Source organism: Curtobacterium herbarum (assembly GCF_016907335.1).
Taxonomy (GTDB): domain Bacteria; phylum Actinomycetota; class Actinomycetes; order Actinomycetales; family Microbacteriaceae; genus Curtobacterium; species Curtobacterium herbarum.
The window spans coordinates 1,184,089-1,241,759 of sequence record NZ_JAFBBT010000001.1 but is presented as its reverse complement, the minus strand read 5'-3'; the positions used below and the strand labels follow the sequence as shown (position 1 = coordinate 1,241,759).

At 71.2% G+C, this 57,671-nt stretch carries 52 protein-coding genes, 1 tRNA gene and 1 pseudogene (2 of these 54 only partly in view); 17 read left to right on the top strand and 37 right to left on the bottom strand.

The window, feature by feature from the left end; all coding sequences use genetic code 11:
• The 16 genes from JOD51_RS06085 to JOD51_RS06010 form a co-directional block, all read right to left on the bottom strand.
• Positions 1–1,516 carry the 5' portion of a phospho-sugar mutase gene (locus JOD51_RS06085; protein ID WP_204607468.1) on the bottom strand. The gene continues 116 nt to the left of window position 1, outside the view, so the window shows 1,516 of its 1,632 coding nt (coding positions 1–1,516); its start codon is at positions 1,514–1,516; its stop codon lies beyond the left edge, outside the window.
• Positions 1,513–2,343, bottom strand: coding sequence for a purine-nucleoside phosphorylase (locus JOD51_RS06080; protein ID WP_204607467.1), 831 nt, complete (start codon positions 2,341–2,343; stop codon positions 1,513–1,515). Before JOD51_RS06080 ends, JOD51_RS06085 begins: the two co-directional genes overlap by 4 nt.
• 24 nt (positions 2,344–2,367) lie before the next feature.
• Complete coding sequence (locus JOD51_RS06075; protein WP_204607466.1) at positions 2,368–2,640, bottom strand: PTS sugar transporter subunit IIB; 273 nt, start codon at positions 2,638–2,640, stop codon at positions 2,368–2,370.
• On the bottom strand, positions 2,637–3,086 hold the full coding sequence (locus tag JOD51_RS06070) for a PTS sugar transporter subunit IIA (protein WP_204607465.1): 450 nt from the start codon (positions 3,084–3,086) through the stop codon (positions 2,637–2,639). The genes JOD51_RS06075 and JOD51_RS06070 overlap by 4 nt, the downstream gene beginning before the upstream one ends.
• A gap of 4 nt (positions 3,087–3,090) precedes the next feature.
• On the bottom strand, positions 3,091–4,203 hold the full coding sequence (locus tag JOD51_RS06065) for an adenosine deaminase (RefSeq protein ID WP_204607464.1): 1,113 nt from the start codon (positions 4,201–4,203) through the stop codon (positions 3,091–3,093).
• Positions 4,204–4,330: 127 nt separating this feature from the next.
• Entirely contained in the window at positions 4,331–5,617 is a 1,287-nt protein-coding gene (locus tag JOD51_RS06060) for a thymidine phosphorylase (protein ID WP_204607463.1), read from the bottom strand.
• 1 nt (position 5,618) lies between these two features.
• The gene (locus tag JOD51_RS06055) at positions 5,619–6,146 is read right to left on the bottom strand and encodes a cytidine deaminase (RefSeq protein WP_204607462.1); all 528 of its coding nucleotides are present in this window, start codon (positions 6,144–6,146) and stop codon (positions 5,619–5,621) included.
• Between the two features lie 16 nt (positions 6,147–6,162).
• On the bottom strand, positions 6,163–7,452 hold the full coding sequence (locus JOD51_RS06050; RefSeq protein WP_204607461.1) for an ABC transporter permease: 1,290 nt from the start codon (positions 7,450–7,452) through the stop codon (positions 6,163–6,165).
• Positions 7,449–8,828, bottom strand: a complete 1,380-nt coding sequence (locus JOD51_RS06045) for an ABC transporter permease (RefSeq protein ID WP_372377742.1) — start codon at positions 8,826–8,828, stop codon at positions 7,449–7,451. Before JOD51_RS06045 ends, JOD51_RS06050 begins: the two co-directional genes overlap by 4 nt.
• Positions 8,825–10,345 (bottom strand): ABC transporter ATP-binding protein, encoded by a 1,521-nt coding sequence (locus tag JOD51_RS06040; protein WP_204607460.1) that lies wholly within the window; start codon positions 10,343–10,345, stop codon positions 8,825–8,827. Before JOD51_RS06040 ends, JOD51_RS06045 begins: the two co-directional genes overlap by 4 nt.
• A gap of 91 nt (positions 10,346–10,436) precedes the next feature.
• The gene (locus JOD51_RS06035) at positions 10,437–11,510 is read right to left on the bottom strand and encodes a BMP family lipoprotein (protein ID WP_204607459.1); all 1,074 of its coding nucleotides are present in this window, start codon (positions 11,508–11,510) and stop codon (positions 10,437–10,439) included.
• Between the two features lie 345 nt (positions 11,511–11,855).
• A complete protein-coding gene (locus JOD51_RS06030) occupies positions 11,856–12,293 on the bottom strand; it encodes a hypothetical protein (protein WP_204607458.1) in 438 nt (145 codons plus the stop codon).
• On the bottom strand, positions 12,283–12,795 hold the full coding sequence (locus JOD51_RS06025; protein ID WP_204607457.1) for a hypothetical protein: 513 nt from the start codon (positions 12,793–12,795) through the stop codon (positions 12,283–12,285). The genes JOD51_RS06030 and JOD51_RS06025 overlap by 11 nt, the downstream gene beginning before the upstream one ends.
• On the bottom strand, positions 12,785–13,288 hold the full coding sequence (locus tag JOD51_RS06020; protein WP_204607456.1) for a hypothetical protein: 504 nt from the start codon (positions 13,286–13,288) through the stop codon (positions 12,785–12,787). The genes JOD51_RS06025 and JOD51_RS06020 overlap by 11 nt, the downstream gene beginning before the upstream one ends.
• The gene (locus JOD51_RS06015) at positions 13,285–13,818 is read right to left on the bottom strand and encodes a hypothetical protein (RefSeq protein ID WP_204607455.1); all 534 of its coding nucleotides are present in this window, start codon (positions 13,816–13,818) and stop codon (positions 13,285–13,287) included. The genes JOD51_RS06020 and JOD51_RS06015 overlap by 4 nt, the downstream gene beginning before the upstream one ends.
• A 91-nt stretch (positions 13,819–13,909) precedes the next feature.
• The gene (locus JOD51_RS06010) at positions 13,910–15,025 is read right to left on the bottom strand and encodes a mannose-1-phosphate guanylyltransferase (protein WP_204607454.1); all 1,116 of its coding nucleotides are present in this window, start codon (positions 15,023–15,025) and stop codon (positions 13,910–13,912) included.
• Positions 15,026–15,185: 160 nt separating this feature from the next.
• Between JOD51_RS06010 and JOD51_RS06005 the strand changes: the two genes are divergently transcribed.
• From JOD51_RS06005 to JOD51_RS05980, 6 genes are all read left to right on the top strand, one after another.
• Positions 15,186–16,427 (top strand): glycosyltransferase family 4 protein, encoded by a 1,242-nt coding sequence (locus JOD51_RS06005; protein WP_239539792.1) that lies wholly within the window; start codon positions 15,186–15,188, stop codon positions 16,425–16,427.
• 75 nt (positions 16,428–16,502) lie between these two features.
• A complete protein-coding gene (sdhC, locus tag JOD51_RS06000; RefSeq protein ID WP_259558978.1) occupies positions 16,503–16,964 on the top strand; it encodes a succinate dehydrogenase, cytochrome b556 subunit in 462 nt (153 codons plus the stop codon).
• Positions 16,965–16,977: 13 nt separating this feature from the next.
• Positions 16,978–17,424, top strand: a complete 447-nt coding sequence (gene sdhD, locus JOD51_RS05995; protein WP_204607453.1) for a succinate dehydrogenase, hydrophobic membrane anchor protein — start codon at positions 16,978–16,980, stop codon at positions 17,422–17,424.
• A gap of 70 nt (positions 17,425–17,494) precedes the next feature.
• Positions 17,495–19,288 carry a succinate dehydrogenase flavoprotein subunit gene (gene sdhA, locus JOD51_RS05990; RefSeq protein WP_111237726.1) on the top strand — a complete coding sequence of 598 codons (1,794 nt, stop codon included), beginning with the start codon at positions 17,495–17,497 and terminating at the stop codon, positions 19,286–19,288.
• Position 19,289: 1 nt separating this feature from the next.
• Entirely contained in the window at positions 19,290–20,063 is a 774-nt protein-coding gene (locus JOD51_RS05985) for a succinate dehydrogenase iron-sulfur subunit (RefSeq protein WP_110902701.1), read from the top strand.
• Positions 20,064–20,114: 51 nt separating this feature from the next.
• Positions 20,115–20,756, top strand: a complete 642-nt coding sequence (locus JOD51_RS05980) for a TNT domain-containing protein (protein WP_204607452.1) — start codon at positions 20,115–20,117, stop codon at positions 20,754–20,756.
• A gap of 74 nt (positions 20,757–20,830) precedes the next feature.
• Here JOD51_RS05980 and JOD51_RS05975 read toward each other — a convergent pair whose 3' ends face one another.
• The 7 genes from JOD51_RS05975 to ptsP form a co-directional block, all read right to left on the bottom strand.
• Complete coding sequence (locus JOD51_RS05975) at positions 20,831–21,418, bottom strand: DUF805 domain-containing protein (protein ID WP_204607451.1); 588 nt, start codon at positions 21,416–21,418, stop codon at positions 20,831–20,833.
• Positions 21,419–21,577: 159 nt separating this feature from the next.
• Positions 21,578–22,447, bottom strand: a complete 870-nt coding sequence (locus JOD51_RS17520) for a DUF805 domain-containing protein (protein ID WP_307839405.1) — start codon at positions 22,445–22,447, stop codon at positions 21,578–21,580.
• A 215-nt stretch (positions 22,448–22,662) separates the two neighbouring features.
• A complete protein-coding gene (locus JOD51_RS05965; protein ID WP_204607450.1) occupies positions 22,663–23,595 on the bottom strand; it encodes an NADP-dependent oxidoreductase in 933 nt (310 codons plus the stop codon).
• Between the two features lie 166 nt (positions 23,596–23,761).
• Positions 23,762–24,913 (bottom strand): mannitol-1-phosphate 5-dehydrogenase, encoded by a 1,152-nt coding sequence (locus tag JOD51_RS05960; RefSeq protein ID WP_204607449.1) that lies wholly within the window; start codon positions 24,911–24,913, stop codon positions 23,762–23,764.
• A complete protein-coding gene (locus tag JOD51_RS05955; RefSeq protein ID WP_111074286.1) occupies positions 24,910–25,347 on the bottom strand; it encodes a PTS mannitol transporter subunit IIA in 438 nt (145 codons plus the stop codon). Before JOD51_RS05955 ends, JOD51_RS05960 begins: the two co-directional genes overlap by 4 nt.
• A gap of 75 nt (positions 25,348–25,422) precedes the next feature.
• On the bottom strand, positions 25,423–26,982 hold the full coding sequence (locus JOD51_RS05950; protein WP_204607448.1) for a PTS mannitol transporter subunit IIBC: 1,560 nt from the start codon (positions 26,980–26,982) through the stop codon (positions 25,423–25,425).
• Between the two features lie 83 nt (positions 26,983–27,065).
• The gene (gene ptsP, locus JOD51_RS05945; RefSeq protein WP_204607447.1) at positions 27,066–28,721 is read right to left on the bottom strand and encodes a phosphoenolpyruvate--protein phosphotransferase; all 1,656 of its coding nucleotides are present in this window, start codon (positions 28,719–28,721) and stop codon (positions 27,066–27,068) included.
• Positions 28,722–29,028: 307 nt separating this feature from the next.
• On the opposite strand from ptsP, the gene JOD51_RS05940 reads away from it, so the two are divergent.
• From JOD51_RS05940 to JOD51_RS05900, 9 genes and pseudogenes are all read left to right on the top strand, one after another.
• Complete coding sequence (locus tag JOD51_RS05940; protein ID WP_204607446.1) at positions 29,029–29,799, top strand: DeoR/GlpR family DNA-binding transcription regulator; 771 nt, start codon at positions 29,029–29,031, stop codon at positions 29,797–29,799.
• Between the two features lie 89 nt (positions 29,800–29,888).
• Positions 29,889–30,161 (top strand): HPr family phosphocarrier protein, encoded by a 273-nt coding sequence (locus tag JOD51_RS05935; RefSeq protein WP_111074289.1) that lies wholly within the window; start codon positions 29,889–29,891, stop codon positions 30,159–30,161.
• A gap of 114 nt (positions 30,162–30,275) precedes the next feature.
• Positions 30,276–31,118: an exodeoxyribonuclease III gene (locus tag JOD51_RS05930; protein WP_204607445.1), complete on the top strand. Its 843-nt coding sequence runs from the start codon at positions 30,276–30,278 to the stop codon at positions 31,116–31,118.
• Positions 31,119–31,152: 34 nt separating this feature from the next.
• Positions 31,153–32,160: a tryptophan--tRNA ligase gene (gene trpS / locus JOD51_RS05925; protein ID WP_204607444.1), complete on the top strand. Its 1,008-nt coding sequence runs from the start codon at positions 31,153–31,155 to the stop codon at positions 32,158–32,160.
• A 6-nt stretch (positions 32,161–32,166) separates the two neighbouring features.
• Positions 32,167–32,754 carry a GNAT family N-acetyltransferase gene (locus JOD51_RS05920; RefSeq protein WP_204607443.1) on the top strand — a complete coding sequence of 196 codons (588 nt, stop codon included), beginning with the start codon at positions 32,167–32,169 and terminating at the stop codon, positions 32,752–32,754.
• A 68-nt stretch (positions 32,755–32,822) separates the two neighbouring features.
• Positions 32,823–33,863 carry a bifunctional diaminohydroxyphosphoribosylaminopyrimidine deaminase/5-amino-6-(5-phosphoribosylamino)uracil reductase RibD gene (ribD, locus tag JOD51_RS05915; protein ID WP_204610885.1) on the top strand — a complete coding sequence of 347 codons (1,041 nt, stop codon included), beginning with the start codon at positions 32,823–32,825 and terminating at the stop codon, positions 33,861–33,863.
• 29 nt (positions 33,864–33,892) lie between these two features.
• Positions 33,893–34,513, top strand: a pseudogene (gene ribA, locus JOD51_RS05910) (GTP cyclohydrolase II); the annotation flags it as partial.
• Between the two features lie 233 nt (positions 34,514–34,746).
• Complete coding sequence (locus JOD51_RS05905) at positions 34,747–36,153, top strand: MFS transporter (protein ID WP_204607441.1); 1,407 nt, start codon at positions 34,747–34,749, stop codon at positions 36,151–36,153.
• A 91-nt stretch (positions 36,154–36,244) separates the two neighbouring features.
• Entirely contained in the window at positions 36,245–38,080 is a 1,836-nt protein-coding gene (locus tag JOD51_RS05900; protein WP_204607440.1) for an ABC transporter ATP-binding protein, read from the top strand.
• Positions 38,081–38,167: 87 nt separating this feature from the next.
• Here JOD51_RS05900 and JOD51_RS05895 read toward each other — a convergent pair whose 3' ends face one another.
• The 4 genes from JOD51_RS05895 to JOD51_RS05880 all read right to left on the bottom strand — a co-directional run bounded on the left by JOD51_RS05895 (position 38,168) and on the right by JOD51_RS05880 (position 42,937).
• Positions 38,168–39,703 carry an NAD-dependent succinate-semialdehyde dehydrogenase gene (locus JOD51_RS05895; protein WP_204607439.1) on the bottom strand — a complete coding sequence of 512 codons (1,536 nt, stop codon included), beginning with the start codon at positions 39,701–39,703 and terminating at the stop codon, positions 38,168–38,170.
• Positions 39,700–40,347 (bottom strand): isochorismatase family protein, encoded by a 648-nt coding sequence (locus tag JOD51_RS05890; protein ID WP_204607438.1) that lies wholly within the window; start codon positions 40,345–40,347, stop codon positions 39,700–39,702. Before JOD51_RS05890 ends, JOD51_RS05895 begins: the two co-directional genes overlap by 4 nt.
• Before the next feature lie 23 nt (positions 40,348–40,370).
• Positions 40,371–41,879 (bottom strand): D-alanyl-D-alanine carboxypeptidase/D-alanyl-D-alanine endopeptidase, encoded by a 1,509-nt coding sequence (gene dacB, locus JOD51_RS05885; RefSeq protein ID WP_204607437.1) that lies wholly within the window; start codon positions 41,877–41,879, stop codon positions 40,371–40,373.
• A 71-nt stretch (positions 41,880–41,950) separates the two neighbouring features.
• The gene (locus JOD51_RS05880; RefSeq protein ID WP_204607436.1) at positions 41,951–42,937 is read right to left on the bottom strand and encodes a Gfo/Idh/MocA family protein; all 987 of its coding nucleotides are present in this window, start codon (positions 42,935–42,937) and stop codon (positions 41,951–41,953) included.
• Between the two features lie 231 nt (positions 42,938–43,168).
• Here JOD51_RS05880 and JOD51_RS05875 point away from each other — a divergent pair, with 231 nt between their 5' ends.
• Positions 43,169–44,854, top strand: a complete 1,686-nt coding sequence (locus JOD51_RS05875; RefSeq protein WP_204607435.1) for a glycoside hydrolase family 13 protein — start codon at positions 43,169–43,171, stop codon at positions 44,852–44,854.
• Between the two features lie 94 nt (positions 44,855–44,948).
• On the opposite strand, the gene JOD51_RS05870 is transcribed toward JOD51_RS05875, so the two are convergent.
• The 9 genes from JOD51_RS05870 to JOD51_RS05830 form a co-directional block, all read right to left on the bottom strand.
• Positions 44,949–45,021 (bottom strand) — tRNA-Thr (locus JOD51_RS05870).
• Between the two features lie 46 nt (positions 45,022–45,067).
• Positions 45,068–45,724: a TetR/AcrR family transcriptional regulator gene (locus tag JOD51_RS05865; protein ID WP_204607434.1), complete on the bottom strand. Its 657-nt coding sequence runs from the start codon at positions 45,722–45,724 to the stop codon at positions 45,068–45,070.
• Between the two features lie 160 nt (positions 45,725–45,884).
• Positions 45,885–47,027, bottom strand: a complete 1,143-nt coding sequence (locus JOD51_RS05860; RefSeq protein WP_204607433.1) for a DNA polymerase III subunit delta' — start codon at positions 47,025–47,027, stop codon at positions 45,885–45,887.
• 91 nt (positions 47,028–47,118) lie between these two features.
• Positions 47,119–47,763, bottom strand: a complete 645-nt coding sequence (gene tmk / locus JOD51_RS05855; RefSeq protein WP_204607432.1) for a dTMP kinase — start codon at positions 47,761–47,763, stop codon at positions 47,119–47,121.
• Positions 47,760–50,585, bottom strand: a complete 2,826-nt coding sequence (gene topA, locus JOD51_RS05850) for a type I DNA topoisomerase (RefSeq protein WP_204607431.1) — start codon at positions 50,583–50,585, stop codon at positions 47,760–47,762. The genes tmk and topA overlap by 4 nt, the downstream gene beginning before the upstream one ends.
• A gap of 599 nt (positions 50,586–51,184) precedes the next feature.
• Positions 51,185–51,511 carry a hypothetical protein gene (locus JOD51_RS05845; RefSeq protein WP_204607430.1) on the bottom strand — a complete coding sequence of 109 codons (327 nt, stop codon included), beginning with the start codon at positions 51,509–51,511 and terminating at the stop codon, positions 51,185–51,187.
• A 77-nt stretch (positions 51,512–51,588) separates the two neighbouring features.
• Complete coding sequence (locus tag JOD51_RS05840; protein ID WP_204607429.1) at positions 51,589–51,783, bottom strand: DUF4244 domain-containing protein; 195 nt, start codon at positions 51,781–51,783, stop codon at positions 51,589–51,591.
• A 144-nt stretch (positions 51,784–51,927) separates the two neighbouring features.
• Complete coding sequence (locus tag JOD51_RS05835; protein WP_204607428.1) at positions 51,928–52,866, bottom strand: type II secretion system F family protein; 939 nt, start codon at positions 52,864–52,866, stop codon at positions 51,928–51,930.
• A gap of 8 nt (positions 52,867–52,874) precedes the next feature.
• Positions 52,875–54,119: a TadA family conjugal transfer-associated ATPase gene (locus JOD51_RS05830; RefSeq protein ID WP_204607427.1), complete on the bottom strand. Its 1,245-nt coding sequence runs from the start codon at positions 54,117–54,119 to the stop codon at positions 52,875–52,877.
• 676 nt (positions 54,120–54,795) lie between these two features.
• Here JOD51_RS05830 and acs point away from each other — a divergent pair.
• Positions 54,796–56,790, top strand: coding sequence for an acetate--CoA ligase (gene acs / locus JOD51_RS05825; protein ID WP_204607426.1), 1,995 nt, complete (start codon positions 54,796–54,798; stop codon positions 56,788–56,790).
• A gap of 517 nt (positions 56,791–57,307) precedes the next feature.
• Here the strand turns inward: acs and JOD51_RS05820 are convergent.
• Positions 57,308–57,671 carry the 3' portion of a hypothetical protein gene (locus JOD51_RS05820; protein WP_204607425.1) on the bottom strand. Its footprint extends 110 nt past the window's final position, so 364 of the gene's 474 nt are visible here — the last part of the coding sequence; the start codon falls outside the window, past its right edge; it ends in the stop codon at positions 57,308–57,310.

Genomic DNA, 57,671 nt, shown 5'->3' with positions numbered 1-57,671 from the left:
GGCGGACGATGACGCGCGCGCCGCCCTCCAGGTCGAAGCGCAGGATGTCCGACGGCGGGAAGCCCGGCACCCCGTCGAGGAAGTCCGTCACCGACTCGACCACGAGACCGCCGAGCTCGGACGGCGTCGAGGTCCGCAGCGACGCCATGATCTCGCCGATGCGCGACAGGTCGTCCACCCGCGTCGCGACCTGCCCGGACGCGAACGCCCCGAACCGCTCGGCGAAGGCGTCGAGCTGGTCCGCGATGGTCCTGCCCTCCGCCGCCAGCTCGGTCGCGAGCGAGAGCAGCTCGAGCGCGGCGGAGATGCCGTCCTTGTCGCGGACCACCTGCGGGTCGACCAGGTACCCGAGGGCCTCTTCGTAGCCGAACAGCAGGTCCGGCACACGGGACACCCACTTGAAGCCGGTCAGCGTGTCGCGGTGGCCGAGCCCGTACTGCTCCGCCACGCGGGCGAGGGCCGGTGAGCTGACGATCGACGCGGCGAGCACACCGGTCACGCCCGCGTCGGCCGCACGTGCAGCGGCACGCCAGCCGAGGAGCCACCCGACCTCGTTGCCGGCCAGGCGACGGTACGAGCCGGAGCCGTCCGGGATCGCCAGCGCCAGTCGGTCGGCGTCCGGGTCGTTCGCGATCACCAGGTCGGCGCCGACCGCGACACCGCGGGCGATCGCCAGGTCCATCGCGCCCGGCTCCTCCGGGTTCGGGAACGAGACGGTCGGGAACGCGCCGTCGGGCTCGATCTGCTCCGGTACGACCGCCGGCTCGCGGAACCCCGCCTGCGCGAAGACCGCGCGGGCGGTCTCCCACCCGACGCCGTGCATGGCCGTGTAGACGACGGACGGCTGCGCGTCGACCGGGAGGCCCGGGGCCGGCACTGTCGCGGCCGTCGCGTCCACGTACGCCTGGACGAGCGACGCATCGGCGACGGTGTAGTCCGTCGCGCGCTCGAGCGCGCGGACGTCGCCGGCTGCGACGAGGTCGATGGCCGCAGCGATCTCGCCGTCGACCGGTGGCACGATCTGCGAGCCCGCGTCGTCACCGCCGAGGTAGACCTTGTACCCGTTGTCCCGCGGCGGGTTGTGGCTGGCGGTGACCATGACGCCCGCGCCGACGCCGAGGTGCCGCACCGCGAACGCGACGAGCGGTGTCGGCAGTGCCGAGGGCAGCAGCGTGACGTCGAGGCCGAGGCCCCGCATCACCTCGGCGGAGTCCCGCGCGAAGACGTCCGAGTTGACGCGACCGTCGTACCCGATGACGACGCTGCGGTCACGGCCGGAGTCGATGAGGAAGCGCGCGAGCCCGGCGGCGGCCTGCGTCACGACGACGCGGTTCATCCGCAGCGGGCCGGCACCGAGTTCGGCGCGGAGCCCGGCCGTGCCGAACTGCAGCCGTCCGGCGAACCGGGCGTCGAGTTCGTCGGTGTCGCCGGCGTCGACGAGCCGCTGCAGTTCCGCGCGCGTCTCGGCGTCGGGGTCCTGCTCGATCCAGGCAGCCGCGGTGTCGAGGACGCTCACAGTGCCGCGACCACGCGGGCGAGCAGGTCGGCGATGACCGGCTCGGCCTGCTTGCCGGCCTCGAGCACCTCGGTGTGGGACAGCGGCGTCTTCTGGATGCCGGCGGCCAGGTTCGTGATGAGAGAGAAGCCGAGGATCTCCATGCCCGCCTGGCGCGCGGCGATGGCCTCGAGCGCTGTGGACATGCCGACGATGTGCCCGCCGATGGCCTTCGCCATCTGGACCTCGGCCGGGGTCTCGTAGTGCGGGCCGCGGAACTGCGTGTAGACGCCTTCGTCGAGGGACGGGTCGACGGACTTCGCGACCGCGCGGAGGCGTGCCGAGTACAGGTCCGTCAGGTCGATGAACGTCGCACCCTCGAGCGGGCTGTCGGCGGTCAGGTTGATGTGGTCGCTGATGAGGACCGGGGTGCCCGGCGTCCAGGTTTCCTTGATGCCGCCGGCACCGTTGGTGAGGACCATGACCGAGGCTCCGGTCGCGGCGGCCGTCCGGACGCTGTGCACGACGCGACGCACCCCGTGGTTCTCGTAGTAGTGCGTCCGTGCACCGATGACGAGCGCGTGCCGGCCGTCGGCGAGACGGATCGACCGGACGGTGCCGGAGTGCCCGGGGACGGCCGAGGCGCTGAAGCCGGGGACGTCCGCGGCGGGGATCTCGGAGACGGTCTCGCCGAGCAGGTCCGCGGCCTTGCCCCAGCCGGAGCCGAGCGTCAGGGCGATGTCGTGCCGCTCGATGCCGGACCGCTCCGCGATGACTGCGGCGGCGTCGCGGGCCACGTCGAAGGGGTCGACGGCGGGGTCGTTCAGGGGGTTCTCGGTGCTGGCCATGCGCCGATCGTACCGGGCGGCAGGTCAGCCCAGCGCCTTCTCCACAGCCGCCGTGATCTCGCTCTGGTCGAAGTGGTTCCGGATCACGATGACCTCGGCGTAGGTGGCCCCGATGGCCTCGACGAACTCCTGGCTGGTGAGGATCACGTTGGCGTCGGCGGAGACGTCCCGTACCGAGGCGACGTCCGCGGCGACGACCTCGGCCGTCAACCCGAGCGCCGCCAGGGCCTTCTCGGCGTTCACCTTGAGGATCGCGCTGGCACCGATGCCGGCGCCACAGATGGTCACGATCTTCACGTGGTGCTCACTCCCATGATGCTCCGGACCTGGTCGGCGTCGGTGGCCTCGGCGAGCCTGCTGGTGACCGTGGGGTCGTTGAACAGGTTGGCGATCGCACCGATCGACTCGAGGTGTGTGCCCACCTCGGCCACGGCCAGGCCCAGCACGACCGACACCGGGTCGTTGTGCGGGTGCCCGAACACGACCGGCTCGGCGAGCGTCACGACCGCCAGCCCGTCACGCAGCACGCTCGACCCCGGCCGGGCGTGGGCGAACGCCAGCCCGGGCGAGATGACGATGTACGCCCCGTGCTGCTCGACCATGGCGATCATGGCGTCGGTGTAGGCGTCGGTGGTCGACCCGGAGGCGACGAGTGCGCCGCCAGCCGTCCGCAGCGCGTCACGCCACGACGACGCGGACGCCCCGAGGACGACGGCCGGGTCCGGCAGCGGCGGCAGGCCCATCGGCTCAGGCCTCCGCGTACCCGGCGGTGATCGCGGCGATGATCTCCTCGCGGTCCTCCAGCGGCAGGAAGGTGCCGAGGGCGGCGTTGATCTGGAACGCGGCGAGGTCGTCGAGGTCGTAGCCGAACGTGCCGGCGAGGAGCGCGAGCTCCTTCGACAGCGAGGTGTTGCTCATCAGGCGGTTGTCGGTGTTCACCGTGACCCGGAACCCGAGCTGGTACAGGACGTCGATCGGGTGGTCGGCCAGGTCGTCGCCCCACGCGGCGATCGCTCCGGTCTGCAGGTTCGAGGACGGCGAGACCTCGAGCGGGATCTCGCGGTCACGGACCCAGGACGCGACCTCGCCGAGGGTGGCGAGCATCGAGCCGTCGCCGCCGTCGGACAGGGAGACGTCCTCGAACACCCGGACGCCGTGGCCGAGGCGCAGGGCGCGGCCGTCGACGAGCGCCGACCGGATCGACGCCAGGCCGTCCGCTTCGCCGGCGTGCACGGTGACGGGGAACAGTTCGGCGGCCAGGTAGTCGAACGCCGCTCGGTGGTTCGACGCGGGGAACCCGGCTTCGGCACCGGCGATGTCGAAGCCGACGACGCCGTGGTCACGGTGGCGGACCGCGAGCTCGGCGATCTCCAGGGATCGGTCGGCGTGGCGCATGGCGGTGACGAGCTGCCCGATGCGGATGGCCCCGCCCGCTGCGTCGACGGCGGCTTCGATGCCGGCCTGCACGGCGTCCACCGTCTGGTCGAGCGTCAGCCCGCGCTGCAGGTGCTGCTCCGGCGCCCAGCGGATCTCGCCGTAGACGACGCCGTCCGCGACGAGGTCCTCGACGAACTCCTGCGCGACGCGGGTCAGGCCGGCTTCGGTCTGCATCACGGCGATGGTGACGTCGAAGGTCTTGAGGTACTCCACCAGGGACCCGGAGTTCGCCTGGTCGGCGAACCACGCGGCGAGCTCGGTCGGGTCGGTGGTCGGCAGCTCGACGCCGTCCGTCGCGGCGAGTTCGATGATCGTCGCGGGGCGGAGGCCGCCGTCCAGGTGGTCGTGCAGCGAGACCTTGGGCAGGTCGTTGATGACCGCTCCGGCGTCGGGCAGGCGGTAGATGGGGGCGGCGTCGCTCATGCGCCCAAGGCTATCGGTGGTCACCGGCCCCCGCAGGGCGGGGTCGACAAACCCGTGGACGACGGACTGGAGGCTCCCCACACGTCGTGTGAGGAGCCTCCAGTCCGAGCGTGGTGGCGGACGACCGCTACTGGATCCGCTCGCGCACGATCGGCCCGCGCTCCGGCGCGGACGCGCCGATCGACCAGGCGCCCTCGAGCGACTCGAGTGCCCGCTCGAAGCGCTCCGGCTCGTCGGTGTGCAGCGTCCAGAGCGGCTGCCCGGCGGTGACGGTGTCGCCCGGCTTGACGTGCAGTTCGATGCCGGCACCCGCCTGCACCGGGTCCTGCGCCCGGGCCCGACCGGCGCCGAGGCGCCAGGCCGCGATGCCGAACGGCAGTGCCTGCTGGGTGGCGAGCACGCCCGACTCGGTGGCGGTGACGACGTGCGTCTCGGCCGCGACCGGCAGCGCGGCAGACGCGTCGCCGCCCTGCGCCTCGATCATCCGACGCCAGGTGTCCATCGCGCGGCCGTCGGCGAGGGCGGCGGCCGGGTCGGCGTCGGTGACCCCGGCCAGGCGCAGCATCTCCTCGGCGAGGGACACGGTCAGCGAGACGACGTCGGCGGGTCCACCGCCGGCGAGCACCTCGACGGACTCGCGCACCTCGAGGGCGTTGCCGATCGTCAGACCGAGCGGGACCTCCATGTCGGTGAGGAGCGCCGAGGTCGCGACCCCGGCGTCCTTGCCGAGGTCGACCATCGTCTGCGCCAGGAGCTTCGACTGCGCGAAGTCCGCCATGAACGCACCCGAGCCGAACTTCACGTCGAGGACGAGTGCCGCCGTGCCCTCGGCGATCTTCTTCGACATGATGCTCGACGCGATGAGCGGGATGCACTCGACGGTGCCGGTGATGTCGCGGAGGGCGTAGAGCTTCTTGTCGGCCGGTGCCAGTCCCGACCCGGCCGCGCAGATGACCGCGCCGACGTCGGAGAGGATCTCGGACATGCGCTCGTTCGAGATCGCGGCCTGCCAGCCCGGGATCGACTCGAGCTTGTCGAGCGTGCCGCCGGTGTGGCCGAGTCCGCGACCGGAGAGCTGCGGCACCGCGACGCCGAACGTGGCGACCAGCGGCGCGAGCGGCAGCGTGATCTTGTCGCCGACCCCGCCGGTGGAGTGCTTGTCGACCGTGGTCTTTCCGAGCGAACCGAACGACATCCGCTCCCCCGACGCGATCATCGCGAGGGTCAGGTCACGGATCTCGCGGCGCTCCATGCCGTTGAGGAAGATCGCCATCGCGAGCGCGGCCATCTGCTCGTCACCGACGTAGCCGCGCGTGTACGCGTCGACGAGCCAGTCGATCTCGGCGGTGGACAGCGTCCCGCTGGAGCGCTTCGTGCGGATGAGGTCGACGGTGTCGAACGGCTCGACGGCCATGTCAGTGCTCCTGCTGGTAGGTGATGAGGGTGCGCGGCCCGAAGGCGTCCGGCAGGACCTCGTCGATGGTGCGGATGCCCGAGACCGTCTCGAGGAGCATGCCCTCGGTCGAGTGCTCGAACAGCAGCTGCCGGCAGCGCCCGCACGGCATCAGGGTCGCCCCGTCGCCGTCGACGCAGGTGAACGCGACGAGCTTGCCGCCGCCGGTCATGAACAGCTGGGACACGAGCGAGCACTCGGCGCACAGGGTCACCCCGTACGAGGCGTTCTCGACGTTGCAGCCGGAGACGATCCGGCCGTCGTCGGTGAGCGCCGCAGCGCCGACCGGGAAGGACGAGTAGGGCACGTACGCCCGCCCCATCGCGGTGGTCGCGGCCTCCCGCAGGGCGGTCCAGTCGACGTCGACGGTCCCGTCGATCGCGGCGTCCGGATCGGACGGGAGGCTCTGGGCCGGGTCCGTCCAGGAGGGCTCGCCGGTCGTCGGGTCGGGGGTGACCCCCTGGTCACCCGCAGCGTTCGTGTCGGTCATGTGGCGGGCCTCCCGGCTAGTTCTTGACGTACGGCTTGCCGGACGCCGCCGGACCCCGCGACTGGCCCACCAGACCGGCGACCGCGAAGATCGTCACGACGTAGGGCAGCATCAGCAGGAACTCGCTCGGCACCGGCGAGTTGATCGCCCCGAGGGTGTTCTGCAGGTTCGACGCGAAGCCGAACAGCAGCGCGGCGAGCGTCGCCTTGATCGGGTCCCAGCGGCCGAAGATGACCGCGGCCAGCGCGATGTAGCCCGCGCCCGCCGTCATGTCCTTCGTGAACGGACCGACCGCGTCGAGCGTGAAGTAGGCACCGCCGAGGCCGGCGATCGCACCGGCGAGCGACACGTTCCAGAAGCGGGTGCCGGTGACGTTGATGCCGACGGTGTCCGCCGCCTCCGGGTGCTCGCCGACCGCGCGGAGCCGCAGGCCCCAGCGGGTCTTGAACAGCGCGAAGGTGACGACCGCGACCGCGATGTACGCCAGGTAGACGATGACGGTCTGCTCGAAGAACACCGGGCCGATCACGGGGATCTGGTGCAGGACCGGGATCTCGATCTTCGGGAAGCGGATGCCGACGTTCAGCGTCGTCTCGGACGGTGAGAGCACCTGCGAGTACAGGAACCCGGTGAGTCCGGAGATGAACGCGTTGATGACCACACCGACGATGACCTGGTCGACGAGGTACTTGATGCTGAACGCCGCGAGGACGAACGACACGAGCACACCGGCGATGAGCGCACCGATCAGACCGACCCAGGCGGACCCGGTCAGCGAGGCGATGAGGGCCGAGGTGAACGCGCCGGCGAGGAACTGTCCCTCGATGGCGATGTTCACGACGCCCACCCGCTCGGAGATGACCCCGCCGAGGGCGCCGAACACCAGCGGGACGCTGAGGCCGATCGCGCCGACCAGCAGGCCGGGCAGCGGGATCGTCTTGCCGGCAGCGGCCCAGGTGAGGAAGCCGACGACGAACACGACGGCGAAGACGCTCGTCACCCACAGCGGTACCGGGCGGTACTGCCCGACGAGGAAGAAGGCGACGGCGGTGCCGAGCGACAGCAGGACGACGACGACCACACCGGTCGCCAGCGACGGCAGCCCGACGTTCGGCAGCTGGACGAAGTCGCCGGCGTTGGCCAGACGGAACGTGGTCGTGCCGCCGCGACGGACGCCGAGGAACAGCACGGCGGCGAGCACCGAGAAGACGGCGAACGCGATCGGTGCCTTCCAGCTGCGGGTGGTCTCGACCGCTCGGTCCGCGACGGGGGACGTCGGGGCCGCGGTGGGGCTGAGGGTGCTCACGCGGCGACCGCCTTCCGCTTGGAGTTCTTCGGAGTGCGACGACGGGCGCCCGGCTGCGGGATCCGGAAGACCGCGCGGACGAGCGGCGGGGCCGCGATGAACAGGACGATGAGTGCCTGGATGACGCCGACGATGTCGATCGGGATGCCGTTGGCGGCCTGCATGGCGTAGCCGCCGTTCTTCAGCACGCCGAACAGGATCGCGGCCCAGAAGGTGCCCCACGGCTTCGAGCGGCCGAGCAGCGCGACGGTGATCGCGTCGAACCCGATGCCGGCGTCGATGCCCGAGGTGAAGCCCGTCGTGACGGCGCCCTCGACCTGGTAGGCGCCGGCGATGCCGATGAGGGCACCGGAGATGACCATCACCCAGACGGTGAGCGCCGGGACGCTCATGCCGGCGACGCGGGCCGCGCGGGGGTTCTCGCCCACCGTGCGGAAGCGGAAGCCGAGCGACGACTTGTTCATCAGCCACCACACGACGACGACCGCGACCAGGGCGACGATGAACCCGACGTCGATGCCGAACCGCGCGCCGAACAGCGACGGCAGGACCGCCGAGTCGCGGGTGGCGGGCGAGATCGGGTTCGGGCTGCCGCCGGCCTGCAGCAGGCCCGGGGTGCGCAGCATGAAGCTCACCAGGTACAGGGCGACGTAGTTGAGCATGATCGTCAGGACGACCTCGTTGGCGCCGGTCCGGGCCTTGAGGAGTCCGACGATGCCCGCCCAGACCGCACCGCCGACGATGCCGGCCAGGATCGTGAGCGGGATGTGCACGATCGCGGGCAGGTCGAACGAGAACCCGACCCAGCCGGCGGCCGCGGCGGCCATCAGGACCTGTCCCTGGCCGCCGATGTTGAAGAGGCCGGTGCGGAACGCGACCGCGACGCCGAGGCCCGCGGCGATGAGCGGCACCGCGTAGTCGACCGAGCGGGTGATCGGGGCGATCGCGGTCGCGAAGGACGGCGCCCCGAAGTTGACGACCGAGCCCTGGAACAGCGACGAGTACGAGCCGCCGACGGCCGTCCCGATCGCACGGAGCGTGTCGAGCGGACGGGCGAAGAAGTACCCGGCCGCGGCCTGGACGTCCTTGTCGGTGAGGGCGATGAGGATGCCGCTGGCGATGAGGGCCAGGACCACCGCGAGGACGGTGGTCAGGACCGAGCCGTTCACGATGCTGCGCAGGGCGTCGCTCCAGCGGCCCTCGCGGCGCTCGCTGTCGGTCGCCGAGTCGGTCATCAGGTGCGGGGCGCCGGTGACCTCCTGCAGGCGGTCGTCGACGGCGGGCGCCACGTCGGCCGGGAGGCCCGTGGTCGCGTCGGTGGGTGCGGTGCGGTCCGACGGCGTGGTGCCGTCGTGCTGCGGCGTGGGGTCGCTCACGCGGCGAGCTCCGTTCCTGCGGGCAGTTCGCCCGCCATCATGAGTCCGAGGACGTCCCGGGGTGTGGACGCGGGGACGATGCCGACGATCGCGCCGCGGTACATCACGGCGATCCGGTCGGCGAGCGCGACGACTTCGTCGAGCTCGGTGGAGACGACGATCACCGGGACGCCGCTGTCGCGGGTCTCGACGATGCGCTTGTGGACGAACTCGATCGAGCCGACGTCGATGCCACGCGTGGGCTGCGCGGCGACGAAGAGCCGCAGCGGGCGGCTGAGTTCGCGGGCCAGGACGATCTTCTGCTGGTTGCCGCCGGAGAGCCGACCGGCCGCGGTGGTCCGACCGGGCGTGCGGATGTCGAACTCGGCGATCTTCTCGTCGGCGAAGGCGTCCCGCTCGGCGGCGCGGATGGTGCCGGCGCGGACGAAGTCGGCGGCGTCGGCGCGGTCGAGCATCAGGTTCTCGGCGATCGTGAACTCGCCGACCAGGCCGTCTTCCTTGCGGTCCTCCGGGACGAACCCGACGCCGGCGTCCAGGATCTGCTTGACGCTGCGCCCGGTGACCTCGCGGCCGTCCAGGGTGATCCGGCCGGAGCGCACCGGCTCGAGGCCCATGATCGCCTCGGTCAGTTCGGTCTGGCCGTTGCCCTGGACACCGGCGATGGCGAGGACCTCGCCCCGACGGACGGTGAACGAGACGTCGTCGACCAGCACCAGGCCGGTGGGGTCGGTGACGGTGAGCCCCTCGACGACCAGGGCGGCGTCGCCCGGGGTGGCCGGGGCCTTGTCGACGACGAGTTCGACGCTGCGGCCGACCATGAGTGCTGCGAGCTCGCTGTTCGAGGCGGTGGGAGAGGCTTCGCCGACGACCTTGCCGAGCCGGATCACGGTGATGCGGTCGGCGACCTCGCGGACCTCGCGGAGCTTGTGGGTGATGAAGACGATGGCGGTGCCGGCTTCGCGGAGCTGGCGCATGATGCCCATCAGCTCGTCGGTCTCCTGCGGGGTGAGGACGGCCGTCGGCTCGTCGAACACCAGCACGGAGGCGTCGCGGGACAGCGCCTTGATGATCTCGACGCGCTGCTGCACGCCGACCGGCAGGTCCTCGACGCGGGCGTCGGGGTCCACGTCGAAGCCGAAGCGCTCGGAGATCTCGCGGACGCGCCTGCGGGCGCCGGCCAGGTCGAGGCGGCCGCCGAACGCGGTCTCCTCCTGCCCGAGCATGACGTTCTCGGCCACGGTGAAGACGGGGACGAGCATGAAGTGCTGGTGCACCATGCCGATGCCGGAGCGCATGGCGTCGCCCGGGCCGTCGAAGTGCTGGACGACGTCGTCGAGCAGGATTTCGCCCTCGTCGGCCTGGTACATGCCGTAGAGGACGTTCATCAGGGTCGACTTGCCCGCACCGTTCTCCCCGAGGAGACAGTGCACCTCGCCCGGTTCGACGGTGATCGAGATGTGGTCGTTGGCGACCAGGCTGCCGAACCGCTTCGTGATGCCGCGGAGTTCGAGCTTCATGTCGGTGAGTCTATTTCTGTCTCGGGCGCGCAACGGTCCGTGCGCGCGAGAACGCGGGCGGAGGAGTGCTCCCCCGCCCGCGTTCGTCGGACTACTTGACGGATGCCTCGGTCTCGACCTTGACCGAGCCGTCGATGATGCCGGCCTTGATCTTGTCGAGCTCACCCTGCAGACCCGAGTCGACCTTGGACTCGTAGTCGTGGAACGGCGCGATGCCGACGCCGTCGTTCTTCAGCGTGCCGACGTACGGGGTCTTCGAGAAGTCACCCTTGGCGGCCTGCTCGACGACGTCCTTCGTCGCGGGCTTCATGCCCTTCTCGATGGAGGTGAAGGCGATGTCCTTGTAGCGGGGGTCGGCCTCGTAGAGGTCGCTGTCCGCGCCGATGAGGACGGAGCCGTTGTCGGCGTCCTTGATCGCTTCTGCGGCCGACTGGTAGATCGGGCCACCGACGGGCAGGATCACGTCGGCGTCCTGGTCGAGCAGCGACTGCGCGACCGACTTCGCCTGGGTGCCGGCCTCGAAGCCACCGGTGAAGGAGCCCTTCTGGCTCTTGACGTCCCAGCCGACGACCTTGACGTCCTTCTTCTTCTGCTCGTTGTAGTACGCGACGCCGTCCGCGAAGCCGTCCATGAAGATGGTGACGGTCGGGATCTGCATGCCGCCGAAGGTGCCGACGGTGCCGGACTTCGAGTAGGACGCCGCCGCGTAGCCGGCGAGGAACGCCGCCTGCGAGGTGTCGAACGTGATCGGCTTGACGTTCTTGGCGTCGATCGAGTTGTCGTCGATGATCGCGAAGTCGGTGTCGGGGTTCGCCGCGGCCTGCTTCTTCGTCGAGGCGGCGAGGTTGAAGCCGACCGTGACGATGAGGTTGCAGTTCTGGTTGACGAGCTGCTGGATGTTGGAGTCGTAGACGGTGGCGTCCTTCGACTCGGCGTCCTTGTACTGGGCGCCCAGGTCGGAGGCGGCGTCCTTCATGCCCTCGAAGCCGAGCTGGTTGAACGACTTGTCGTCGAAGCCACCGGCGTCGGAGACCATGCAGGGCAGGAAGTCGGACTTCTTGGACGAGGTCGAGCTGGACGGTGCGGATGCGCAACCGGCGAGCACGGCGACGGTGCCGACGAGCGCGAGACCGCTCATGGCGACGCGACGGGTACGAGATGACACGGGGGTTCCTCCGGGGAGATCGGGAGTCGACCCGGAGTCACTGCGCACCGGGCGATCGTCAGGACAGTACACGACCGGCCGGGCGGTACAGGACCGGTCCGGAGGCCCTCCGACATCGGTTACGCGATCGCGACCGCGCCGTAACGCGCCGGAAACGCGACGGTCGGTTCGTGCCCCCAGTTCGCGGGGTTTCGTGATGGAGCGCTACAGCCGGGCGCCGGTCTGGAGGATCGTGCAGGCATCCCCCACATCCGCCGGTCCGCAGGGTGGTTCAGAAGTCCTCGTCCGCGTCGCCGGGGAAGCACAGCGAGAGAGCCTGGACCGCATACTGTCCGTCCGACACCGTCAACCGGACGGAGTCGGTCCGCCCGCCACCACGCCCCACGATGGTCGGTCCTCCGCCCCCCAGTGGTCGATCGTCATCCCCTGCTCCGTCCACCGTGCCTCGGTCGCAGCGACGTCGCCGGCGATGTCGCCGGTGCCCGAACGGGTGACGAGGTACCGCCACTTCGCGCCCTGGTCTCCGTCGGGGAGCCGGCAGTCCTCCAGGTAGTCGGGGCCGGTCCGCGGCTGCCACGTCCCACCGAGTCGACCGGTGACCGCCTCGACGGCGTCGACCATCTGCGGCTGCGCGACGTCCCGGTCGACGGCCGGGACAGCGTGCTCGGACGTCGGTGCCGGTGCGGGGGCCGGAGCTGCCGCGCAGCCGACGAGCACGCCGACGACGAGCACACCGGTCCCGAGGACCCCGGCGCATCGTCGCAGCCGGTACTCAGAGCGCATCAGCGTCTCCGGGGAAGCAGAGCGAGACGCTCTGGACGGCGGTCAGGCCGGGGGCCACGGACAGGCTGATCGATGCCAACCGGCCCCCACCGCGTCCCACGACGGTCGGCTCGGAGGCGGTTCCCCACCGTTCCACGGTCATCCCCTGCTCGCGCCATCCGCGTTCGATCGTCGGCATCTCGTCTGCCACGCCGTCGTTGCCCGTCCGGGTGACGAACGAGGTCCACCGTGCCATCGCCCGACCATCGGACCCCGTGCAGTCCTCGGCGGAGTCTGGCCCACTCCGCTGCCGCCAGTCACCCCCGAGTCGCGTCGTGACCGCGTCCACGGCATCGACCATCTGCCGTTGTGCGGTGTCCGCGTCGAGCACCGGTGTCGCCGTCTCGGTCGGTGTCGATCCGGGTGTCGGAGCGGGCGTCGCACAGCCGACGAGCGCGCCGACGACGAGCACACTGATCGTGGCCGCGGTCCATCGGCGTGCGGTGATCGTGTCAGAGCTCATCGGGGTCCCCGGGGAAGCACAGCGACAGCGCCTGGACTCCGTACTGGTCGTCAGCGACCGAGAGACTGATCGAGTCGGTCGCCGCGCCGCCGCGGCCGACGAGGGTCGGATGAGCCGTGGAACCCCAGCGATCGATGGTCATCCCCTGACGCTTCCACTGCGCCTCGACCGCGGGGAGGTCCTCGGTGACGTTCCCGACCGACGGACGCGTGCGGACGTCCACCCACTGCGCACCCGGCCGGCCGTCCGGGAGCGTGCACGCGTCGGCGTAGTCCGGACCCGTGCCCTGTTCCCAGTCCCCGCCGAGACGTCCGGTGAGGTCGTCCACCGCACCGACCATCTGCTGCTTCGCGGCCGCGGGCGTCACAGCCGCCGTCGCGAGCGGGGTGGTCGTGACCGAAGACTGCTGCCCACAAGCGGTGACGAGCAGTCCGACGGCAACGAGCACCGGTGCGCAGCTCGTGCCCCGGAGCACGGCGGATCGAGCGGTCACCCGAGGTCCCCACCGAGTTCGTCGGGGTCCCCGGGGAAGCACAGCGACACCGCCTGCACCGTGTAGTTGCCCGAGTAGGCGTAGAGGCTGATCGAGGCGATCTGGTCTCCTCCGCCGGCGAACACTGCTGGGCCGTCACTCGAGTTGCGTCGCTCGATACGCAACCCTGACGCCTTCCAGTGGTCGATCGCGTCCTGCGCGTCTTCCTCGGGTGTCCCGGTGCGGCTGCTTCCCACGAGGTACCGCCACTGGGCACCCGGTGCGCCGTCCGGAAGCGCACATGCCTCCGCGTAGTCGGGACCGGTCCGCGCCTTCCAATCGTCCCCGAGACGACCGGTGACGTCGTCGACGGCATCGATCATCTGTTGCTTCGCGGCATCGGCATCGACGACGGGCTGGGCCCGGCGTGGCTCACCAGCGCCCTGCTCGGGCAGGGCGCAGCCGGTGAGGACCAGCGCAGACGCCGCGACCGCGACCGCACTGCGTGCCGCGCGCCCGGTGGCCGTCCTTCGCCACTCGGTCTGCGCCATGCTCACTCCCCCGCTCGCAGTTCCCCCGGTTCGACCGTACCCACCGGTCCGGGTGCGGACGGCCCACCCCGGGGCCGCCGCACCTCGCTCCTCAGAGCACGTCGTCCCGCCCACTGATCTTCAGCGCGTCCACCACGCCCTTGACCCGCTGCGCGTTCGCGCTCGTGGTGACGAGCAACGCGTCCGGGGTGTCGACGACGACGATGTCCTCGACCCCGATCAGCGAGATCAGCCGGTTGCTCTGCGACACGACGATGCCGCTCGCCGAGTCGGCCAGGATGCGGGCGTTGTCGCCGAGCACGGCCAGGTTGTTCTTCCGCCCGCCGGACTGCAGCTTCGCGAGCGAGGCGAAGTCGCCGACGTCGTCCCAGTCGAAGTCGCCGGGCACGACGGCCATGCGTCCGGCGGCTGCCGCGGGTTCGGCGACGGTGTAGTCGATCGCGATCTTCTTCAGTGAGGGCCAGATGCGGTCGACCACGATCCCGCGCGCGGAGGTGTCCCAGGCGGCGGCGAGCTCCTCGATGCCGGCGAGCAGCTCGGGCTCGGTGCGTCCGATCTCGGCGAGGAGCACGTCGGCGCGACTGATGAACATGCCGGCGTTCCAGAGGTACGAGCCGTTGGCGACGTACTTCTTCGCGGTCTTCAGGTCGGGCTTCTCGACGAAGGACCGGACGGCGTGCGCGGTGGATGCGCCGGCGACGTCGAGCGACTCGTCGGCGGCGTGGATGTAGCCGAAGCCGATGGCCGGTTCGGAGGGGGTGATGCCGATGGTCGTGATGTACCCGGCGCGTGCGGCGGCGACGGCCTCGCGGACGGACCGGCGGAACCCGCGGGCGTCGCCGATGACGTGGTCGGCCGCGAACGAGCCGATCACGACGTCGGGCTCGCGGCGGTGCAGGATCGCGGCGGCGAGGCCGATCGCGGCGGTGGAGTCCTTGGGCTCGCTCTCGAGCACGATGTTGTGGTCGTCGACGCCCGGCAGCTGGGACTCGACCGCGACGCGGTGGGCACGGCCGGTGACGACCATGATGCGCTCCGGGCCGGCGAGCGGCTCGAGTCGGTCCCACGTCTGCCGGAGCAACGACGAGCCGGAACCGGTCAGGTCGTGCAGGAACTTCGGGGCGTCGGCACGCGAGAGCGGCCACAGGCGCGATCCGATGCCGCCGGCCGGGATGATCGCGTAGAAGTCGTCGAGTGCGTCCGTCACCCGCCCACCGTACCGGCGCGCCCGGGCAACGGCTGCGCGTGCTCTGGACGTGTCGTGCGCGGCCGAGGAGTCCCCGCACGGTCTGTTCACCCCTCGCGTGCACCGCGTTCACGTTGTTCCCCCCGGTCGTCCACGCGTCGCCGTGAGCATGGGCCGTGCCATGAACGCACGCAGCATGGAACGAGGCACCGAGTCCCCCAGGACCGTCGCCGTCGTCACCGAGAGCTTCCTGCCCACCCTCAACGGCGTCACCACGAGCGTCCTCGCGGTGCTCGAGCACCTGCGACGTCGCGGCCACCGGGCCGTGGTCATCGCCCCGGACACGCCCGGCCTGGCGGCCTGGCGGTCACGCTCCGAACAGGAGCGGCACCTGGGCTTCGACGTGCACCGGATCCCGGCCGTCGCGTACCGGCAGTTCCCGGTCGCGCTCCCGCACCCGGTGCTCGACACGATCCTCGCCGCCTCCGGCGCCGACGTGCTGCACGCGGCGAGCCCGTTCCTGCTGGGCGGACGTGCGATCACGGCGGCCGGGAGGCTCGGCATCCCCTCCGTCGCCGTCTTCCAGACCGACGTGGCCGGGTTCGCACGACGCAACGGCCTGTCCGCGGCGGCCCCGCTCGTCCGCCGGGTCCTCGGACGCATCCACGCGGGAGCGTCGCTGACGCTGGCTCCGTCGTCGGCGACGGCCGCGATGCTCGCCGAGGAGGGCGTCCCCCGGGTGGCCCGCTGGGGCCGCGGCGTGGACACGACCCTCTTCCACCCGGACCGTCGTTCCTCCGGCCACGTCCGGGCCGCGCGCCGACGGATCGCCCCGCGCGGCGAGACCATCGTCGGCTACGTGGGCCGGCTGGCACCGGAGAAGGAGGTCGAACGGCTCGCGGAACTCGGCGGCATGCCGGGCATCCGGGTCGTGGTCGCCGGAGGGGGGCCCTCCCGGGCGCTCCTGGAACGACGCCTGCGCCACCTGGACGTGACCTTCACCGGTCCCCTGCGCGGCGACGCGCTCGCGGATGCCTACGCGATGCTCGACGTGTTCGTGCACACCGGGGCCGCCGAGACGTTCGGGCAGACCCTGCAGGAGGCCCACGCGGCCGGCCTGCCGGTGGTGGCCCCGGCCTCCGGAGGACCGCTCGACCTGGTGTCCCCGGGTCTCGACGGCGAGCTGTACGACCCGGAGGCGCCGCTCGCCCTCCGCGGTGCCGTCGCCCGGTTGCACGCCGACCGTGCGCTCGCGGAGCGGATGGGTTCCGCGGGGCGGCTCCGGGTCGAGGGCACGACGTGGGAGGCGGTCGGTGACGAACTGCTCGCACACCACGAGACGGCCCGGACGATCGGCGCTCCGCCGGCCGCGACCCGCGCCGCCCGCACGGTGTGGCACGAGAAGGTCGGTGCTCGGACGTAGGATGGTGTCGTTCCACACGAACACGACGGCAACGGCGCGCCGATCGGTGCGCCAGACCTACGGGAAGGCGAGCTCATGGCCGAGCAGACCGCAGGCGGGACGGCGACAGCCACCCCGCAGGTGACCATCGACGGGACGTCGATCGACGCACCTCGGACGCGCGCGCCGCAGGGCACGCTGTACCGCGGCTCGGTCGGGATGTGGTCGTGGGTGCTGCACCGGATCACCGGCGTCGCGATCTACTTCTTCCTGCTCGTGCACATCCTCGACACGGCACTGGTCCGGCTCTCGCCCGAGGCCTACAACGCCGTCATCGGCACGTACAAGACGCCGCTGATGAACATCGGCGAGATCGCCCTCGTCGCCGCCATCGTGTTCCACGCGTTCAACGGGCTGCGGATCATCCTCATCGACTTCTGGTCGAAGGGGCCGAAGTACCAGCGGGCCATGTTCTGGGTCGTCCTCGTGCTCTGGGCCGTGGCGATCGCGGGCTTCCTGCCGCGTCAGCTCATGAACCTCGTCGCCGACTTCAACTGAACCGAGGGCTGTCATGACCACCGAGACCATCGCACCGCCCCGCAGCGCCGACGCCGCCCGCCGCACCACCAACTGGGAGAAGTGGGGCTGGATCTACATGCGGGCGTCGGGCGTCCTGCTCGTCGTCCTCATCTTCGGCCACCTGTTCGTGAACATGGTCGCCGGCGAAGGCGTCAAGCAGATCGACTTCGCCTTCGTCGCCGGCAAGTGGGCGAGCCCGTTCTGGCAGATCTGGGACACGCTGATGCTCTGGCTCGCGCTGATCCACGGCTCGAACGGCATGCGCACGATCATCAACGACTACGTCGCGAAGCCCGGGGTCCGGAAGACCCTGCTCGGTGCCGTCCTGGTCGCCTGCGTGCTCCTGATCGTCCTCGGCACCCTGGTGTGCTGGACCTTCGACCCGTGCCCGGCCGGCGCTGCGGCCGCGGACCTGCCCTCGTTCTGCCCGGCGCCGTAGCCCGCCGCCCGCGTCATCCCGCGCTGGCGACCCGTTCTCGCTCGCTCCGCCTCCTGATCGAAAGACCCCAGTGACCGACATCACCGTGCACCACCACCAGTTCGACATCGTCATCATCGGCGCAGGAGGCGCCGGCATGCGGGCCGCCATCGAAGCCGGCCCGAAGGCGAAGACCGCCGTCATCTCGAAGCTCTACCCGACGCGATCCCACACCGGGGCGGCGCAGGGCGGCATGGCAGCCGCGCTCGCGAACGTCGAAGAGGACTCGTGGGAGTGGCACACCTTCGACACGATCAAGGGCGGCGACTACCTGGTCGACCAGGACGCCGCCGAGATCCTGGCGAAGGAAGCCATCGACGCGGTCATCGACCTCGAGAACATGGGCCTGCCGTTCAACCGCACGCCCGAGGGCAAGATCGACCAGCGACGCTTCGGCGGCCACACCCGCGACCACGGCAAGGCCCCGGTCCGCCGCGCCTGCTACGCCGCTGACCGCACCGGCCACATGATCCTGCAGACGCTGTTCCAGAACTGCGTGAAGCTCGGCGTGAACTTCTTCAACGAGTTCTACGCGCTCGACCTCATCATGGTCGACGTGGTGGGCGACGACGGCGTCACCCGCAAGCAGCCGGCCGGCGTCGTCGCGTTCGAGCTCTCCACCGGCGAGCTCCACGTGTTCCACGCCAAGGCGATGGTCTTCGCGACCGGCGGCTTCGGCAAGATGTACAAGACCACCTCGAACGCCCACACCCTGACCGGCGACGGCGTCGGCATCGTCTGGCGCACCGGCCTGCCGCTCGAGGACATGGAGTTCTTCCAGTTCCACCCGACCGGGCTCGCGGGCCTCGGCATCCTGCTGACCGAGGGTGCCCGTGGTGAGGGCGCGATCCTCCGCAACGCCTCGGGCGAGCGCTTCATGGAGCGCTACGCCCCGACCATCAAGGACCTGGCACCGCGCGACATCGTCGCCCGTTGCATGGTGCAGGAGGTCGCCGAGGGCCGTGGTGCGGGGCCGAACAAGGACTACGTGCTGCTCGACTGCACGCACCTGGGCGCCGAGGTGCTCGAGACGAAGCTGCCCGACATCACCGAGTTCGCCCGCACCTACCTCGGGGTCGACCCGGTGGTCGAACCGGTGCCGGTGATGCCGACCGCCCACTACGCCATGGGTGGCATCCCGACGAACGTCAAGGCCGAGGTCCTCTCCGACAACGACACCGTCGTCCCGGGCCTCTACGCCGCCGGCGAGTGCGCCTGCGTCTCGGTGCACGGCTCGAACCGTCTCGGCACGAACTCGCTGCTCGACATCAACGTGTTCGGCAAGCGCTCCGGCAACAACGCCGCCGAGTACGTCCAGACGGCCGAGTTCCTGCCGCTGCCCGAGGACCCCGCGGCGAACGTGCGCGGCATGCTCGAGCAGCTCCGGGCCTCCACCGGGACCGAACGCGTCTCCGTGCTGCGCAAGGAGCTGCAGGAGGAGATGGACAAGAACGCACAGGTGTTCCGGACCGACGAGTCGCTCGCCCGGGTGACCGAGACCATCCACACGCTCCGCAACCGCTTCATGCAGGTCTCGGTGCAGGACAAGGGCAAGCGGTTCAACACCGATCTGCTCGAGGCGGTCGAGCTCGGGTTCCTGCTCGACCTGGCCGAGGTCGTCGTCTACTCCGCCCGCAACCGCAAGGAGTCGCGTGGCGGGCACATGCGCGACGACTACCCCAAGCGTGACGACGAGAACTACATGCAGCACACCATGGCGTACCTGACCGGTGACCCGCACTCGTCCCTCGCCGACGACCACATCACGCTCGACTGGAAGCCGGTCGTGATCACCCGGTACCAGCCGATGGAGAGGAAGTACTGAGATGACCGACACCCTGGTCTCCGACGCACCCCGCACCGACACCGTGCAGGACGCCCCTCCCGGCTCGTTCTCCGTCACGGTGATCGTCCGGCGGTTCGACCCGGACGTGGACGACGAACCGCGCTGGCAGGACTTCGACGTCATGATGCTGCCGACCGACCGCATCCTGGACGCGCTGCACAAGATCAAGTGGGAGCAGGACGGGTCGCTGACCTTCCGCCGCTCCTGCGCGCACGGTGTCTGCGGTTCCGATGCCATGCGCATCAACGGCCGCAACCGCCTGGCGTGCAAGACGCTGATCAAGGACCTCGACATCTCGAAGCCGATCTACGTCGAGGCGATCAAGGGCCTGCCGCTCGAGAAGGACCTCATCGTCGACATGGAGCCCTTCTTCAAGTCGTTCCGCGAGGTCCAGCCGTTCCTGCAGCCGAAGTCGGCGCCGGAGAAGGGCAAGGAGCGCATCCAGTCCGTCGCCGACCGTGCCCGCTTCGACGACACCACCAAGTGCATCCTCTGCGCCGCGTGCACCTCGTCGTGCCCGGTGTTCTGGACGGACGGCCAGTACTTCGGCCCGGCGGCGATCGTCAACGCGCACCGCTTCATCTTCGACTCCCGCGACGACGCGGCCGACGTGCGCCTGGACATCCTCAACGACAAGGAGGGCGTCTGGCGTTGCCGCACGACCTTCAACTGCACCGACGCCTGCCCGCGTGGCATCCAGGTGACGAAGGCGATCTCCGAGGTCAAGCAGGCCGTCATGCGCGGTCGGGCGTAGGACCCTGGTGCCGACAGGAACGTCATGGGCGGGCGCGCTAGGCTCCCGCTCATGACGTTCGCGGACACCCGCCCCATCCTGGATCAGCTCGGCTACACGGTCCGGTACGTGCAGCTCCCCGGTGAGACGCTCCACGAGCCGCCGGTGGAGGGTGCCCTGCGCATCGTCCCGGCCGACGCCGGCTCCTTCGCGCTCGAGGTCGTCGACTACGGCACCGCACGTCGCCTGGCCACCGCCGGCAACGAGTCCGACGCCGTCGAGATGCTCCGACGCTTCCTGAACCGGCCGTTCCCGGACGCACGTGACATCCGTCGCAGCGACCTCGACCAGATGCGGGACCGGTCGGCGTCGACCTACCCGCAGCTGGCGCAGCAGGTCGCCGCCACCGGAGATGCCGGCCTGACCATCCAGATCCCCGCCGGGGTGCCCGTCGACCGCATCGGTGGACCGGACGGCTACCTCCTGCACCCGCTCGAGACACCGTTGCCGGCACGGTCGCTGCCGCCGCACACGGCGGCCTCCCCCGAGGTGCACCGCTACGTCGTCGAGCGTCCGTTCCTCGTCACCGTCCGGTTCGTCCGGCCGTGGTTCGACCAGCCGGGCGGTGCGCTCCGCTTCGAGATCTCGAACCCGACGTCGACCGTCCGCGATCTGGTCGTCGACGGATCGCTGGCCCGCGTCCGCGTGGTCTGACCCCCTCCCGTCCACCGCACGACGAAGCCCTCCTCCCCGACCGGGGCAGGAGGGCTTCGTCGTGGAGCGGTGCGTCAGCCGCGGTCGGGGCGGTCGAAGCGCTGACCCTCCGGCTTCGAGGGCATGAGGAACAGCACGAGCACGATGATCGGGCCGACGAACGGGATGAGGACGAGCAGGTAGAACGGCCCGGCGAAGTTCCCGTCGTGCAGACGTCGCCATGCCAGCGCCAACGACGGCACCAGGATCGCGAGCGACACCAGTCCCACGAGCGAGTACGCGATGAGGTACAGGGGCGACGGCGACGTCATGACGGACGAGTAGCTGTACCCGGTGCTGACGGTCTGTCGCTCGGACGTGGCGAACCCGATGCCGACCAGGGTCCAGAGCACCGCGAAAACGACGGAGCTGACCAGGTACCACCACCAGAACTCACTGCGGCTGGCACGGCCGTCGAACCGGGCGTACTTCTGGAAGAAGCGCTTCGCCGCGTTCGGGAGCGAGATGCCGTACCACGGAGCCCACAGCGGCGGTTCCCCGTTCGGCCCCGTCTGGACGGCCTGGCCGTAGCCCTGTGGCTGGCCGTACGGGTCCTGCTGCCCATGCGGCTGCTGGCCGTACTGGTCCGGCGTACCGGACGGCTGCTGCGGGTTGTCGCTCACGGTGTCTCCCTGGTGTCGAGTGGTGCTCGGCTCTGAGTCAACCAGGTACCCCGTCGCCCCGGACGACGGCGACCACCCCCGAGCGAGGGGCGTCCCACGGCGAAGCAGGACGGCCCCACCGCGTGGTGGGGCCGCCCGGGGTCGTGCGGGAGGGGTCGGTCAGCCGCGCTCGGGCTGGTCGAAGCGCGCGCCCTCGCGGACGGACGGGATGCAGCCGATGACGATGGCGAAGAGGGCACCGATCGGCGGGATGATGAACAGCAGGGCCAGCAGGCCCGAGAAGTTCACATCGTGCAGGCGTCGCACGGTGAGCGCGATGAAGCCGACGAACGTCGCGAGTGCCCAGAGGCCGCCGACCACGTTCGAGTCGCCGCCGCTGGCACCGCCGCCGATGACGGTGTCGATGATGCTGGTGGCGAAGTTGCCGATGACCCACCAGAGCGCCCAGAACCAGAACTCGCCACGGCTGGCGCGGCCGTCGAAGCGCACGTACTTCTTCCAGAAGCGCGTGAAGGCCTTCGGGAACGGGATGCCGTACCACGGCGCCCAGAGCGGCGGCTCGCCCTGCGTCGCCGCCTGCTGACCGTACGACGGCGGCTGGGCGAACTGCCCCGGCTGCTGTCCGTACTGACCCGGCTGACCGGGCTGACCGTACGGGGCCTGCTGCCCGTACTGCCCGTACTGGCCGGACTGGCTGGACTGGCCGTACGGTGCCTGCTGTCCCGACGGCTGCCCGTAGGGCGACTGTGCCGGCGGCTGCTGCCCGTAGGGAGCCTGCTGCCCCGACGGCTGCCCGTAGGGCGACTGCGCCGGCGGCTGCTGGCCGTACGGCGAGGACTGCGCTGGCGGCTGCTGCCCGTACGGAGCCTGCTGCCCCGACGGCTGCCCGTACGGGGACTGCGCCGGCGGCTGCTGCTGGCCGGAGGGGGACTGCGCGGGCGGCTGCTGCCCGTACGGCGACCCCTGCGACGGGTCGGGCTCGTCACCCGGCCGCTTGGCGTACGGGTCCTGGGGGTACTGGTCGCTCACGGCGGTTCCTTCCGGGGTGCAGGGTCGGTGTGCCCGCGACGACCTCGGCGGCGGCGCCGGAGGCCGGGACCCGTGCCCCGTCCGTCCTGCTCCCCCGCACGCTGACCCCGCGCGCTGGGGTCCAGTGTGCCAGCCCGGACGCCGCCAGGACAGCATCGCCACGACAGCAGTGCCCGACAGCACGCCGCAGGGCCGGCCAGGACACCGCTGGACCGTCAGGGCAGGAGTGCGATCTTCCCGCCCGGGTGCCCCGACTCGAGCAGTTCGAGGGCCGCCCGAGCCTCGGACAGCGGGAACGTCCGGGCGACCGGCACGACGAGCTCCCCGCGACCCGCCAGGTCGATGAGGCGTGCTCGCACCGAGTCCCGGAACGCGGCACTGTCCGGCTGCGCCCCACCGATCGCGGTGATGCCGGCGTCCGCCGCCCGCCCGAACGCGGCGATGGTGGCGATGCGACTCCGGTCCGCCACCAGGGCCAACGAGACCTCGACGGCCTCGTCGGACCCGACGCAGTCCAGGGCCACGTCGACACCGGAGGCGGCGAGGTCACGGACACGGGCCTCCAGTCCGTCGCCGTAGGCGACCCAGTCGCCGCCGAAGCCGCGGACGGCGTCGGCGTTGGCCGCGGAGGCGGTGCCGATCGCCCGTGCACCGAGTGCTCGGAGCTGCTGGAGCAGGCTGACGCCGACGGCTCCGGAGGCGCCGTGCACGAGCACGGTGTCGCCGGCCTGCACGGCCGTGACGCGGATGAGGTCCGCTGCCGTGGTTCCCGCGAGCAGCAGGTTGGCGGCCTCCGGGAACCCGATTGAGCCCGGCTTGGCGAACACGTCCGCTGCGGGCAGCGTGATCTCCTCGGTCCAGCCGCCACGGACGCGGAACGCCACGACCTCGTCCCCGACGGCGACCGCCCCGGAGGCGATCGCCGTGTCGGGTCCGACGGCGCTGACGACACCGGCGACCTCGTACCCGATCGGTACCGGGAAGTCGGCGGGGTCGCCCCGCTGCGTGTGCTTCGCGTCGGCGGGGTTCATGCCTGCGGCGCGGACGCGGACGGTCACCTCGCCCGGGCCGGGTGCCGGCACCTCGACGTCGACCAGTTCGAACACGTCACTGCCGCCGGGACGCGGGGCCACCCACTGCTTCGTCATGCTCGCGACGGTACTCGCGGCGGCGACGGCCACGTCGAGCGGGCGAGCAGAGCAGGGGGGGACGGACGCCGAGACGGACGGGAGGCCCGGTACCAGCTGGTACCGGGCCTCCCGTTCCGTCAGACGACCGCGTCAGGCGGTCACGTCAGTCAGTCGGTCACGTCCGTCAGGCGCGCGCCGCGCCCACCCGCCCCGTGAAGGAGGCGTGCAGCGGGTGCTCGCCACCGAGACCGGTGATCTCGGACGCGATGTCGGCGTCCGAGCGGTCCGAGCGCAGCAGCGTCTGCAGCTCGACGCTCTGCTCGTCGTCCGCGACGTCGAACCGCAGTGCGGCGCCCATCGCGTCGAGGAGCGCGGTCGGCTCGGTGCCGCTCTCGGCCAGCGCGGCGGCCGGCGAGACGAAGCGCTCGTCGCGCGAGAGCTTCCGCAGCGGCTGGCGGCCGACGCGGGTGACCGTGTCCGGCAGGTGCGGGTTCTCGAAGCGGCCGATGATGGCCTCGACGTAGGCGCGGTGCACCTCGGGGTCGAGCTCGTGGCGACGGACGAGCAGGTCGCTCGTCTCGGCGAGCACGGCCTCGAGCGCGGAGCGGACGGCAGGCATCGCGACGGCGTCGGATATCTTGTCCGCACCGGCGAGGAACCCGTGGTACGCGACGGTGGCGTGCCCGGTGTTCACCGTGAAGAGCTTCCGCTCGATCGACGCGGCGAGCCCGTCGACGTAGTGCGCACCCGGCAGCTCCGGCTCGGCGCCGTGGAACGGGGTGCGGTCGATGGCCCACTCGAAGTAGGTCTCGACGGTGACGTCCAGGCCACCGCCCGGTGCCTGCGCCGGCACGATGCGGTCGACGGCGGTGTTCGCGAAGACGGCCTTTGCCAGGACGTCCTCGCGCCCGTCCTCCGGCAGCGCGTCGACGATGAACTCGCGCAGGCGGTCGGTGGCGTTGATCGCGTTCTCGCAGGCCATCACGGCGAGCGGGGCGGCGTCGGCGGAGCGCTGCTGCAGCCCCTTCGCGATGACGGGGGCGATGAACTTCAGGACGGTCGGGCCGACGGCGCAGGTGACGATGTCGGCGGTGGCGATCTCGGCGATGACACCGGCCTCGTCCTGCGCGCTGTTCACGGCGCGGAAGCCGGTGACGACGTGGTCCTGGGCGCCCGTGCCGACCTCGTGCACGGTGTACGAGTCGGCGGCGGCCAGGGCGTCGATCAGCGGGGCGGCGACGTCGGCGAAGACGACCTCGTACCCGGCCTGGTGGAGCAGCAGGCCGACGAAGCCGCGGCCGATGTTGCCCGCACCGAAGTGGACGGCGGTGCTCACTCGTTGACCTCACCGAGGATCGCGAGGATCGCGGCCACGTCGGGGGCGTCGGTCAGCGCCTGGACCTGGTCCTCGTCCGAGAACACGATCGCGATCTTGCTGAGGATGTCGAGGTGCTCGTTGTTGACGCCCGCGATGCCGACGACGAAGCGGACGTCGTTGCCGTCCCAGTCGATCGGGGTGGCGTAGCGGACGAAGGACAGCGCGGAGGCCTTGATGGCGTCCTTCGCGTCGTTCGTGCCGTGCGGGATCGCCAGGGAGTTGCCCATGTACGTCGAGACGCTCTTCTCGCGCTCGAGCATGGCGGGGTAGTAGTCCGCGGTGACCGCGCCGACCTCCTGGAGGATCGCAGCCGCCTCCTTCATCGCCTCCGACTTGGTCGGCGCAGCGTCCTCGGTGTGGATGCGGATCTGGCTCTCCTGCAGGACGGGCATACGGGTTCTCCTTGTTCGTGGTGGACGGCGGAAGAGCGGACGGTCGCCCGTCCCCTCCCCCATCGTGCTCTTGTCTTACTGGTTCTTCAGCTGGTCGACGACCTGGTCGTACTGCGGAGCGTTCATGAAGTTGCCGACCGACACGTGCTGCGCGTTCGGGTTCTTCTGCTTCGCACGGTCCGTGAGCTCCTCCTGGGTGATGATGAGGTCCTCGTCACCCGAGAGGTTCGCGATCGCCTTGTTGGCGACCGTGACACCCTCGATACCAGCCTTCTTGATCTTGTTCCGCAGGACACTCGCACCCATGGCGCTCGAGCCCATGCCGGCGTCGCAGGCGAAGACGACGTTCTCGACGCGCGTCGCCGTGGCGGTGCTGGCGGAACCGACGCCCCCGAGGGAGGCCTCGGCCTCTTCCTCGTTCGCCGGGGAGTTGTTGCCGAGCAGGCCCGAGGTCGCGGAGTTCACGTCGCGGCCCTTGTTCTGCTGGAGCTTCGCCATCGCGGCGCTCATGTCGCCGCCGGTGCCGGAGGCCAGGTCACGCTTGCGGGTCGCGATGAGGAAGAACGACGCCACCGCGAAGGAGACGGCCGCCGACAGGACCACCGAGAGGATGACGCCGACGAAGCTGTCCTTCGCCGTCGCACCGAGCACCGCGAAGATCGAGCCCGGGGAGGCCGGGGCGACGAGTCCGGAGTGGAAGGCGACGTTGGTCGCGACACCGGTCGCACCACCGAGGATGACCGCGATGAAGAGGATCGGCTTCTGCAGCACGTACGGGAAGTAGATCTCGTGGATGCCGCCGAGGAACTGGATGATGATCGCGCCGGGAGCGGTCGAGCGGGCGATGCCGACACCGAAGAAGGTGAAGGCGAGCAGGATGCCGAGACCGGGGCCGGGGTTCGCCTCGAGGAGGAACAGGATCGACTTGCCGGACTCCTGGACCTGCTGCGCACCGAGCTGGTCGAGCACGCCGTGGTTGATCGCGTTGTTCAGGAAGAACACCTTCGCCGGCTCGATGATGACGCTGGCGAGCGGCAGCAGCGAGTGCTGCACGAGGAAGTTCACGGCGTCGCCGAGGCCCTCGGCGATGAGCTTGAACAGCGGCGCGAGCCAGAAGAACCCGACCATCGCCAGTGCGAAGCCGAGGATGCCGGCCGCGTAGTTGTTCACGAGCATCTCGAAGCCGGGCTTGATCTTGCCGTCCCAGATCTTGTCGATCTGCTTGATGAGGTACGCACCGAGCGGACCACAGATCATCGCGCCGAGGATCATCGTGGTGCCGCTGGCCCCGACGATGACGCCCATGGTCATGATCGACCCGACGACGGCGCCGCGGGTCTCGTAGACCATCCGGCCACCCTGGATCGCGATCGCGAGCGGGATGAGGTAGGTCAGGATCGGGCCGACGAGCCCGGGGTTGGCCACGCCGGCGGTCTCACCGAAGCCGCCGAGGACGCCGACCGGGGTCCAGCCGGTCTCGATGAAGAAGGCCGTGATGATGCCCCACGCGATGAAGATCGCGATGTTGGGCATGACCATGCCGGACAGGAACGTGCCGAACTTCTGGACGGCGACGCGAGCGCCACCCCGCGACTGGTCGCGGGTGTCTGGCGCTGCAACGGACGACGTTGTCATGTGCGTTGACTCTCTGTGTGGGGTGCTGCTGCAGGGATCGGGTGGGGTGCTGTGGGGCGTGGTGCGTGGTGCGTGGTGCCGGCTCAGACGGCGTGCACCGCGGCGGCAGCGGACCGGGCGGTCGCTGCCGTGCTCGCGGCGAGTGCCGCCCGGGCCATCTCGCGGGCTTCGTCGAGGGTGTGCTTGCCGAGTTCGGCACGCACGTCGGCGAGGGCCGCGGGGGTCATCGAGAGGGTGGTGGCGCCGAGGCCGACGAGGACGACGGCGAGCAGCGGGTCGGCCGCGGCCTCACCGCAGATGCCGACCGCCTTGCCGGCGTCCGCTCCGGCCGCACCGAGCTGGGCGACGAGTCGGAGGACGGCGGGGTGCCAGGGGTCCTGGTAGTGCGCGACGGTGCCGAGCATGCGGTCGGCGGCCATCGTGTACTGGGTCAGGTCGTTCGTGCCGATCGACACGAAGTCGGCGGAGCGCAGGACCTGCTCGGCCATCAGCGCCAGGGACGGAACCTCGGCCATGACGCCGGCGGTGCGGATCCCGAGTTCGCGGGCGAGGTCGACGAAGTACTCGGTCTCCTCGGCGTCGGCGACCATCGGGGCCATCACCCAGAGGTCGGCCTCGGTCGCGGCGTCTGCCTGGGCGAGTGCCGTCAGCTGGTCGCGGAGGACCTGCTCGTGGTTCCGGAGGGCACGGAGCCCGCGGCGGCCGAGCGCCGGGTTCTCCTCGTCCTTGTCGGTGAGGAACGGCAGCGGCTTGTCGGCACCGGCGTCGAGCGCCCGGACGACGACCTTCTTGCCGGGGAACGCGCGGAGCAGCTGCTCGTAGGACGCCTGCTGCGACGCCACGGTGGGGGCGCTGGGCGAGTCGAGGAACAGGAACTCGGTGCGGAACAGGCCGACACCCTCAGCGCCGAGGTCGACGGCGGCCTGGGCGTCGGCGGGGCTGCCGAGGTTCGCCAGGAGCGGCACGACGTGTCCGTCGGCGAGGGCACCGGCGGTGAGCGGTGCGGCCAGGGCGGCACGGCGGTCGGCGATGCGCTGCTCGACGTCGGCGACGAGTTCGTCGCTCGGCTCGGTGACCACCGTGCCCGCAGCGGCGTCGACGACCACGTGCTGACCCTCGGCGAGGTCGTCGGCACCGGTGACGCCGACGATGGCGGTGATGCCCTTGGCGCGGGCCAGGATCGCGGTGTGCGAGGTCGGTCCGCCGTCACGGGTGACGAGCGCCAGGACCTTGTCGAGGTCGAGCAGGGCGGTGTCGGCCGGCGCGAGGTCGCGGGCGACGAGGACGAAGGGCGTCTCGGACTCGGGCACGCCCGGGGCCGGGACACCGCGGAGCTTCGCGACGATGCGCTGGGCGACGTCGTCGAGGTCGGCGGCGCGCTCCCCCATGTAGCCGCCCATGCCGACGAGCAGGTCGCGGAACTGGGCGAAGGCCTCGTGCACGGCGCGCTCGGCGTTCGTGCCGCCGTCGATGCGGGCGTGCACGTCGTCGAGCAGGGTCGGGTCCTGGGCCATCAGCGCCTGCGCCTCGAGCACGGCCTGGGCGTCGCCGCCGGCGAGGCGTCCGCGTTCGTTCAGTTCCTCGGCGACCGCGGCGAGCGCGGTGTGCACGGCCTGCTTGGCGTCGTCGGCCGAGCCCTCGAGCGGTGCGATGGAGGGCGCTCCCAGCGGGTCCGCCATCCGGAGCACGGGGCCGTGGGCAACGCCGCGGCCGACGCCGGTTCCGAGCAGATCGGACATGGGGAGACTCCTTCATCTCACGCGCAGCAGCGGTGGGTGGTTCGGGGGCGGTGCGGTGTCCGGCGCGTGCTGCAACCGGACGGCTCTGCAGCACCATACATCGCGCCGCGTTGACAAACAAACACATCCGGGGATAAAAATGCAGAAACAGATGCCCGTTTCCGTCCGCGGTTCCGGACCGCGACGGGCTGCCCGGTCAGATCGTGCCCGAGCATGTCCGTTCCGCTCCACATGATCGTCGCCGACCGGACGCACCGCCCGGACGCACAGCCCGACCCGAGCGACCCGCTCGACCAGATGAGGCCCGATGTACGCACCAGAACGCCACCAGCGCATCGTCGAACAGGCGCGCGCCCACGGCCGGGTCGACGTCAAGGACCTGGCCGAGCTGCTCGCCGTCACGCCGGAGACGATCCGCCGCGACCTGACGAGCCTCGAGCGCCGCGGGCTCGTCCGACGTGCCCACGGCGGCGCGATCCCGGTCGAACGGATCACCCTGCACCCGGGCGTCGGGGACCGCGGCGGCATCAACCAGACCGAGAAGATGGTGATCGCCGAGGCGGCCCTCGCCGAACTGCCGGAGAACGGTTCGGTGATGATCGACGCCGGCACCTCCACGATCTGCCTCGCCGAGATGCTGCCCACCGACCGTGGCCTGACCGTCGTCACGCACTCGCTGCCCGTGGCGATGGCGGTCGCGAACCGCCCGGGCATCGACCTGCACCTGCTCGGCGGCAACATCCGGAGCGACTCGCTCGCCGGGGTCGGCACCTGGACCCACCAGCTGATCGGCATGGTGAGCGTCGACGTCGCCTTCGTCAGCATCAACGGGATCACCCCGGAGCGCGGCCTGACCACGCACAACATGGCCGAGGCCGCCGTGAAGTCCGCCATGATCAAGTCCGCACGCCGGAGCATCCTGCTCGCCGACCACACCAAGTTCGGACGCGAGGAGTTCGGCCGGGTCGCACCGCTCGCCGCGATCGACACGATCATCACCGACCCCGGCGTCAACCTGGACCTGGTGCGCGAGGTCGAGGCCGCCGGCACCGAGGTCTTCTGGCCCGGACGCGGCTGACGCCACGACCTGCCGGACACGAGACCACCAGGACCACCCCCCAGGCGCTCGCTACCATGAGCGCACCACCCATCGACAGGAGTCCATCGATGTCCGAAGCCACCCGCACCGTCACCGTCGCCAGCGCATCCGGCCTGCACGCGCGCCCCGCGTCGCTGTTCGTCCAGACCGTCACCGCGTCCGGCCACCAGGTCACCATCGCCAAGGGCGAGAAGTCGGCCAACGCCGGCAGCATCCTCGGCCTCCTCGGCCTCGGCGTCGAGAACGGCGACCAGGTCACGCTGACCGTGTCCGGCGACGACGCCGAGACCACCGCGGACAGCCTGGTCGACTTCCTGCAGACGGACCACGACGCGGCCTGAGCCGCGCCGGTCGCGCTGCGCGACCCCATGACGGACGGGAGGCCCGGTACCAGCTGGTACCGGGCCTCCCGTCCGTCGTCCGGGCCGTCGCACGCCGCCGATAGGGTGGTCCGCATGACACGCCTGCGCCTCGCGACCGTCAACGTCAACGGCATCCGTGCCGCGTTCCGGAAGGGGATGGGCGACTGGCTCGCCGACCGTGACGTCGACGTGCTCGCCCTGCAGGAGGTCCGTGCCTCGACCGAGGACCTGACCGGGCTGCTCGGCGACGAGTGGGACGTCGTGCACGACCCCGCGTCGGCGAAGGGCCGCGCCGGGGTCGCCATCGCCTCCCGCCACCGGGCACAGCTGCACCGCGTCGAGCTCGGTGCCGAGGACTTCGACTCCGCCGGTCGCTGGATCGAGGCCGACTACGAGATCGGCGGACGCACCGTCACGGTCGTCTCGACCTACGTGCACTCGGGCGAGGTCGACACCCCGAAGCAGGACGAGAAGTGGAAGTTCCTCGACGCGATGACCAAGCGGCTGCCCGCCCTCCGCGAGCACAACCCACTCGCCGTCGTCGTCGGTGACCTCAACGTCGGCCACGACCAGCGGGACATCAAGAACTGGAAGGGCAACGTCAAGCGTGCCGGGTTCCTGCCGCGCGAACGTGCCTACTTCAGCCGCTTCTTCGGTGCCGACGGCGAACCGGTCGAGGGTGCCGACGGCAGCACCGGCCCCGGTCTCGGCTGGGTCGATGTCGGGCGCGCGCAGGCCGGCGACGTCGACGGGCCGTACACCTGGTGGTCGTGGCGAGGGCAGGCCTTCGACAACGACTCCGGCTGGCGCATCGACTACCAGGTCGCGACGCCGGAGCTCGCCGCGACGGTGACCTCGTACACCGTCGACCGGGCCGCCGCCTACGACCAGCGATGGTCCGACCACGCCCCCGTGGTCGTCGACTACGAACTCTGATCCCCCACTCGCTCACGAGCACCAGGACTCCCGCATGACCAGCACGCGCATCTTCTCCGGCATCCAGCCCTCGGCCGGTTCGCTCCACCTCGGCAACTACATCGGCGCGCTCATGCAGTGGCGTGACCTGCAGGACGACCACGACGCGATCTACTGCGTGGTCGACATGCACGCGATCACCTCCCCGCAGGACCCCGCCGAACTCCGAGCCAGCACGCGTGCCACGGCGGCGCAGTACATCGCGTCCGGCATCGACCCCTCGCGCTCGACGCTGTTCGTGCAGTCGCACGTCCCCGCGCACGCCGAGCTCGCCTGGGTGCTGAACACCCTGACCGGCTTCGGCGAGGCCAGCCGGATGACCCAGTTCAAGGACAAGTCCGCGCGTCAGGGTGCCGAGGCCGCCTCGGTCGGGCTCTTCACGTACCCGGTCCTGATGGCCGCCGACATCCTGCTCTACGACACGGCGGTCGTCCCCGTCGGCGACGACCAGCGCCAGCACGTCGAGCTCACGCGCGACCTCGCCGGCCGCTTCAACTCGCGGTTCGGCGACACGTTCGTCGTGCCGGAGGCACGGATCGGTGCCGAGACAGCGCGCATCTACGATCTGCAGGACCCCTCGAGCAAGATGAGCAAGTCGGCAGCGTCCGACAGTGGCCTCATCCGCCTGCTCGACGACCCGAAGCGCACGGCCAAGAAGATCCGGTCGGCCGTCACCGACACCGAGCGGGAGATCCGGGCCGACCGTGCCGCGAAGCCCGGCGTCACGAACCTGCTGGCGATCCTGTCGGCGTTCACGCACACCCCGGTCGCCGAGCTCGAGGCGTCGTTCGTCGGCAAGGGCTACGGCGACCTGAAGGGTGAGGTGGCCGACGCCGTCGTCGCCGAGCTCGAGCCGGTGCGCGCCCGCACGCTGGAGCTCCTCGACGACCCGGCCGAGCTGGACCGCCTGCTCGAGGTCGGTGCCGCGCGTGCCGAGTCCATCGCCCAGGCCACGCTCGCCCGCGTGTACGACGCCATCGGCTTCGTGCCGCGCGCCCGCTGACCGACCGTGCTCCCCGTCACGCTCGAGTCGGCCCGGGTGCGGCTCGACCTGCCGACGCGCGCGGACACGGTCGCGATCACCGAGGCCTGCCAGGACCCGGAGATCGCCCGCTGGACGACGATCCCGCAGCCCTACCGGGCCAAGGACGCGCAGGCCTTCGTCGACGCACTCGTCGGCCCCGGGTGGGCGTCCGACCGTGAGTACACGTGGGCGATCCGGCGGCAGGGGTCGACCTGGCTCGACGGCGTGATCAGCTACCGGACCGCCCGCCGGGACCTCGGCTTCTGGCTGGCGCCGGGTGCCCGTGGCGCGGGGCTCGTGTCGGACGCCGTGGAGCTCGTCGTGGACTGGGCGTTCGCGCAGGGCGCCCCCGACGTGTACTGGGAGTGCTACGTCGGCAACACCGCCTCGGCCGCCGTCGCCCGCCGTGCCGGGTTCGCGTACACCGGCAGCGGTGACGCCCTCGTGCCGAACCGCGACGGCTCGCCCGCGCCCGCGTGGAAGGGCCTGCGGCGTGCGGACGGGACCGCCGCGTCGGACCTGCCCTGGCCTCCCGGATCGACGTCGGGGCCCGCCGGTAGTCTCGCTCCGTGAGCCACACCGCACCCGACACGACCCCGGAGCCGCGCGGCGTCCCTGCCAGCGACGCCGAGGTCCGGGCGATGCACCGCGCGCTCGAGCTCGCGGCCCGCGGCCCCGTCGTCGGCGACCACGCGCGGGTCGGCGCCGTCCTGCTCGCCCCCGACGGCCGGGTCCTCGGCGAGGGCTGGCACCGCGGTGCCGGCACCCCGCACGCCGAGGTCGACGCCATGGGCAAGGTCGACCCGGCGCACCTCCGCGGCGCGACCGCCGTGGTGACCCTCGAACCCTGCGACCACGTCGGCCGGACCGGGCCGTGCTCCGTCGCGCTCATCGAGGCCGGTGTCGCCCGCGTCGTCTACGCCGTCGACGACCCCGGTCCGGCCGCCCACGGCGGTGCCGACCGACTGCGTGCCGCCGGCGTCGACGTCGTGCCGGACGTGCTCGCCGACCAGGCCGAGGCGTTCCTCGAGCGCTGGCTGCTCTCGGTCCGGCTCGGCCGTCCGTGGGTGACCGTCAAGTGGGCCGCCAGCCTGGACGGCCGCGCCGCCGCCGCCGACGGCACGAGCCAGTGGATCACCGGCGCCGCGGCCCGGCAGCACGTGCACGAGCAGCGCGCCGCGCACGACGCCGTCCTCGTCGGCACCGGCACCGCCCTGACCGACGACCCGAGCCTGACCGCCCGCGGCGACGCCGGGGAGTTCCTCGCCGACCAGCCGCTGCCCGTCGTCCTCGGGGACCGCCCGCTCCCCGCCGACGCGGCCCTGCACCGGCACCCTCGCGGCGTCCTCACCATCCCCGGGCACGACCTCGACGCCGCCCTCCACACCCTCCGCGACCGCGGGGTCCACAGCGTCCTCGTCGAGGGCGGACCGACCGTCGCATCCGCGTTCATCGCCGCCGGACTCGCCGACGAACTGCTCGTCTACCTGGCCCCCGTCCTCCTCGGCGGACCCCGTGTCGCACTCGGCGACATCGGGGTGGGAAGTATCCACGCAGCGCGGATGTTGCGTGTAATGTCAACGTCCAGCCTCGGCCCCGACCTGCTGGTCCGCGCCCGCACGGTCCCGCAGCGGTCCGACGGCGCGGTCGACGGGGCCCCCACCGACCGGAGCACCACATGACCGACGCACTGACCTCCGCCACTCCCGGGAGCCCGGTCTCGTTCGAAGTCTCCACGAACGTCCCCACGACCCACGGCCTCTTCGAGATGCGGGCCTACCGCGACCTGGTGACGAGCGCCGAGCACGTCGCCGTGATCGCGAAGACGCCCGACGGACGGGCCCCCGCGGACGGCGCACTCGTCCGCGTGCACTCGGAGTGCCTGACCGGCGAGGCCTTCGGATCGCTGAAGTGCGAGTGCGGGCCACAGCTCGACGCCGCACTCGACACCATCGCCGCCGAGGGCGGGGTCGTCGTGTACCTGCGGGGGCACGAGGGTCGCGGCATCGGCCTCATCAACAAGCTCAAGGCCTACCGCCTGCAGGAGGACGGTCTCGACACGCTCGACGCCAACCTGGCGCTCGGCCTGCCCGCCGACTCCCGCGAGTACGGCGGGGCCGCGGGCATCCTCGCCGACCTCGGCATCACCCGCGTGCGGCTGCTCTCGAACAACCCCGAGAAGCGTCGGCAGCTGGTCGAGCACGGCATCACGGTGGACTCCCTCGTGCCGCTCGTCGTCGGGATCTCGGCGCAGAACGCCGGGTACCTCGACACCAAGCGCGACCGGATGGGCCACACGCTGCCGTCGCACCTGGACACCGGCGCAGCCTGACCGGCCGGGCTGGGCGGGCCGGGCGAGTACGGCGAACTGACGGCCAGCTCGGGGTCGATTCGCAGCTGCGCGACATCCGTCGTACACTGATGACCCCGTCACGAGCGGGACCACCACCTCCGAACGCACCCGACCCGGTGTCCGCGCCACCCCGCGCGAACCGCGTCGGCAGTCCGCCGTCCGGTCACCGCAGCGCTCCTCGAACGCGCGCGCACCTCGAAGGTCCTCCACGCATGTCCGCCGCACCGGCCTCCACCACCTCCGCCCCGAAGACGAACCCGCGCTCCCGCGTCGTCGTCGCGAGCCTCGTCGGCACCACCATCGAGTTCTACGACTTCTACGTCTACGCGACCGCCGCCGTCCTGGTCTTCCCCACCCTGTTCTTCCCGAACGAGGACCCGACGGCATCGCAGCTGTCCTCGTTCGTCACGTTCGCGCTGGCGTTCTTCGCCCGGCCGGTCGGGTCGATCCTGTTCGGGCACTTCGGTGACCGCATCGGGCGGAAGACCACCCTCGTCGCGTCCCTGCTCGTGATGGGGATCGCGACGTTCCTCATCGGCTGCCTGCCGACCTTCGGCTCGGTCGGGGTCCTGGCGCCGGTGCTCCTCGGTGTCCTCCGCTTCGCACAGGGCGTCGGTCTCGGCGGCGAGTGGTCCGGCGCGGCACTGCTCGCGACCGAGAACGCGCCCGAGGGCAAGCGCGGCGTGTTCGGCTCGATGCCGCAGCTCGGTGCCCCGATCGGCTTCCTGCTCGCCAACGGCCTGTTCATCATCATCAACGCGGCACTGCCCGCCGGCGCCGACGGCAGCCCGAACGCCGACTTCCAGGCGTGGGGCTGGCGGATCCCGTTCCTGGTGTCCTCGGTGTTCGTCCTCATCGGGCTGTACGTCCGCTTCCGCCTGGTCGAGTCCACGGTGTTCCGCGGTGTCCAGGAGTCCGGTTCGGTCGCGAAGATCCCGCTCGGCCGGGTGTTCCGCACCTCGTGGCGCGCGGTCCTCGTCGGCACCTTCGGCATGGTCGCCACCTACGTGCTCTTCTACTTCATGACGACCTTCACGCTGAACTACGGCACCACCGGCACCGTCGGCTCGAAGCTCGTCCCGCAGATCGGCCTCGGCTACTCCCGCGGCGAGTTCCTGTCGCTGCTCATGATCGGCGTCGTGTTCTTCGGGATCTGCACGCCGATCGCCGGCATGCTCGCCGACCGGTTCGGCCGTCGTCGCACGCTCATCCCGACCACCATCGGCATCGCGCTCTTCGGCCTGACGTTCCAGTTCTGGTTCGCGGCGGCGCACGGCCCGATCACGGTCGTCACGTTCCTCATCGTCGGGCTGTCGCTGATGGGGCTCACCTTCGGTCCGATGGGCGCGCTGCTGCCGGAGCTGTTCCCGACCGACGTCCGCTACACCGGCTCGGCGCTGGCGTACAACGTCGCGTCGATCCTCGGTGCCTCGCTCGCGCCGTCGATCGCCCTGAAGCTGTGGCAGCCGGACGGCAACATCTTCCTCGTCGGCCTCTACCTGACGATCGCGGCCGTCGTCACGCTGGTCGCGCTGCTCCTCGTCCGCGAGACCCGCGGCACCGACCTCGCGGACGCCGCCGACGACGACCAGCCGGCCGCGGAGCGCGTCGCGCCGTAACTCGGCACCTGACGGACGGGAGGCTCCCCCACCGACCGGTGGGGCACCTCCCGTCCGTCTGTCGGTACCGCGGTGAGACAATCGATGCACGATGAGCATCCTGTTCGCACGCCCGAAGAAGACCGACGGGCCCCGCGCCACCTTCGGCCGCCTGCTGTCCTACCTGTTCGAGAACAAGCCGGCGATGGTCGTCATCATCGTGCTGAGCATCCTCGGGGCGGGTGCGTCCCTGGCGCAGCCGCTGCTCGTCAACCAGGTCGTGACCGCCGTCCAGCAGGGCACCGGCATGTCGACGCTGGTGTGGGCGCTCGTGGTCCTGGTGCTCGTCGCCGGCGTCCTCAACGGCGTGCAGCACTTCCTGCTGCAGCGTGCGGGTGAGGGCGTCGTGCTCTCCACCCGACGGAAGCTCATCGCGCGGATCCTCAACCTGCCCATCTCGGAGTTCGACGTCCGGCGCACCGGTGACCTGGTGTCCCGGGTCGGCAGCGACACCACGCTCCTCCGGGCCGTCTTGACGCAGGGGCTCATCGAGTCCATCGGTGGCGCACTCACCTTCACCGGAGCCGTGATCGCGATGGCGATCATCGACCCGCTGCTCCTCCTGGTCGTGATCGTCATCGTGATCATCGCCGTGGTCGTCGTCGGCGGGCTCAGCCGTCGCATCCGGGTCGCCTCGAAGGCCGCGCAGGAGAAGGTCGGCGACCTCACCGCCGCGGTCGAACGGGGCATCGGTGCCGTCCGCACGATCCGCGCCGCGGGTGCCACCACGCGCGAGGTCAGCGAGGTCGACCAGCACGCGACCGAGGCGTACCAGCGCGGCCTCGTCATCGCCCGGATGTCGGCGTTCGTCGTGCCGGTCGCGAGCATCGTCATGCAGGTCGCGTTCATCGCCGTGCTCGGCATCGGCGGCGCGCAGGTCGCGGCGGGGACGATCACCATCGCCACCCTCATCACGTTCATCCTGCTGCTCTTCATGATGATCATGCCGCTCGGTCAGGCACTCGGCGCGGTCGTCGCCGTGGCGCAGGCGCTCGGCGCGCTGGGTCGCATCGAAGAGGTCCTGCACCTGCCGACCGAGGACCAGGACGACGCCGCGGTCCGGCCGGCCACGGCGATCGCCACCGACGACGCCATCACGTTCGAGCACGTCACCTTCCGGTACGCCGGGTCCCCCAACGCCGTCGGGGCGGACGGTGCCGCCGGCGTTGGCGCGGACGGAGCGGACGGTGCGACCGCCGGTGCCGACCAGGCCGTGCTGCACGACGTGTCGTTCAGCGTCCCGCGCGGCTCTCGGGTGGCCCTGGTCGGTCCGTCCGGTGCCGGCAAGTCGACCACGCTGGCGCTCATCGAGCGGTTCTACGACCCGAACCAGGGCGTCATCCGACTCGGTGGTCTCGACGTCCGGGGACTCGACCGCGGTGAGCTCCGTGCGCAGATCGGGTACGTCGAACAGGACGCCCCGGTGCTCGCCGGCACGATCCGCGCGAACCTGCTGCTCGGGTCGCCAGACGCGTCGGAGTCGGAGTGCGTCCGCGTGCTCGAGGCCGTCAACCTCGGCGACGTCCTGCACCGCGACCCCCGCGGTCTCGACGCGCAGGTCGGTGAGGACGGCGTGATGCTCTCCGGCGGTGAACGGCAGCGCCTGGCCATCGCCCGGGCCCTGCTCGCCGCTCCCCCGATCCTCCTGCTCGACGAGTCGACGTCCTCGCTCGACGGCGTGAACGAGCAGAAGATGCGAATGGCGATCGACGCGGTCGCCGAGGACCGCACGCTGCTCGTCATCGCCCACCGGCTGTCCACGGTGGTGGACTCGGACGTCATCGTCGTGCTCGAGCACGGCCGCGTCGTCGGTGTCGGCACCCACTCGGAGCTCGTGCAGAGCACCCCGCTCTACCGGGACCTGGCGAAGCACCAGCTCCTCGTCTGAGACCCTCCCCGCAACACGCAACGTGGGCGGCGTCTCGCAGCGGTATCCCGTTGCGTGGTGCCGCCCACGTTGCGTTTCGCGGAGGGGTCAGGCGGCGAAGGGGTCCGGGGTCAGCACGTAGACCGTCTCGAGGTACTCCTCGAGGCCCTCGTGCGACCCCTCACGACCGAGACCCGAGGCCTTCACTCCGCCGAACGGGAACGCCGCGTTCGACACGACACCCGTGTTCCAGCCGAGCATCCCCGTCTCCAGGCGCTCGGCCAGACGCTGCCCACGGCGCACGTCCTCGGTGAACGCGTACGCGACCAGGCCGTACTCGGTGTCGTTCGCGAGCCGGATGCCCTCTTCCTCGGTGGCGAAGCGGGTGATCGACACGACCGGTCCGAAGATCTCGGTCGTCAGGATGTCGGAGCCGGGCTGCACGTCGTCCAGCAGCGTCGGCGCGTAGAAGGTGCCCTCACGGTCGACGCGCTGCCCGCCGGTGACCAGTCGGGCGCCGCGCTCCACGGCGTCGTCGACGAGCCCCGCGGCCTTGTCGACCGCGCGGGAGTCGATGAGCGGCCCGATGTCCGTGCCGTCCTCGGTACCCCGGCCGATGCGCAGCGCGTCGATCCGCTCCGAGAGTGCCGCGGTGAACGCGTCGGCGATGCCCTCCTGCACGAAGAAGCGGTTCGCGGCGGTGCAGGCCTCGCCGACGTTGCGGAACTTCGCCTGCATCGCCGCGTCCACCGCCCGGTCGAGGTCCGCGTCGTCGAACACCAGCAGCGGGGCGTTGCCGCCGAGTTCCATGCTCGTCTTCAGCACGTTGTCCGCCGCCTGCTTGAGCAGCGCCGAACCGACCGGGGTCGAGCCCGTGAAGGTCAGCTTCCGGAGCCGCCGGTCCGCGATCACCGGTGCGGACAGGGCCTTCGCGTCGGAGGCCGGCACCACGTTGAGCACACCGTCCGGCAGCCCGGCACGGCGGAACAGCTCGACCAGGTACAGCGTCGTCAGCGGGGTGAGGTCGGCGGGCTTCAGCACCACGGTGCACCCGGCGGCGAGGGCCGGCGCGATCTTCCGGGTCGCCATCGCGAGCGGGAAGTTCCACGGCGTGATCGCGTACACCGGGCCGACCGGGCGCTTCAGGACGATGCCGCGGCCGGTGCCCTCGGGGGTCGTGCGGTAGTCGCCGCCGATGCGCACGGCCTCCTCCGAGAACCACCGGAGGAACTCGGCACCGTAGACGACCTCACCGCGGGACTCGCCGAGCGGCTTGCCCATCTCGAGCGTCATGATCGCGGCGATGTCGTCCGCGTGCTCGTGCACCAGGTCGAACGTGCGCCGCAGCAGGTCGGAGCGACGCCGCGGTGCGGTCGCGGCCCAGTCCGCCTGCGCGGCGACGGCGGCGTCCACGGCGGCGATGCCGTCCTCGGGGGTGGCGTCCGCGACGCTCGCCAGGACCGCGCCGGTGGACGGGTCACGGACGTCGAAGGTCGCGCCGCCGCTGGCCGGACGCCAAGAGCCGCCGATGAAGAGGCCGGTGGGGACGTCGGTGACGCTGACGTGCGCGTCCGCGACCGTCGTGCTGGTGGCGGTGGTGTCCGTGGTGGTGGTGTTCGTGGTGCTGGTGGTCTGGTCGGTCACAGGACCGCTCCTCCCGGGCGCTGACGCCCCTCGTCCATGTCGCTGCGCCCGGTGTGTCCGCCGTCGTCGCGGACCTCCTCGAGCGCAGCCTCGCTGCTGGCCGGATCGATGCCCACCACGAGGTCCTCGTAGACGAAGACGTCGAGACCCGCGTGGACCCCGTCGAGCGCGGACGCCCGGACGCAGTGGTCGGTGGCGATGCCGACGATGTCGACGGCGTGCACGTCACGGTCGAAGAAGACGTCGACGAGGTCGGCCCCCGCGTCGGTCGTGCCCTCGAACGCCGAGTACGCCGGCTCACCCTGCCCCTTGCGGACGTGGACGTCGACGAAGGACAGGTCGAGTGCCGGGTGGTACTCGGCTCCGGGTGTGTCGGCGACGCAGTGCACCGGCCACGTGTTCCGGAAGTCCGGACCGTCCGGGCTGTCCGAACCGTCCGGGCTGTCGGTCACGGCGAAGTGTCCGCCGTTGTCCCCGGTGGCGTCGTGCCAGTCGCGGGAGGCGACCACGACGTCGTACTCGTCGGCGTGCCGACGGAGGAACGCGGTGATCCGCTCGGCGAGTGCCGCTCCCCCGTCGACCGCGAGCGCGCCGCCCTCGGTGAAGTCGTTCTGGACGTCGGTGATGAGCAGTGCCCTGGCCATGCACCCATCCAACACCCGTCGGGTCAGGAGCCGGTGAGCGAGCCTCCGCACCGGTAGACCGCGGCCGTGACCGTGTCGAGTGCCGGGAGCGCCGCCGCCCGAGGCGACCCGATCGCGTAGAACGCGAAGGTCAGCTTCGTGCCGTCGGCGGCGTCGATGTAGCCGCCGAGGGTGTTCGCGCTGTCGATCCACCCGGTCTTCGCGTGCACCTTGCCGCGCGCGACCGCGTTCGCCCCGGTGAACCGGCTCGAGAGTGTGCCGGACACCCCGGCGACCGGCAGCACCTGCGCGAGCGTGCCGAGGCCCTTGTCGCCCCGGGTCACCGGGACCATCAGGTGCGCGACGAACGAGGGCGACACCGCGTTCGACGCGCTCTCACCGGAGCCGTCGACGATCCGGATGCCGGACGGGTCCACGCCGTACCCACGGAGGGCGTTGCTGTAGACGCTGGTCAGCGACGCCGCTGTCCCCCCGGCACCGGCCTGCTTCGACGAGACCCGGGCGAGCATCTCGGCGAGGGTGTTGTCCGAGTTCGGGATCATCTGCCCGATCAGCGTCGAGACCGGCTGCGACTGCACCTCGGCGATGGTGTTCTGCGAGGTCGTCGCGCGCTGCGTCACCTGCGCGGTCGAGGCGCCGACGACGCCGGCGTCCGCGAGCGCCGCGCGGAAGGCCACACCCGCCCGACCGATCGGGTCCTGGGACCGCGGGGAGGTCGCCGCCGCCGGGTTCGCCCGGTCACCGTCGACCATGAGCGCGGTCACGTTCGGCTGGTACCCGATGGTCCGCTCGCTGACCGGCCAGGTCGGATCCCACGCGTCGGCCGCGCTCCACCAGGTGCCGTCGGCGACGATCGTCGTCACCGGTGTGTTGCCGAGTCGCGCCTTCACCTGCTGCGCGAGCTGCCCGAGGCTCGGCGCCCCCGGGTAGACCGTGCCGCGGCCCGCCGTCAGGGTCGCGTCGCCGTGCCCGACGAGGGCGATGGTGCCGCCCCCTTCGTCGGTGACGGTCGTCGGGATGGTGTGCCCGCCGCCGAGGACCGCCAGCGCGGTCGCACTCGTCAGGGTCTTCATCACGCTGCCGGTCTGCGCGGGCGTGCCGCCGTCGCGGGAGAACAGCTCTTCGCCGGTGGCCGCGTTCATCACGTAGCCCTCGAAACGACCGAGCCCGCTGGCCGACGCCGCTCCGGCGACCGAGCAGGTGCGGGCGGCGGCCTGCGCCGACGGGGTCGGTGTCGGGGTCGCCGTCGGCTTCGCGGTCGGCGTGGCCGTCGGGGTCCGCTCCGGCGTCGCGGACGACGTCGGTGTCCGGGTGGCGAGGGGCGTCCGGGAGGCGCTGGCCGACCCCGCCGCGCGCGGCTGGTCCGCAGTCGCTGCGTTCACCGCGACGACACCGCCGGAGGCGACCGCGAGAGCGACGACGAGTCCACCGACCGCCCACGGCACGGGCTTCCGGCGGACGGAGGCGCGCAGGGCAGCCACGGAACGGTGGACGGGGCCGCCGACGGGCGGCTGCGGTGACTGCGGAGACATCCAGGCGATCCTACGAGACGCGGGCCCGAGCCTCCAGACCCACCGTCGTCAGTCGGCGGGCTGCGGGGTGCTCAGTCGGTGCCGTCGGCCGGGTAGCGGACCCCGACCTGCCGCCGGGCGTCGTCCATCACGGCCATGATCGCGACGGTGTGGTCGATGTGCGTCGTGCTGTCCTCGGGCACCCCCGCGGTGACCGCCGCTTCGAACGCGCGGGCCTCGTGGTGGTAGCCGGCCAGTTCCTCGCGCCCGTCGAACTGCTCGACGACGGCGCCGTCGGCGTCCCGGATGCGCCAGGTGGTCGGCGTGCACCAGGTCGGGTCGAGGTCGATGCGGCCCGCGGTGCCGATGATCGAGGCGCTGTTCGGGCTGCGGAGGTCGAGCGCGAAGTGCACGGTCGACTGCGCACCGCCCGGATGGGTCATGACGATGCCCATCTGCGTGTCCACACCCTGGTCGCTCAGGGTGCCGGACGCCGCGACCGCGGTCGGCACGCCGAGGACGTCGACCGCGAACGACACCGGGTACACGCCGAGGTCGAGCAGCGCGCCACCGCCGAGCGCCGGGTCGTTGAGCCGGTGCCGCGGGTCGGTCGGCAGCGCCTGGTGGTGCGTCGCCTGCACCAGGCGGGGCGTGCCGATCCGGCCCTCGGCCAGGACGCGGCGCATCATCGCGGTCTGCGGCAGGAAGCGGTTCCACATCGCCTCCATCACGAGGACACCGCGGTCGCGCGCGGCGTCGCGGACCCGTCGGGCCTCCTCCGCCGTGATCGTGAAGGCCTTCTCGACCAGGACGTGCTTGCCGGCGGCGATCGCGAGCAGGGCGTCCTCGGCGTGGCGGGAGTGCGGGGTCGCCACGTAGACCGCGTCGACGGCGTCGTCGGCCACCAGGGCGGCGTAGTCACCGTGCGCACGCGGGATGCCGTGCTCGTCGGCGAAGGACCGCGCTGACCCGTCGCTCCGGGAACCGACCGCGGTGAACACCACCCCCGCGGCGGTGCAGTCACGGACGAAGGACCGGGCGATGCCGCCGGTCCCGAGTACTCCCCATCGGATGGCCATGCGTCGTGTCTACCAGCAGCACCCGCAGCGATCGGGGCGAGACCGGCGACCTGTGGACGGATCGCCACTCCACAGGTCGTTCCGTGCACCGGTCGTCAGGACGCGGAGCGTACCGTGCGGATCACCAGCCGGCGTGACCGGAGGCCCGACACCGGAACGCGGGACGGGCCTCCAGTCCGATGCACTGGTGGGCAAGCGCGCCGGGGGCGCGCACAGACGCGAGGAGGCGCCGTGACCGGACCGGAACCGTGGTGGACGGGAGCCGTCGTCTACCAGGTCTACCCGCGGAGCTTCGCCGATGGGAACGGCGACGGCGTCGGCGACCTCGCCGGGCTGCGACGGCACCTGGACCACATCGCCGACCTCGGCGTGGACGTCGTCTGGCTGTCGCCGGTCTACCGGTCGCCCCAGGCCGACAACGGCTACGACATCGCCGACTACGAGGACATCGACCCGCTGTTCGGCACCATCGACGAGTTCGACGCTCTGCTGGTCGAGGTGCACCAGCGCGGCATGAAGCTCGTGATGGACCTGGTCGTCAACCACTCCAGCGACCAGCACCCCTGGTTCCGTGCGGCCGGGCAGTCCCGCACCTGCCCGAAGCACGACTGGTACATCTGGCGTGACCCGGTCGACGGCCACGAGCCGAACGGCTGGCGTGCCGCGTTCGGCGGACCGGCCTGGTCGTGGCACCCCGGCACCGGTCAGTACTACCTGCACATGTTCACGCCGCAGCAGCCGGACCTGAACTGGGAGAACCCCGACCTCCGCGCCGCCGTGTACGACATGATGAACCGCTGGCTGGACCGGGGCGTCGACGGCTTCCGGATGGACGTCATCAACCACATCGCCAAGGACGACGACGCACTCTCCGGCGACAGCGACGCGTACGTCATGCAGCCGCGGATCCACGAGCACCTGCAGGAGATGCACGACCGTGTCTTCGCCGGTCGGGAGGCCCTGCTCACCGTGGGTGAGATGCCCGGCGTCACCGTCGAGGACGCCGCCCTGTTCACCGACCCGGAACGCCACGAGCTCGACATGGTGTTCCAGTTCGAGCACGTCGGCCTCGACCACGCGCCCGCGTCGAAGTTCACCCGGCAGGACACCGACCTGCCGACGCTCAAGCGGTCCCTCGCCCGGTGGCAGACCGGGCTCGAGGACCGCGGGTGGAACTCGCTGTACCTGTCGAACCACGACCAGCCGCGGCCGGTGTCCCGGTTCGGGGCAGCAGCTGGAGTCGGTGCGGGCACGTCCGACCCGTTCGCCTTCCGGTACGAGTCCGCCACCCTGCTCGCCACCGTGCTGCACCTGCACCGCGGCACCCCGTACGTGTACCAGGGCGACGAGATCGGCATGGTGAACGCCGGCTTCACGAGCCTCGACGAGTACCGGGACATCGAGTCGCTGAACTGGTTCCGCGGCGCCGTCGGCCGCGGCATGCCCGAGTCCGAGGCGCTCGAGGCCCTCGCCTTCCGCAGCCGGGACAACGCCCGCACACCGATCCCCTGGGACGACCGGGGGCCCGCCGGCGGGTTCTCCACCGCCGAACCCTGGATCGGGATGGGACAGGGGTGGCCGCGGGTCACCGTCGCCGGCGACCGGGCAGCGGGTGCGCGCTCGGTGTACGAGCACCACCGTCGACTCATCGACCTGCGACACCGCTCCCGCACCGTCCGGCTCGGCGGCTTCACACTGCTCGAGCCGGAACACCCTGCGCTCTGGGCGTTCACCAGGGCATCGGCGGACGCGGACGAGGCACCGCTCGTCGTCGTCGCGAACCTGTCGTCGTCGGACCTGGAGCTGCCGGAGGCGGTCGGGAGGCGCGTGGGGGCGTTGGTGCTGGGGAACCTCGGCGAGGCGCCGGTCGCCGGGGTGCTGCGTCCGTGGGAGGCGCGCGTGCACGAGTGCCGGTGACGGGCCTCCCGGGGGGAGCCGGGGGCACGTCTGCGTGCGTGGCGCTTCGGGAACGAAGAACCCCCTCGCTCCGGGAGGAACGAGGGGGTGTCGGAGCCGCCTGTCGGAATCGAACCGACGACCTATTCATTACGAGTGAATCGCTCTACCGACTGAGCTAAGGCGGCGGACGCCCCGGAGATCCGGAGCGGCACGAGAAATCACTGTACAGGATCAGACCAGGGAGCGCGAAACGAGCGCGCCGAGGTCGGCGAAGGAGCGTTCGAGTTCGTCGACGAGGTGTGCGTCGGCATCGGACTCGGACCACTCCCACCAGGCGTGACGAAGGGCCGCCATGCCGACGAGGGACGCCAGCCGCGCGCGGCGGCGGACCTCGTCGTCGGCCGGCGTCGTCGGTGCGCCGCTGGCCGGGGGCATGCCGTCCTCACGCCGAAGTCGCTGCTCGACGACGCTCTGGATGCCGGCCTGGAACTCCTTCATCGACGCCATCCGCTGGCTGAACAGCTCCGGGTTGGCTCGGAGGACCTGCTGCCGTTCGCCGATCAGCCCACGCTCGTCGATGAGCTCGTGCGCCGAGTGCACGAGCAGGGTGCCGAGGTCGGCGAGCAGCTCCCCCGACGGACCGCCGGCCACGAAGGCCTCGAGGTCCTGCCCCTGCGGCAGGGTGGGGTCGTCGCCGAGGATCGCCTGTTCCTTGCTCGGGAAGTAGTTGAAGAAGGTCCGGGGCGACACGTCCGCGCGCCGGGAGACCTCGTCGACGGTGACCGCGGAGAGCCCGTGCTCGATCGCGATGCGGAGCGCGGCCTGCTGGATCGCCAGGCGGGTGGCGCGGCGCTTCCGTTCGCGGAGGCCCGGTGCAGCGTCGGTCATGGGGCGATCCTCCCACGTCGACCATCGCGCTCAGCATGAGAACCCTGTCGGGATGCCCAGGCTGCGTCGAGGTCCCGGCGCCGCTGGTCTCGGCTGGTCCGGGTCGTCAGCGGACGGCACGTCGTCAGCGGACGGCACGTCGTCAGCGGACGGCACGTCGTCAGCGGACGGCGCGGGCGATCGTGACGAGCAGCGCCTCGAGCGCCAGGAGTGCGGCGACGTTCGCGCCGATCCGCTGCCGCGCCGTCGCGATCGCGTCGAGCACCTCGAGCGCCGCTGCGGGAGGCACGGACGGCAGCGCCCGCTCGAGGTCGTGTCGGATCGCCAGGTTCACCGGTTCGGTGGGGGCGCCGAGCCCGAGCAGCAGCAGGTCCCGGTAGAGCGACGAGACGTCGACCAGGATGCGGTCCAGGCCGTCGCGGAGGCTGCGGGTCGCCCGGCGCTTCTGGTCCTCCTCGAGCACGCGCAGTTGGGAGCGGAGGGCCGGGGGGACGGTGCCGCCCGGCTGCACGCCGAGCGACCGGAGGGCGGCGTCACGCTCTTCCGCGTCGCGCTCGAGAGTGATCGCCTTGGCGTCCTCGTCCGCCACGGCCAGGAGCGCAGCCGCGGCGTTCACGGCATCGCCGACACTGCGGATCGCAAGGACCGTCGTCAGCGTCCGACGACGGCGGTCGCGGGCGTCCTCGCTCGTGGCGAGACGCTGCGCCATCCCGATGTGACTCTGGGCCTGGCGGGCCGCGTCGGTCGCGAGGACACGGTCCACGCCGGTCCGGGCCACGATGAGGTCCGCGACGGACTCGATGCCCGGCACCCGCAGCCGGACCGACCGGACGCGGGACCGGATCGTCGGCAGGAGGTCGGCCTCGCTCGGGGCGCAGAGGATCCACACCGTGCGCTCCGGCGGCTCCTCGAGCGCCTTGAGCAGCAGGTTCGAGGTCCGCTCGGTCATGCGGTCGGCATCCTCGACGATCAGCACACGGTACCGGCCGACCGACGGCGAGAAGTGCGACGAGGTCACCAGCTGCCGGATCTCGTCGATCGTGATGATGACCCGCTGGGTGGTGAGCCGGGCGACATCGGGGTGGGTTCCCGCGGTGATCAGGCGGAGGGTGTGGTCGTCGTCCGGACCGTTGCCGACCAGGGCGGCCGCGAAGGCCGCGGCGACGTTCGAACGCCCGGAACCGGGAGGGCCGGTGATCAGCCACGAGTGCGTCATGCCGCCCGTGCCGTCGGTCGACTCGGCGGCGCTCCGCAGGGCCGCCACGGACTCTTCCTGCCCGGTCAGGCCATCCCACACACTCACGCGTCGATCTTCCCAGGCTCCACCGACGGCGCCGGCTGGTCGACTGTCGGCCGGTCGGGTGTCGGTCGGTCGGCTGCTGCGTCGCGGGATGTCATGCGCCGACCAGGGCCGCGACGGCCGCGCGGATCCGCTCCTGCACGACGTCGGCCGGCTCGGCTGCGTCGACGACCAGGAACCGCTGCGGCTCGGCACTGGCCATGTCGAGGAACGCCTGTCGGACGGTCTCGTGGAAGGTGGCCGCTTCCGACTCCAGGCGATCGAACACGTCACCGCGGGCCGAAGCCACGCGTGCTCGCCCGATGCTGACGTCCAGGTCGAGCAGCACCGTGAGGTCCGGCGTCATGCCGTCCGCCGCCCAGTCCGACACGGAACGGATGTGGTCGGCGCCGAGGCCGCGCGCCACACCCTGGTACGCCACCGACGAGTCGATGTAGCGGTCCTGCAGGACGACGTCGCCACGGGCCACGGCCGGACGGACGACCGTCTCGACGTGGTGTGCGCGGTCGGCGGCGTAGAGCAGAGCCTCGGCCCGGGGTGTGACGTGGCCGCGGTCGTGCAGGACGATCTCGCGGATGCGCTGGCCGAGGTCGGTACCACCGGGCTCGCGGGTCCGGACGACACGGTGGCCGTGCGCCCCGAGCCACTGCTCGAGGCGCTCGGCCTGTGTGGTCTTGCCCGCGCCGTCACCACCCTCGAGGGTGATGAACCAGCCGCGGTCGGTGCCGTCCGTGCTCACTTCTTCTTCGCGGGGGCGCGGCGGGCCGGTGCCTTCTTCTTGACCGGACCCTTGGCGCGCTTGTCCGCCAGGAGCTGGACGGCACGCTCGAAGTCCACGGTCTCGACCTCTTCACCGCGCGGGATCGTGGCGTTCGTCTCGCCGTCGGTGACGTACGGACCGAAGCGGCCGTCCTTCACCTTGATCGCCTTGCCCGACACCGGGTCGGCGTCGAACTCCTTGAGCGCAGCGCTGGCGGCACGCTTGGCGCCGTACTTCGGCTGCGCGAAGAGTTCGAGGGCTCCGGGCAGGTCGACGTCGAAGATCGCGTCCTCGCTCGGGAGCGTCCGGGTGTCCGTGCCCTTCTTGAGGTACGGCCCGTAGCGCCCGTTCTGCGCGGTGATCTCGTCACCGGACTCCGGGTCCTTCCCGACGACGCGCGGGAGGTCCAGGAGCTTCAGCGCGGTCTCGAGGTCGACCGATCCGGGGTCCATCGACTTGAAGAGGGACGCCGTGCGCTCCTTCGGCGCGGCGGCCTTCTTCTTCGCGGGGGCCTTCTTCGCGGCGGCGGTCTTGGTGGCGGTCGTCTTCGTGGCAGTCGTCTTCGTGGCGGCCTTGGTGCCCGTCGCCGTGGTGGTCACCGCTGCAGCTGCTGCGACCGGCTCGGGCTCGGCTGCCAGGACCTCACCCGTACCCGGGTCGACGGTCGGCTCGGGCTCGGGGGTGCGCTCGGTCACGTACGGACCGAAGCGGCCGTCCTTCGCGAGGACCTCTTTGCCGGTCGCCGGGTTGATGCCGACCACGCGGTCGCTGACGACCGGGGCCTCGACGAGCTCGCGGGCCCTGTCGAGGGTCAGCTCGTCCGGCGCGATGTCCTCGGGCACGTTGACCCGTCGCGGCTTCTCCGGGTCGTCGCTCGGGGTCTCGATGTAGGGGCCGTACCGACCGATGCGGAGGGTCAGGCCCGGCGCGAGCTCCACCGAGTTGATCTCGCGGGCGTCGATCTCACCGAGGTTGTCGATGACCGTACGGAGACCGCGCTGGTCACCGCCACCGAAGTAGAACTCCTTGAGCCAGTCGACGCGGTCTTCCTCGCCGCTGGCGATCCGGTCGAGGTCGTTCTCCATCTCGGCCGTGAAGTCGTACTGCACCAGGTCGCCGAAGTAGTCCTCGAGCAGACGCACGACGCTGAACGCGATCCAGTTCGGCACCAGGGCGGTGCCACGCTGCGTCACGTACCCACGGTCCACGATCGTGGAGAGGATCGCAGCGTAGGTCGACGGGCGTCCGATCCCGAGCTCTTCGAGCGTCTTCACGAGGCTGGCCTCGGTGTAGCGCGGGGGTGCGGAGGTGTCGTGCCCCTTGGCGGCGACGTCCGACACACCGAGGTGGTCGCCCTCGGCCATCTGCGGCAGCTTCGCGTCGTCAGCGGAGTCGCCGGAGGCGCGCTCTTCGTCGCGGCCCTCTTCGTAGGCGTTGAGGAAACCACGGAAGGTGATGACGGTGCCGGACGCGGTGAACTCGACGTCCGTGCCCGTCGCGGTGCTCGCGAGCCCCTCGACCGGCTCCGTCGATGCGATCCCGAGCACGACCGACGCGGTCGAGCCCTTGGCGTCGGCCATCTGCGACGCGACGGTGCGCTTCCAGATGAGGTCGTAGAGGCGCAGGTCGTTGCCGCGGAGGACACCCTCCATCTGTGACGGCGTCTTGAACGTGTCACCGGCGGGGCGGATCGCTTCGTGGGCCTCCTGCGCGTTCTTGCTCTTGCCCGCGTACGACCGGGGCTTCGCCGGGATCGAGTCCGCGCCGTAGAGCGCGGTCGCCTGCTTGCGGGCCGCGGTGACCGCCTGCTGCGAGAGCGACGCGGAGTCGGTACGCATGTAGGTGATGTGGCCGTTCTCGTACAGCGACTGCGCGACGCTCATCGTCTGGCGGGCCGAGAAGCGCAGCTTGCGCGCGGCTTCCTGCTGCAGCGTCGACGTGGTGAACGGAGCGGCCGGTCGGCGCGTGTACGGCTTCGACTCGACACTGCGGACGACGGCGTCGCCGGCACGGTCGAGGACCGCGGACAGCGAACTCGCGGAGGCCTCGTCGAGACGGACGACGTCGGACGTGGTCTGGCCCTGGTCGTCGAAGTCACGACCGGAGGCGACGCGCTTGCCGTGGATCCGGGCGAGACGAGCCGTGAAGGTGCCCTCGTCGGACTTCTCGAAGCGGGCCGTCAGGTCCCAGTAGTTGGCCGAGACGAACGCGAGCCGTTCGCGCTCACGGTCCACGACGAGGCGGGTGGCCGCGGACTGCACACGACCGGCGGAGAGCCCCGGCCCGACCTTGCGCCAGAGGACCGGCGAGACCTCGTACCCGTAGAGGCGGTCGAGGATGCGGCGGGTCTCCTGGGCGTCGACCAGCGCGGTGTCGAGCTCACGTGTGGCTTCCTGGGCGCGCTGGATCGCTTCCTTGGTGATCTCGTGGAACACCATGCGCTTCACGGGGACCTTGGGCTTGAGCACCTGGAGGAGGTGCCACGCGATGGCCTCGCCTTCGCGGTCTTCATCTGTTGCGAGGTAGAGCTCGTCGGCGTCCTTCAGAGCACGCTTGAGGTCGGCGACCGTCTTCTTCTTCGCATCGGAGACGACGTAGTACGGCTCGAACCCGTTGTCGACGTCGACCGAGAACTTGCCGAGGGAGCCCTTCTTGAGCTCGGCCGGCAGGTTCTTGGGCTCGACGAGGTCACGGATGTGTCCGACGGACGCCTGGACCTCGTATCCGTCGCCGAGGTATTGCGCGATCGTCTTCGCCTTCGCGGGGCTCTCGACGATCACGAGCTTCTTCGTGCCTGGCACGTGTCTCCTTGATCGATGGTGCTGATCGGCCGACGGACGTCGTGGAAGCGTCCGGGTCGTCCGGGAATTCGGTGACCGGCGGGCCGACAGGCACACCATACACACTCCGGTGGGGACGGCCGGTGGAGCCGGAGCGAGTCCGCCGCTCGGGGCCGGGCCGCCCGGACCGCCGACGGCGCGTCGGCCGACGGTCGCTGGTGCGGGGCTCGGACCGGCGACTGCGACCGCGTGCGCGGACAGCGGAACCGACCCCGCAGCCACCTCGACGCGGGCGACCGCGCCGTCGACATCGCACCCGACGAGGACGACGCCGTTGGCCCGAGCGAGGCGCGCAGCAGCGGCACAGGGCGCATCGGTCACCAGGCCGATCACCGCTGCGGCCGCGGCGAGCGCTGCCGCATCGGCTCCGCCCCGAGCACGAGCGGCTCCGACGCGGTGTCCGGCTGCGCCGAGGAGCGATCCGGCCACGAGGGTGACCGCCGCGAGGACCGCGACGAGCATGACCGTGGCCGAGCCCTGGTCACCGGTCGGCCGGCGGGTCGGCTCGCCGCTCGGCCGCCCGTTCGACTGTCTGGTCGACGTCGTCGACGTGATGGGCATCAGGACGGGTCACCGGTCGCTGCGCCCTCGGCGGCCTCGTCCACCGCGCAACTGTCCCCCCGCAGCACGATGCCGGAGAACGGCCCGGTGCCGGCGGGTCGTCCGGCGTGGACGCAGACGAGGCCCGCCGCGCGCTCGACCCGGACCGACTCGGCGTCGGCCTGCTCGAGGCTCTGTCGTGCGGCCGGGTCGTCGCCGCGTGCCGCGGCCCGAGCAGCGACGGCGGCGGCCGTCTGCAACCGCCCCTGTCCGTCGACGGCGACCACTCCGGCGATCCCGACGGCCAGGACGACAGCGACGACCGGCAGCGCGAGGGCGAACTCCACGGTGACCGAGCCGCGATCCCGGTGACGATCTCGGCCGAGGAGCACACGCTGTTCCTCTTTCATGGGGTGAGCGCTCTTCACGGAGTCAGCGCCGTCCGGACGAGGTCGGTGAGGATCGCCTGGACCTCTCCGGAGCGCATGACCGCGACGAGCACCCCGGCGAAGGCGACCGCTGCGAGGATGACGACCGCGTACTCGGCCGTCGCGGATCCCCGGTCGTCCGACAGCCGGGTCCGCAGTCGGATCGGGCTCGGCTGATGGTGTTCGTGCATGAGTCGTTCCTCTCTCTTGTGGCACCGGTCGATCCGGTGCTCGGCGGTGGCCCCGGGGCGACGTGTCCGCCGTGCCGTGACCGGACTCCACCCTCGGCGACGGCGGACTCCGGCAAGGGGCCGTCGGACCGGTCCGTGCAGAGGTCAGTGGAGTCCGGCGGATGTGGAGGAGAGGATGCCGAGCACGACGGGCACCACCCCGACGCACACGAACGCCGGCAGGACGCACACCCCGAGTGGCAGCACCAACCGCACCCCGAGCCGTTCCGCCCGCACCAGGGACTCGGCAGCTGCGTCGGCACGGCGGTCGACGGCAGCGGCACGGAGGAGCCCGGCCGCGGGGACGCCCGCCTGGTCGGCCAGGGCGAGGGTCTCGGCGAGACGCTGCCGGTCCGCCTCGGGCCAGTCCCGGTCGCCGTGGACCGCCGCGACGGTGCGGGCCGCATCGGACCATGCACCGCCGCCGGACAGTGCGACGGCCCAGATCTCGAGCAGCAGGCCGGGCGTGCCGCCGGTGTCGGCAGCCGCTGCGAGCAGGTGTCTGCTCCACCGCACGGCCGCCGCCACGAGCGCCGAGGCGACGACGACGCAGGACCAGCCGAGCGGGGTCCGGGTGAGCACGCCGACGGTGTCGACGCCCCACGCCGAGCCGAGCAGCACGCCGAACCACGGCAACGCCAGGACCACGCGGGCGCTGGCCCGTGGTCCGGCGAGGGCCGTGCGCACCGCTCGCTCCGCCGCGGCCCGGTCACGTAGCGCTCCGGCGAGTGCTCGGAGTGCGGGGACCACGGGCGCTCCGGTCCGGCCCGCGACGTCGAGGACACCGTCGACCTCGGATCGCCCCGAGGATGACGAGCCGGAGGACGACGGACCCCAGGACGACGAACCCCAGGACGGCAAGCTGCCCGAGGACGAGGACCGACTCGCGGACGACACCGTGTCGTGATCGCCGCCGCCACCGCCACCGCCACCGAGCCCGGCCACGAGTGCCAGTGCCCGGGGCGGCGGCACCCCGGCGGCGACGAGCACGGCGACGCGATCCACCGCCCGCGCCACGGCGAGCGCGTCATCGGTCCGCGTCACGCGCTCCGTCACGCGCCGCGGGCCCGTCGATGTGCGCCGCCAGCGCGCGGCCGTTCCGGCACCGAGTCACCCTGGTCGGCGCCGGGGTCCGCGCCGACGCCACCGACACCACCGCCGGACCCGGTGCGGCGCTGTCCGCCGAGCACGTCGCTGCGGCTGCCGACGGGAGCCACCGCCGGCACCCGCGCCCGCCGAGCCCGTTCCCCGCCGGGGCCTCCGAGCCGTCTCGGCAGCCCGGGAACCCCCACCAGGCCGCTCGCGGCGACCGACACGGGCACCACCTCGAGCCGCCCGAACCGGTCGACCCCGAACCGCCCGACCTCGGCGAGGCGCCGGACCCCGTTCCGACGCTCCACGTGCAGGACGAGGTCGAACGCGCTCGCCGCCTGCCGTGCGAGCGACTCCGGGGTGAGATCGGCGAGCGCCCCGAGTGCCTCGAGCCGCGCCGCGACGTCGCTGACCCCGTTCGCGTGGACCGTCCCCGCTCCCCCGTCGTGCCCGGTGTTCAGCGCCGAGGTGAGTTCCCGGATCTCGGCGCCCCGACACTCGCCGACGACGATCCGGTCGGGCCGCATCCGGAGCGCTTCGCGGAGGAGCCGTTCGGTGCCGAGCGCGCCTGCGCCCTCCGCGTTGGCCTGGCGTGCTTCGAGCGCGACGACGTGGGGGTGGTCGATCCGGAGTTCGGCGACGTCCTCCACCGTGACGATCCGTTCGTCGGTCGGGACCAGGCCGAGCATCGCCGCGAGCAGGGTCGTCTTGCCGCTGCCGGTCGCCCCGGTGACCAGGACGTTCCACCGCTCGTGCACGGCACGCTCGACGACGTCCCGCGGCACCTGCTGGAAGAAGCCACCGGTGACGAGTCGGGCGATCGTGGGCACGGCGTCCTGCGGCAGTCGGATCGAGATCGCGGTGCCGAGGACGCTCACGGGGGCGAGGACCGCGTGGACGCGGATGCCGTCCCCGTGTCGGACGTCCGCGCAGGGTGTGGTCTCGTCGACGTGGCGGCCGCCGCGGGCGACGAGCGACCGTGCGAGGTCACGCGTCCGGGTCTCGGACAGGACCAGGCCGCTGACCGCGGTGAGCCCGCTCCCGCGGTCGGTCCAGACCCCGCGTCCCCCGAGGACGAGGACGTCGGTGACCCGGCCGTCGGCGACGAGGGGTGCGAGCTCCTCGAAGTCGACGAGCGCGGCGGCGTGCCGCCGGTGGTCCGGTGGAGGGGTGCCGGGCAGGAACGGTGCGCGATGCCGGTGCATGTCGATGACGGTACGGACGGGAACGGCGCTGGTCGGGCCTCCCGATCGGATCGGTGGAGAGTGCAGTCACTGCACCTCGACGTGACGGGCTTGTACCCCGATCTTGTGGACCGTACCCCGTCCTCGCGCCCTGTCCATGGTCGTGAGCCGCACATTCCGGGGCCGGCGCCGGTCCACAAAGAGGGGGACACGGAACGTACGGACACCACCGGCACCGCACGCGGCGGGACACCGCGGAGCGTCTCGCCGGTGGACCGTTCTGTCCACCGTTCCGCGTACCTGCGCGGATCGAGCCGGGCCGAGCCCACCTCACGGACATCCCTGCAGATGAGGGAACCGCGGGAAAAAGAAGAGGCGGCACCTGTTGGGGGGAACGGGTGCCGCCAGGACACCGGCGGATTGGGGGGAATCTTGGCCGGCGCCACCGGGAACGAGCCCGGCAGGAACAACTGTACCCCAGGAACGGGATGCGACGACACCTCTGACCGGAGAACGCGATCGTTTGCGTGGATCGGCCATCCGGCTGTACCGGACCGGACCCGAGCATCCGTGGTGAGCGAGTTGTCCACAGGCGCCTCGGCGGCCGTTGCGCCCGGAGTAGTCTCCGAAGGCGCCCGGTCGACGACTGCCTCGGTGGTCCGACCGCGCCCCCGGCGGACGAGACGAGAGGACATCGATGACGATTCCGCAGCAGGACCACACCCGTACCGATCAGACCCGCACGGACCGGACTCCCGACGACGAGACGACCTTCCCGCCGTCCCCGGAGTTCGTGGCCGACGCGGTCGCCGACAGCAGTCTGCACGACGCCGCCAGCGCTGACCGGGTGGCGTTCTGGGCCGAGCAGTCCCGTCTAATGCTGGACTGGCGGACACCGTTCACGAGCACGCTCGACTGGTCGGCGGCCCCGTTCGCCCGGTGGTTCGCGGACGGCGAGTTGAACGTGGCGGAGAACTGCCTCGACCGGCACGTCCGCGCCGGCAACGGTGAACGGGTCGCCATCCACTTCGAAGGCGCGAACGGTGACACCCGCACCATCACCTACGCGCAGTTGACGGCCGACGTCCAGCGCGCGGCGAACATGCTCGCGGGCCTCGGCGTCGGGCAGGGCGACCGGGTCGTCGTGTACCTGCCGCTCATCCCGGAGGCCGTGGTCACCATGCTCGCGATCGCTCGCCTCGGCGCGATCCACTCCGTCGTCTTCGGTGGGTTCAGCGCCGAGAGCCTCCGCGCCCGCATCGAGGATGCCGGGGCGAAGGTCGTCGTGACGGCCGACGGCGGCTGGCGGCGCGGCGCCGTCTCGCCGCTCAAGCCCGCGGTCGACGAGGCCCTGCAGGGCGAGGGCACCGACAGCGTCGAGCACGTCCTCGTGGTCCAGCGCGGCGGCAACGACATCGACTGGACCGACCGGGACCGCTGGTGGCACGACGAGTTCGCCGCCGCCGCTCCCGAGCACGAGGCGCAGGCGTTCCCCGCCGAGAACCCCCTCTTCATCCTGTACACCTCGGGCACGACCGGGAAGCCCAAGGGCATCGTGCACACCTCGGGCGGCTACCTGACCCAGGCCGCGTACACGCACAAGAACGTGTTCGACATGCACCCGGAGAAGGACGTCTACTGGTGCACCGCCGACATCGGCTGGATCACCGGTCACACCTACGTCGTCTACGGCCCGCTCGCGAACGGCGTGACGCAGGTCCTCTACGAGGGCACCCCCGACGAGCCGAAGCCAGGCCGCTGGTGGGACCTGGTGGACGCGTACGGCGTCACCGTCCTCTACACGGCGCCGACCGCCGTGCGCGCGGCGATGAAGGCCGGCCGCCAGATCCCGGAGGCGCGCAGCCTCGAGACCCTGCGCCTGCTCGGCAGCGTCGGCGAACCGATCAACCCCGAGGCCTGGCAGTGGTACCGCCAGGTCATCGGACACGACCGCACGCCGATCGTCGACACCTGGTGGCAGACCGAGACCGGCGGCATCATGATCTCCGCGCTGCCCGGTGTCACGAAGCTGAAGCCCGGCGCGGCACAGACGCCCGTGCCCGGCATCGTCGCCGAGATCGTCGACGACGACGGCCACCGCGTCGACCCGGGCGGCAGCGGCTACCTCACGATCACCGAACCGTGGCCGGCGATGGCCCGCGGGATCTGGGGCGACCCGGACCGCTTCGTCGAGACCTACTGGTCACGTTTCCCCGGCCGGTACTTCGCCGGCGACGGTGCGCGGCTGGACGGCCAGGGCGACATCTGGGTGCAGGGACGCGTCGACGACGTCATGAACGTCTCCGGCCACCGCCTGTCCACGGCCGAGATCGAGTCGGCACTGGTCGGTCACGAGGGCGTCGCCGAGGCAGCCGTCGTCGGAGCGGCCGACGAGACGACCGGTCAGGCGGTTGTCGCTTGGGTATGTATCACGGAGGAGGCCCAGGCCTCGATCACCGATCGTGATGCGCTCGTGCAGGACCTGCGTGCATGGGTCGCGAAACGAATCGGTCCTATTGCTCGGCCTCGAGACGTGTTCATCGTGGACGAGCTGCCGAAGACGCGATCCGGCAAGATCGTGCGTCGCTTGCTCAGAGCAGTGACCGAAGGCCGACCAGTGGGCGACACCACGACCCTCGCGGACACCTCCGTGCTCACCGCGTTGCAACAGCACACGGCTCGCAAACGATGAGCGAGTAAACCGCTGCTCACTGCGTGAGCGGTCACCGCGACACGAGTGACCGACAGGTCGGCGGTGAGCACCCTCTCACTCGCGCTAGCTTGCGTTCTAACGGACGAAACGGCTGTCGTTGCACAATCACGTCCGTGACGCCGTAGCGCGCTTTGACGGCCGCTCACCGCGTCCACGGCGATATGGCGATTGCTCACACTTCAGGAGGCAATCGTGCTCATTCACATCGACCGTAGGACCGGTCACGCTGCTCACTGCTCAGACCCAACGTGTCCGGTCACCCCGCACGCACTCACCATCGAAGCTGCTCGTGCTCACCGCAAGCGGCTGCTCGGTCTGCGCGCCGCTGCGGCGGCCGATTGCTCATCCCAAGGTGCTCACCCAAGTGCTCACCTGCCGTGGGAGTTCCGCCCGTTTTGAGCATGGCGCGATATTCCTTTCGTTGAAGGGATGGGCGCTGCTCATACAGAACCCCCGCTTGGAACAGAGGCCAAGCGGGGGTTCTTTCTGTGTCGCGTCAGGCCGTCACGTTCCAGACGCGGTTGTCCAACTCGTCGGTGCTCATCTGGGTCAGGTCAGCGATGCTCTCCAGTGAGAGACCCGAGAAGTCCGCAAGGTCCTGGCTCGACCCGCTCCAACCGTCGGGGATGGTCACTCCCCCAGCGCGTTCGATCGATCCGAGCACGCCGAAGTTCCGGTATCCGCTGTCGAAATCACCGATCTCCGTTCGGCGCTGGTAGACACTGCGTCGGCGCACCTTCCCCTTGCGGTTAACGCTGTCTTCGGCCCAGATTGTTGCACCTCGCCGCCACAGCAGCTCCTCGTCGTCGTTCATGATGAGGCCCATACGCTGCATCCCATCGAAGAACGGCCACCGCGCG

Bases quoted from the DNA above. Each gene is read 5' to 3' on its own strand.
- JOD51_RS06080 (WP_204607467.1), bottom strand. From the start codon at position 2,343: ATGGCCAGCACCGAGAACCCCCTGAACGACCCCGCCGTCGACCCCTTC.
- JOD51_RS06070 (WP_204607465.1), bottom strand. From the start codon at position 3,086: ATGGGCCTGCCGCCGCTGCCGGACCCGGCCGTCGTCCTCGGGGCGTCC.
- JOD51_RS06065 (WP_204607464.1), bottom strand. From the start codon at position 4,203: ATGAGCGACGCCGCCCCCATCTACCGCCTGCCCGACGCCGGAGCGGTC.
- JOD51_RS06060 (WP_204607463.1), bottom strand. From the start codon at position 5,617: ATGGCCGTCGAGCCGTTCGACACCGTCGACCTCATCCGCACGAAGCGC.
- JOD51_RS06055 (WP_204607462.1), bottom strand. From the start codon at position 6,146: ATGACCGACACGAACGCTGCGGGTGACCAGGGGGTCACCCCCGACCCG.
- JOD51_RS06040 (WP_204607460.1), bottom strand. From the start codon at position 10,345: ATGAAGCTCGAACTCCGCGGCATCACGAAGCGGTTCGGCAGCCTGGTC.
- JOD51_RS06030 (WP_204607458.1), bottom strand. From the start codon at position 12,293: ATGCGCTCTGAGTACCGGCTGCGACGATGCGCCGGGGTCCTCGGGACC.
- JOD51_RS06025 (WP_204607457.1), bottom strand. From the start codon at position 12,795: ATGAGCTCTGACACGATCACCGCACGCCGATGGACCGCGGCCACGATC.
- JOD51_RS06015 (WP_204607455.1), bottom strand. From the start codon at position 13,818: ATGGCGCAGACCGAGTGGCGAAGGACGGCCACCGGGCGCGCGGCACGC.
- JOD51_RS06005 (WP_239539792.1), top strand. From the start codon at position 15,186: ATGAACGCACGCAGCATGGAACGAGGCACCGAGTCCCCCAGGACCGTC.
- sdhC (WP_259558978.1), top strand. From the start codon at position 16,503: ATGGCCGAGCAGACCGCAGGCGGGACGGCGACAGCCACCCCGCAGGTG.
- sdhD (WP_204607453.1), top strand. From the start codon at position 16,978: ATGACCACCGAGACCATCGCACCGCCCCGCAGCGCCGACGCCGCCCGC.
- JOD51_RS05985 (WP_110902701.1), top strand. From the start codon at position 19,290: ATGACCGACACCCTGGTCTCCGACGCACCCCGCACCGACACCGTGCAG.
- JOD51_RS05980 (WP_204607452.1), top strand. From the start codon at position 20,115: ATGACGTTCGCGGACACCCGCCCCATCCTGGATCAGCTCGGCTACACG.
- JOD51_RS05965 (WP_204607450.1), bottom strand. From the start codon at position 23,595: ATGACGAAGCAGTGGGTGGCCCCGCGTCCCGGCGGCAGTGACGTGTTC.
- JOD51_RS05955 (WP_111074286.1), bottom strand. From the start codon at position 25,347: ATGCCCGTCCTGCAGGAGAGCCAGATCCGCATCCACACCGAGGACGCT.
- JOD51_RS05950 (WP_204607448.1), bottom strand. From the start codon at position 26,982: ATGACAACGTCGTCCGTTGCAGCGCCAGACACCCGCGACCAGTCGCGG.
- ptsP (WP_204607447.1), bottom strand. From the start codon at position 28,721: ATGTCCGATCTGCTCGGAACCGGCGTCGGCCGCGGCGTTGCCCACGGC.
- JOD51_RS05940 (WP_204607446.1), top strand. From the start codon at position 29,029: ATGTACGCACCAGAACGCCACCAGCGCATCGTCGAACAGGCGCGCGCC.
- JOD51_RS05935 (WP_111074289.1), top strand. From the start codon at position 29,889: ATGTCCGAAGCCACCCGCACCGTCACCGTCGCCAGCGCATCCGGCCTG.
- JOD51_RS05930 (WP_204607445.1), top strand. From the start codon at position 30,276: ATGACACGCCTGCGCCTCGCGACCGTCAACGTCAACGGCATCCGTGCC.
- trpS (WP_204607444.1), top strand. From the start codon at position 31,153: ATGACCAGCACGCGCATCTTCTCCGGCATCCAGCCCTCGGCCGGTTCG.
- ribD (WP_204610885.1), top strand. From the start codon at position 32,823: ATGCACCGCGCGCTCGAGCTCGCGGCCCGCGGCCCCGTCGTCGGCGAC.
- JOD51_RS05905 (WP_204607441.1), top strand. From the start codon at position 34,747: ATGTCCGCCGCACCGGCCTCCACCACCTCCGCCCCGAAGACGAACCCG.
- JOD51_RS05900 (WP_204607440.1), top strand. From the start codon at position 36,245: ATGAGCATCCTGTTCGCACGCCCGAAGAAGACCGACGGGCCCCGCGCC.
- JOD51_RS05890 (WP_204607438.1), bottom strand. From the start codon at position 40,347: ATGGCCAGGGCACTGCTCATCACCGACGTCCAGAACGACTTCACCGAG.
- dacB (WP_204607437.1), bottom strand. From the start codon at position 41,879: ATGTCTCCGCAGTCACCGCAGCCGCCCGTCGGCGGCCCCGTCCACCGT.
- JOD51_RS05880 (WP_204607436.1), bottom strand. From the start codon at position 42,937: ATGGCCATCCGATGGGGAGTACTCGGGACCGGCGGCATCGCCCGGTCC.
- JOD51_RS05865 (WP_204607434.1), bottom strand. From the start codon at position 45,724: ATGACCGACGCTGCACCGGGCCTCCGCGAACGGAAGCGCCGCGCCACC.
- JOD51_RS05840 (WP_204607429.1), bottom strand. From the start codon at position 51,783: ATGCACGAACACCATCAGCCGAGCCCGATCCGACTGCGGACCCGGCTG.
- JOD51_RS05830 (WP_204607427.1), bottom strand. From the start codon at position 54,119: ATGCACCGGCATCGCGCACCGTTCCTGCCCGGCACCCCTCCACCGGAC.
- acs (WP_204607426.1), top strand. From the start codon at position 54,796: ATGACGATTCCGCAGCAGGACCACACCCGTACCGATCAGACCCGCACG.